Annotated in this window: 50 protein-coding genes and 1 riboswitch; of the genes, 17 read left to right on the top strand and 33 right to left on the bottom strand. The window is 64.4% G+C overall.

Going from position 1 to position 50397, the window contains the following annotated elements; all coding sequences use genetic code 11:
* Positions 1-11: 11 nt before the first annotated feature.
* The gene (locus JKL45_RS10945; RefSeq protein ID WP_201861161.1) at positions 12-269 is read right to left on the bottom strand and encodes a hypothetical protein; all 258 of its coding nucleotides are present in this window, start codon (positions 267-269) and stop codon (positions 12-14) included.
* A gap of 155 nt (positions 270-424) precedes the next feature.
* Positions 425-1045 (bottom strand): hypothetical protein, encoded by a 621-nt coding sequence (locus JKL45_RS10940; protein ID WP_201861160.1) that lies wholly within the window; start codon positions 1043-1045, stop codon positions 425-427.
* Between the two features lie 313 nt (positions 1046-1358).
* Here JKL45_RS10940 and JKL45_RS10935 point away from each other — a divergent pair, with 313 nt between their 5' ends.
* Both JKL45_RS10935 and JKL45_RS10930 read left to right on the top strand, forming a co-directional pair.
* Entirely contained in the window at positions 1359-2192 is an 834-nt protein-coding gene (locus JKL45_RS10935) for a class I SAM-dependent methyltransferase (RefSeq protein WP_201861159.1), read from the top strand.
* A gap of 189 nt (positions 2193-2381) precedes the next feature.
* Entirely contained in the window at positions 2382-3311 is a 930-nt protein-coding gene (locus JKL45_RS10930) for a DMT family transporter (RefSeq protein WP_201861158.1), read from the top strand.
* On the opposite strand, the gene JKL45_RS10925 is transcribed toward JKL45_RS10930, so the two are convergent.
* On the bottom strand, positions 3312-4202 hold the full coding sequence (locus tag JKL45_RS10925) for a LysR substrate-binding domain-containing protein (protein ID WP_201861178.1): 891 nt from the start codon (positions 4200-4202) through the stop codon (positions 3312-3314).
* 232 nt (positions 4203-4434) lie between these two features.
* Here JKL45_RS10925 and JKL45_RS10920 point away from each other — a divergent pair, with 232 nt between their 5' ends.
* On the top strand, positions 4435-4761 hold the full coding sequence (locus JKL45_RS10920; protein ID WP_201861157.1) for a DUF1127 domain-containing protein: 327 nt from the start codon (positions 4435-4437) through the stop codon (positions 4759-4761).
* Here JKL45_RS10920 and JKL45_RS10915 read toward each other — a convergent pair.
* From JKL45_RS10915 to JKL45_RS10905, 3 genes are read right to left on the bottom strand one after another with little or no spacing between them, the layout of a single operon-like run.
* A complete protein-coding gene (locus tag JKL45_RS10915) occupies positions 4758-5492 on the bottom strand; it encodes a DUF937 domain-containing protein (protein ID WP_201861156.1) in 735 nt (244 codons plus the stop codon). The genes JKL45_RS10920 and JKL45_RS10915 overlap by 4 nt on opposite strands.
* 37 nt (positions 5493-5529) lie before the next feature.
* Positions 5530-6909 (bottom strand): MATE family efflux transporter, encoded by a 1380-nt coding sequence (locus JKL45_RS10910; protein ID WP_201861155.1) that lies wholly within the window; start codon positions 6907-6909, stop codon positions 5530-5532.
* A complete protein-coding gene (locus JKL45_RS10905; RefSeq protein ID WP_201861154.1) occupies positions 6909-8756 on the bottom strand; it encodes a monovalent cation:proton antiporter-2 (CPA2) family protein in 1848 nt (615 codons plus the stop codon). Before JKL45_RS10905 ends, JKL45_RS10910 begins: the two co-directional genes overlap by 1 nt.
* Positions 8757-9135: 379 nt before the next feature.
* Between JKL45_RS10905 and ispH the strand changes: the two genes are divergently transcribed.
* From ispH to rnhA, 3 genes are read left to right on the top strand one after another with little or no spacing between them, the layout of a single operon-like run.
* On the top strand, positions 9136-10095 hold the full coding sequence (ispH, locus tag JKL45_RS10900) for a 4-hydroxy-3-methylbut-2-enyl diphosphate reductase (protein ID WP_201861153.1): 960 nt from the start codon (positions 9136-9138) through the stop codon (positions 10093-10095).
* Positions 10096-10098: 3 nt separating this feature from the next.
* On the top strand, positions 10099-11064 hold the full coding sequence (locus JKL45_RS10895; protein WP_201861152.1) for a homoserine kinase: 966 nt from the start codon (positions 10099-10101) through the stop codon (positions 11062-11064).
* Entirely contained in the window at positions 11061-11528 is a 468-nt protein-coding gene (gene rnhA, locus JKL45_RS10890) for a ribonuclease HI (RefSeq protein WP_201861151.1), read from the top strand. The genes JKL45_RS10895 and rnhA overlap by 4 nt, the downstream gene beginning before the upstream one ends.
* A 127-nt stretch (positions 11529-11655) precedes the next feature.
* Here the strand turns inward: rnhA and JKL45_RS10885 are convergent, their stop codons facing one another.
* Both JKL45_RS10885 and JKL45_RS10880 read right to left on the bottom strand, forming a co-directional pair.
* Positions 11656-12138 (bottom strand): peroxiredoxin, encoded by a 483-nt coding sequence (locus JKL45_RS10885; protein WP_201861150.1) that lies wholly within the window; start codon positions 12136-12138, stop codon positions 11656-11658.
* A 40-nt stretch (positions 12139-12178) separates the two neighbouring features.
* Positions 12179-13006, bottom strand: coding sequence for a protein-disulfide reductase DsbD domain-containing protein (locus tag JKL45_RS10880; RefSeq protein ID WP_201861149.1), 828 nt, complete (start codon positions 13004-13006; stop codon positions 12179-12181).
* Between the two features lie 106 nt (positions 13007-13112).
* Here JKL45_RS10880 and JKL45_RS10875 point away from each other — a divergent pair, with 106 nt between their 5' ends.
* Positions 13113-13724: a YqgE/AlgH family protein gene (locus JKL45_RS10875; RefSeq protein WP_201861148.1), complete on the top strand. Its 612-nt coding sequence runs from the start codon at positions 13113-13115 to the stop codon at positions 13722-13724.
* 17 nt (positions 13725-13741) lie between these two features.
* On the opposite strand, the gene JKL45_RS10870 is transcribed toward JKL45_RS10875, so the two are convergent.
* The 4 genes from JKL45_RS10870 to JKL45_RS10855 all read right to left on the bottom strand — a co-directional run bounded on the left by JKL45_RS10870 (position 13742) and on the right by JKL45_RS10855 (position 20236).
* Positions 13742-16621, bottom strand: coding sequence for an EAL domain-containing protein (locus JKL45_RS10870; protein WP_201861147.1), 2880 nt, complete (start codon positions 16619-16621; stop codon positions 13742-13744).
* Between the two features lie 313 nt (positions 16622-16934).
* Positions 16935-18218, bottom strand: a complete 1284-nt coding sequence (locus tag JKL45_RS10865; protein WP_201861146.1) for a M16 family metallopeptidase — start codon at positions 18216-18218, stop codon at positions 16935-16937.
* Positions 18215-19630 carry a threonine synthase gene (thrC, locus tag JKL45_RS10860; RefSeq protein ID WP_201861145.1) on the bottom strand — a complete coding sequence of 472 codons (1416 nt, stop codon included), beginning with the start codon at positions 19628-19630 and terminating at the stop codon, positions 18215-18217. Before thrC ends, JKL45_RS10865 begins: the two co-directional genes overlap by 4 nt.
* Positions 19631-19705: 75 nt before the next feature.
* Positions 19706-20236 (bottom strand): GNAT family N-acetyltransferase, encoded by a 531-nt coding sequence (locus tag JKL45_RS10855; protein WP_201861144.1) that lies wholly within the window; start codon positions 20234-20236, stop codon positions 19706-19708.
* 236 nt (positions 20237-20472) lie between these two features.
* Here JKL45_RS10855 and JKL45_RS10850 point away from each other — a divergent pair, with 236 nt between their 5' ends.
* On the top strand, positions 20473-20829 hold the full coding sequence (locus JKL45_RS10850) for a hypothetical protein (protein ID WP_201861143.1): 357 nt from the start codon (positions 20473-20475) through the stop codon (positions 20827-20829).
* On the opposite strand, the gene JKL45_RS10845 is transcribed toward JKL45_RS10850, so the two are convergent.
* The 8 genes from JKL45_RS10845 to coxB all read right to left on the bottom strand — a co-directional run bounded on the left by JKL45_RS10845 (position 20803) and on the right by coxB (position 27339).
* The gene (locus tag JKL45_RS10845; RefSeq protein WP_201861142.1) at positions 20803-21579 is read right to left on the bottom strand and encodes an SURF1 family protein; all 777 of its coding nucleotides are present in this window, start codon (positions 21577-21579) and stop codon (positions 20803-20805) included. The two genes, JKL45_RS10850 and JKL45_RS10845, sit on opposite strands and share 27 nt — an antisense overlap.
* On the bottom strand, positions 21576-21947 hold the full coding sequence (locus JKL45_RS10840; RefSeq protein WP_201861141.1) for a DUF983 domain-containing protein: 372 nt from the start codon (positions 21945-21947) through the stop codon (positions 21576-21578). The genes JKL45_RS10845 and JKL45_RS10840 overlap by 4 nt, the downstream gene beginning before the upstream one ends.
* Before the next feature lie 112 nt (positions 21948-22059).
* A complete protein-coding gene (locus tag JKL45_RS10835) occupies positions 22060-22917 on the bottom strand; it encodes a cytochrome c oxidase subunit 3 (RefSeq protein WP_201861140.1) in 858 nt (285 codons plus the stop codon).
* Between the two features lie 68 nt (positions 22918-22985).
* Positions 22986-23576: a cytochrome c oxidase assembly protein gene (locus JKL45_RS10830; RefSeq protein ID WP_201861139.1), complete on the bottom strand. Its 591-nt coding sequence runs from the start codon at positions 23574-23576 to the stop codon at positions 22986-22988.
* Positions 23577-23584: 8 nt separating this feature from the next.
* A complete protein-coding gene (locus JKL45_RS10825; protein ID WP_201861138.1) occupies positions 23585-23746 on the bottom strand; it encodes a cytochrome c oxidase system small membrane protein in 162 nt (53 codons plus the stop codon).
* A 4-nt stretch (positions 23747-23750) separates the two neighbouring features.
* Positions 23751-24707, bottom strand: a complete 957-nt coding sequence (locus JKL45_RS10820; protein ID WP_201861137.1) for a heme o synthase — start codon at positions 24705-24707, stop codon at positions 23751-23753.
* Between the two features lie 128 nt (positions 24708-24835).
* Entirely contained in the window at positions 24836-26455 is a 1620-nt protein-coding gene (gene ctaD / locus JKL45_RS10815) for a cytochrome c oxidase subunit I (RefSeq protein ID WP_201861136.1), read from the bottom strand.
* 26 nt (positions 26456-26481) lie between these two features.
* Positions 26482-27339 carry a cytochrome c oxidase subunit II gene (coxB, locus tag JKL45_RS10810; RefSeq protein WP_201861177.1) on the bottom strand — a complete coding sequence of 286 codons (858 nt, stop codon included), beginning with the start codon at positions 27337-27339 and terminating at the stop codon, positions 26482-26484.
* 313 nt (positions 27340-27652) lie between these two features.
* On the opposite strand from coxB, the gene JKL45_RS10805 reads away from it, so the two are divergent.
* Both JKL45_RS10805 and JKL45_RS10800 read left to right on the top strand, forming a co-directional pair.
* Complete coding sequence (locus JKL45_RS10805; RefSeq protein ID WP_201861135.1) at positions 27653-28165, top strand: invasion associated locus B family protein; 513 nt, start codon at positions 27653-27655, stop codon at positions 28163-28165.
* A 23-nt stretch (positions 28166-28188) separates the two neighbouring features.
* A complete protein-coding gene (locus JKL45_RS10800) occupies positions 28189-28758 on the top strand; it encodes a hypothetical protein (protein ID WP_201861134.1) in 570 nt (189 codons plus the stop codon).
* 3 nt (positions 28759-28761) lie between these two features.
* Here the strand turns inward: JKL45_RS10800 and JKL45_RS10795 are convergent, their stop codons facing one another.
* Positions 28762-30066: a hemolysin family protein gene (locus JKL45_RS10795; RefSeq protein ID WP_201861133.1), complete on the bottom strand. Its 1305-nt coding sequence runs from the start codon at positions 30064-30066 to the stop codon at positions 28762-28764.
* 164 nt (positions 30067-30230) lie between these two features.
* Positions 30231-30321: riboswitch (glycine riboswitch) on the top strand.
* Between the two features lie 158 nt (positions 30322-30479).
* Between JKL45_RS10795 and gcvT the strand changes: the two genes are divergently transcribed.
* From gcvT to gcvPB, 5 genes are read left to right on the top strand one after another with little or no spacing between them, the layout of a single operon-like run.
* Complete coding sequence (gcvT, locus tag JKL45_RS10790) at positions 30480-31628, top strand: glycine cleavage system aminomethyltransferase GcvT (RefSeq protein ID WP_201861132.1); 1149 nt, start codon at positions 30480-30482, stop codon at positions 31626-31628.
* Positions 31629-31651: 23 nt separating this feature from the next.
* Positions 31652-32026: a glycine cleavage system protein GcvH gene (gcvH, locus tag JKL45_RS10785; protein WP_201861131.1), complete on the top strand. Its 375-nt coding sequence runs from the start codon at positions 31652-31654 to the stop codon at positions 32024-32026.
* Between the two features lie 14 nt (positions 32027-32040).
* On the top strand, positions 32041-32517 hold the full coding sequence (locus JKL45_RS10780) for an OsmC family protein (RefSeq protein WP_201861130.1): 477 nt from the start codon (positions 32041-32043) through the stop codon (positions 32515-32517).
* Positions 32518-32538: 21 nt separating this feature from the next.
* Complete coding sequence (gene gcvPA, locus JKL45_RS10775; RefSeq protein WP_201861129.1) at positions 32539-33879, top strand: aminomethyl-transferring glycine dehydrogenase subunit GcvPA; 1341 nt, start codon at positions 32539-32541, stop codon at positions 33877-33879.
* The gene (gcvPB, locus tag JKL45_RS10770) at positions 33879-35447 is read left to right on the top strand and encodes an aminomethyl-transferring glycine dehydrogenase subunit GcvPB (RefSeq protein WP_201861128.1); all 1569 of its coding nucleotides are present in this window, start codon (positions 33879-33881) and stop codon (positions 35445-35447) included. The genes gcvPA and gcvPB overlap by 1 nt, the downstream gene beginning before the upstream one ends.
* Positions 35448-35551: 104 nt before the next feature.
* Here the strand turns inward: gcvPB and JKL45_RS10765 are convergent, their stop codons facing one another.
* From JKL45_RS10765 to JKL45_RS10725, 9 genes are all read right to left on the bottom strand, one after another.
* Positions 35552-36202, bottom strand: coding sequence for an HAD family hydrolase (locus JKL45_RS10765; protein WP_201861127.1), 651 nt, complete (start codon positions 36200-36202; stop codon positions 35552-35554).
* 67 nt (positions 36203-36269) lie between these two features.
* Positions 36270-36755 carry a F0F1 ATP synthase subunit B family protein gene (locus JKL45_RS10760; protein WP_201861126.1) on the bottom strand — a complete coding sequence of 162 codons (486 nt, stop codon included), beginning with the start codon at positions 36753-36755 and terminating at the stop codon, positions 36270-36272.
* Between the two features lie 13 nt (positions 36756-36768).
* Positions 36769-37317 carry a F0F1 ATP synthase subunit B family protein gene (locus JKL45_RS10755; protein WP_201861125.1) on the bottom strand — a complete coding sequence of 183 codons (549 nt, stop codon included), beginning with the start codon at positions 37315-37317 and terminating at the stop codon, positions 36769-36771.
* A gap of 228 nt (positions 37318-37545) precedes the next feature.
* Positions 37546-37770 (bottom strand): F0F1 ATP synthase subunit C, encoded by a 225-nt coding sequence (locus JKL45_RS10750; protein WP_150949349.1) that lies wholly within the window; start codon positions 37768-37770, stop codon positions 37546-37548.
* Between the two features lie 54 nt (positions 37771-37824).
* On the bottom strand, positions 37825-38553 hold the full coding sequence (locus JKL45_RS10745) for a F0F1 ATP synthase subunit A (RefSeq protein ID WP_201861124.1): 729 nt from the start codon (positions 38551-38553) through the stop codon (positions 37825-37827).
* Between the two features lie 53 nt (positions 38554-38606).
* Positions 38607-38978: an AtpZ/AtpI family protein gene (locus JKL45_RS10740; protein WP_190844924.1), complete on the bottom strand. Its 372-nt coding sequence runs from the start codon at positions 38976-38978 to the stop codon at positions 38607-38609.
* Between the two features lie 207 nt (positions 38979-39185).
* Positions 39186-42644 carry a chromosome segregation protein SMC gene (gene smc, locus JKL45_RS10735; protein ID WP_201861123.1) on the bottom strand — a complete coding sequence of 1153 codons (3459 nt, stop codon included), beginning with the start codon at positions 42642-42644 and terminating at the stop codon, positions 39186-39188.
* Positions 42645-42689: 45 nt separating this feature from the next.
* Positions 42690-43328 carry a DsbA family protein gene (locus tag JKL45_RS10730; protein WP_201861122.1) on the bottom strand — a complete coding sequence of 213 codons (639 nt, stop codon included), beginning with the start codon at positions 43326-43328 and terminating at the stop codon, positions 42690-42692.
* A 72-nt stretch (positions 43329-43400) separates the two neighbouring features.
* Positions 43401-43910, bottom strand: a complete 510-nt coding sequence (locus tag JKL45_RS10725; protein WP_201861121.1) for a DUF721 domain-containing protein — start codon at positions 43908-43910, stop codon at positions 43401-43403.
* Positions 43911-43967: 57 nt separating this feature from the next.
* Between JKL45_RS10725 and mutY the strand changes: the two genes are divergently transcribed.
* The gene (gene mutY / locus JKL45_RS10720) at positions 43968-45086 is read left to right on the top strand and encodes an A/G-specific adenine glycosylase (RefSeq protein ID WP_201861120.1); all 1119 of its coding nucleotides are present in this window, start codon (positions 43968-43970) and stop codon (positions 45084-45086) included.
* Positions 45087-45229: 143 nt separating this feature from the next.
* Here mutY and JKL45_RS10715 read toward each other — a convergent pair whose 3' ends face one another.
* Entirely contained in the window at positions 45230-46126 is an 897-nt protein-coding gene (locus JKL45_RS10715) for a LysR family transcriptional regulator (RefSeq protein ID WP_201861119.1), read from the bottom strand.
* Positions 46127-46557: 431 nt separating this feature from the next.
* Between JKL45_RS10715 and JKL45_RS10710 the strand changes: the two genes are divergently transcribed.
* Positions 46558-47424, top strand: coding sequence for an alpha/beta fold hydrolase (locus JKL45_RS10710; protein WP_201861118.1), 867 nt, complete (start codon positions 46558-46560; stop codon positions 47422-47424).
* A gap of 50 nt (positions 47425-47474) precedes the next feature.
* Here the strand turns inward: JKL45_RS10710 and JKL45_RS10705 are convergent, their stop codons facing one another.
* Together JKL45_RS10705 and JKL45_RS10700 are read right to left on the bottom strand one after the other, a co-directional pair.
* Positions 47475-49286 carry an ABC transporter permease gene (locus JKL45_RS10705; RefSeq protein WP_201861117.1) on the bottom strand — a complete coding sequence of 604 codons (1812 nt, stop codon included), beginning with the start codon at positions 49284-49286 and terminating at the stop codon, positions 47475-47477.
* The gene (locus JKL45_RS10700) at positions 49283-50260 is read right to left on the bottom strand and encodes an ABC transporter substrate-binding protein (protein WP_201861175.1); all 978 of its coding nucleotides are present in this window, start codon (positions 50258-50260) and stop codon (positions 49283-49285) included. The genes JKL45_RS10705 and JKL45_RS10700 overlap by 4 nt, the downstream gene beginning before the upstream one ends.
* Positions 50261-50397: the final 137 nt, after the last annotated feature.

Below are 50397 nucleotides of genomic sequence, written 5' to 3'. Positions count from 1 at the left end.
TGTCGAAACCCTCACAGGCCCTTCAACGAGGCTTGGTTTACGCGCTCTGCCAAGCCGCCTGATTGGCCAAAGTCGAGGTAAGAACCCATAACTCTTTCGAGATCGTCCAGAGCTGTCTTCACCAAGGGATTCTTGGAAATACTTCCCTTGAGCGCGAAATCGATTTTCTGGAGACGCGCAACTTTCTGGAAAACTAAGCTTCCCATGCGGTAAGCGCCTGAGGCGAGTAATTTCCCAACGATACCTGATGCCGCGCCTGTAATTGTCACTGCCCCCTCCACATACATATTATTGCATACAGAGTATTCTGACGCTCATAATCAGGCAATAGCTTCACTCGTCTTCCTAGGTCTGAAGGTGCCGATAAAGATCTGTCTTTAAGTTAGTGGCTGTCATGGTTGTGATTGCTAGAATTCGTATCATCTCAAATCCCCCCGCCATTCTCAAACGACCATTCCCGGATGTCCCAGTGCTTGCCTTCCTCGCGCTCGATGCGCTCCAGGTGGGCTACGAGTTCGTCGCGCAACTCGCTCAGGCTGCGCCGGGGTTTGGGGGCGTCGATCTCGTATTGTCCTGGGGCTAAGGGCGGGTGGGCGTGCTTGTCCATTTCGCCCAGCGTCCGGGTGAGGCGGGCGAGCGGCTGGAGGGCGCGCTGGGCGTGGGCGATGGGTTGGTGCTCCAGCTCCTCCGCGTGCCGCTCGGCGAGGCGCCAGAGCTTTTCCGTGAGTTCCTGGCGCCGCTCGCCCGTGACGGGACGGGGCGCTTTGCGCCGGCACTCCGGCTCCGGGGTGGGTTTTGCGCTGCGGGTGGCGGTTGCCGCGCCCGGCGGACGCCGCCACCCGCCTTGCGCGGCATAGCGCGACAGGGTGGAGGCCGAGACGCCGAGCGCGTCCCCGATGCGCTTGAGGGGGAGGGTGGAGCCCTCCACCCATTCGCGCAGCTCGGCGATCCGCTCCGGGCTGAGCTTGTCCCGGGGATTTGCCGGGGCAGACGGGTCGGGGCCGGACGATTCTGGGGAAGGAGGGGCGGGGTCGCTGTGCGTCATGAACATCGGCTCTTCGTCTGGAACGAGTACAAACCATGAACAAGATTATGTTCGCAGCGATGGCGTCAAGGTTTGGCGCACCACCGTCATTCCGGGGCCGACAGTCACACTATGTGAGCCCTGACCGGTAACGTGTCATTCCCGGCCGGAGCGCAGCGGAGGGGAAGGGAATCCATGGCGCTGAACGTGATCGTGGATCCCCTTCCCGGCCTTCGGCCGCCGGGGATGACAGAGATCAGCCACGTTTCGGGCGCGTTGCCGCGCGTGAGCCTGCGCCGTACACTCCACCCCGGGGGCGCGGAGGGTTTGTCCGATGCCGATCGAGCCGGGTCTGTGGGGCGCGGGAGACGCCTATGAACGCTATATGGGCCGCTGGAGCCGGCAGGTCGCTCCGCGCTTCGTGGACTGGCTCGGCGATGGATCGGGCGGGGCCTGGTCGGGCGGGAATTTGTCGGACAAGACTTGCGTCGATATCGGCTGCGGCACCGGGATCCTGACCGCCGCCCTGCTGGAGGAAGCGACGGTTGCGCGGATCGTCGGGATCGACAGCGCGCCGGGCTTTCTCGAATTGGCGCGGGCGCGGGTGTCCGACTCGCGGGCGACGTTCCGGCAAGGGGATGCGCTGGCGCTGCCCGAGGCGGACGATGCCTTCGACCTCGCGGTCTCCGGCCTCGTGCTGAACTTCCTGCCCGACAAGGCGGCGGCGCTCGCCGAAATGGCCCGGGTGGTGCGGCCGGGCGGAATGGTCGGGCTCTATGTGTGGGACTATGCCGGGCACATGCAGATCATGCGCCACTTCTTCGATGTGGCGGCCGCCCTCGACCCGCGGGCGCTGGACTTCGACGACGGGGTGAAGGCGCCCGTCTGCCGGCCCGGCCCGCTGCGGGCGCTGTTCACCGGTGCCGGCCTCGAGAGCGTGGAGGTGCGGGCTATCGACATCACCGCCGCGTTCGAGAGTTTTGAGGATTACTGGACGCCCTTCCTCGGCGGCACGGGCTCCGCGCCCAAATACTGCATGTCGCTTTCCGAGCCGGCCCGGGAGGAGCTGCGCGAGCGGCTCCGCGCCCGGCTGCCCACGGGACCGGACGGCGAGATCCTGCTGGCCGTGCGGGCCTGGGCGGCGAAGGGGCGGGTTTCGCGGGAATAGGCCGTTCCAAGACGTTCCAGAGGAATCTCAAAGCCTTGGCGCGCGTTCCAAGCCGTTCCAAGGGCGTTCCAAGGCGGGAGCCTTGGAACGTCTCATCACCGTTCCAAGGGGAAACGATCAGATATCATCATTTGTCGTGATGGCTCATCGGGCGTATTCCGGCAGCTCGACGACACGAACGGATACCCCATGAGCCACGCCACCGCCGCCATGCCTGCCCAGAGCCCGAGCCGGATCGACGGCTCGACCCTCGGCCTCTACGCCGCCACCGTGTTCCTGTGGGGCGTGAGCTGGATCGGCATCCGGGCGCAGCTGGGCGTCGTGGCGCCGGAGATGTCGGTGCTGTGGCGCTTCCTGCTGGCCGCCGCGCTCATGTGGGCCTGGGTGCTGGCCACCGGCCACAAGGTGCGCTTCGCGGCGGCCGATCATCTGCGCTTCGCGGCGGTGGGCTGCTGCCTGTTCTCGTTCAACTTCATCTCGTTCTATTACGGCGGCTTGAGCATCCCGTCCGGCCTGCTCTCGGTGGTGTTTTCGCTGGCGTCCGTGTTCAACCTCGTGCTCGGCTTCGTGATCTTCCGCCAGAGGCCGGAGGCCCGGGTGGCGCTCGGCGGCGTGATCGGCGTTGCGGGAATCGTGTTCCTGTTCTGGCCGGAGATCACGGGCGCGGGCTTCAACGCGGCGGCCCTGCAGGGCTTGGCGCTCTGCGTGATGGGCACCCTGTTCTTCTGCTCGGGCAACATGATCTCGACGGTCGTGCAGCGCCGGGGCGTGCCGCTGCTCTCCGCCACCGCCTGGGGCATGACCTATGGCTGCGGGGTGCTGCTGGCGCTCAACCTGTTGCGCGGCAATGCCTTCATCATCGAGCCGACGGTGAAGTATGTGGGCTCGCTGCTCTATCTCTCCATCGGCGCGTCGGTGCTGGCCTTCATGTCGTACCTCACCCTGCTGCGGCGGCTCGGGGCCGCGCGGGCGGGCTACGCCACGGTGCTGTTTCCCATCGTGGCGCTCACCGTCTCGACCCTGATCGAGGGCTATGTGTGGACGCCGCTTGCCGTCATCGGCGTCGTGCTGGCGCTCGTCGGCAACGTGCTGGTGCTGCGGCGGCCTTCGAAGGCCTGATCACTCGGCCGCGAGCGGCTGCATCGTGCGGGTGGAGCCGAGATTGTCGAGCGACTGCTTGATGTGGAAGCCGAGCGCATCCGCCAGCGGGTTCTCCTCGCTGCGGGCGCGGATGAGGCCGATCTTGCACGAGGGCAGGGCCGGGAAGCCGTCGGACGGCCCGAGGATCCGCATGCCGGGGCGCACGGCGCTTTCCGGCAGCACGGACACCGCCAGCCCGGCCAGCACGGCCGCGCCCACGGCGGTCGAATGCCAGCTCACATAGGCGATGCGGAAGGGCCGGTCCGCGCCCTCCAGCGCCTCGGTCGCCGAGTGGCGCCAGTCGCAGTTGGGGCGGCCGAGCGCGAGCGGAATCGGCGTCTCCTCATGCACCCCGTGGCGGGATGACGTGACCCACAGAAGCTGCTCGATGCGCACGATCTCGGACGGGCCGCGCCGGTCCACATGGGTGATGATCGCCAGATCGATGTCGCCATGCTGGATGCGCTCGATCAGGTTGTGCGTGGGCTCGCACATCACCGTCACCTCGGCCTTGGGGTTGGAACGCGAGAAACGGGCCAGGATCTCCGGCAGGTAGCGGTCGGCGTAATCGTCGGGAAGGCCGAGGCGCACGCGGCCCGTGAGCTCGTTGTCGTTGAAGGACGCCATGCATTCGGCATTCAGCCGCACGATCCGGCGGGCATAGTCCAGCAGCCGCTCGCCCTCGTCGGTGAGCTTCGACAGGCGCCCGTCGCGCTCGAAGATCGCCTTGCCGACCCGGTCCTCCAGGCGCTTCATCTGCATGGACACCGCGCTCTGCGTCTTGTGCACGATCTCCGCCGCACGGGTGAACGAGCCCGTATCGGCAATGGCAACGAACGTCCTCAGCTGGTCAATGTCGAGCAGGTGCATGGCGCAAACCTCATCATCAATTAGCTTGATGATACATATCTCAAACAATCGTTTCAAGTGATGAAAGAGATCTGGTAAAACCTCCCACATGAGATTGAAATTCAAGCAAGATCAAAGACTTAGATGAGAGCGTCCTGGTAGCTGCTCTCAGAAAGTCATTGGTAGGTGAGAGGAAGACTACCGCCCGTCTTCCAAAGCCAGTGAATCAAGAGTGAGAGCAAGGAGACCAGCGATGAGCAAGACAACACCAGCCAGAATGACCTTCACCGGCATGACCGTTCTGGGGCAGTTCGTCCGTTCGCTGACGAACCTTGCCAAGTCTCTCAGACATCGCCGCGAGATCAGGCACCTCGCCGAGCTGGATGAGCGCATGCTGAAGGATATTGGGCTCACCCCGAGTGATGTGTCGAGCGCTTTGTTGGAGCCGCTTCTGCGCAATCCGTCATGGGTGTTGATCCGAAGCGCAGAGCGACATTCCCGAAGTGAGAGGGTCGATCACTCGGCAAGATCCGCTCGACCGGTCGTGCCGTTCGTGACCCCGGTCAAGCGCTGCGCCTAATTCTTGCCACCGGCCTTGTCGGCATCGGAGAAAATCGACTGGAGGGACGCGAGGTACTGCATCTGCATCTCGCGCCCTTTCTCCATCATCTCGTCGAGGGATGTGGACGAGGATGGCGGCTCCGGCTTTGGCGGCTCTGCCGGCGGAGGCATCTGGAAGAAGCCTGCAAACATTTCCTCAAAAGGATTGGCCGGCTTCTTCTCAGGCGAAGCGGCCTTCATCCAGTTCGCCCAGAGATCGGCCCACGGATTGGCTGCTGGCGGGGCCTGCCCGGCATCTTTCGGGTTGGTGAAATTCTGGAATGCGTGCGTGTGGGCCATCATCCACTGGGATGTGCCGCCTGCCAGGATTCCGGCAAGCACCGGCAGCAATTGCTGCATGGTGTCGGCGCTGATGCCTGCGTAGCCGGCGGCCTGATGCGCCACACGTCGGCTGACCTCGTCCGAGCCGAAGATCTGGTCGAGCAGCTTGCGCCCCTCCTGCTGCGCCTGAGGCGTGAAGGGATTGCCAGCCGCCTGCCAGAAGTTCTGATAGGCGCCTCCCATCATGGATTGAAGCACGCGGGTGGGATCACTCGACGCCATAGCCTGCTGGAGGCCCATGGCGAAGGCCGGCATGAAGGCCGCCATGGTCCGCTGCGGCTGGTCGCCGGAGAGATTGAACTGCCGTGCGAGTGCATCCATGGCTGCACTGGTCTGGGCCTGGCGCATCAGATCGAACCAGTTGAACATCGCAGCCTCCTTGCCAACGAGCGCCCGTACCTGACGGTCAGGCGACCGGAACAGCTTGCCTCTCCAGGCGCCGGATTGTCCAGAACGCCGTGATGATCGCTGCAATACCGAACGCAACAGAGCCGAGTCCGATCCCAACGAGCGCTCCCTTCGGGCCTGCCATCTGGGCTCCGAAATAAGCGAACGGGATCATGCCGAGTGTCGCGCGGCCCCAGTTGAAGAAAGTCGACAGCAGGGGATAGCCGAGGTTGTTGAACGAGGCGTTCGACACCAGAACCAGCCCGATGAAGAGCCAGATGAAGCCGCTGAGCTGGCAGAAGAACTGCACGAGCTCGGCCGTTTGCTCAGGGGCGTTGAAGGCTCGGGTCAGCGGCACCTGCACCAGGAACAGGATGAGCCAGACGCAAGCTACATAGATCACCGTGATGGTGAGGGCATCCTTCAGGATCTGCTTCATGCGGTCGTAACGCTGCGCACCCCAGTTCTGTCCCAACACGGGCCCGATGGCGCCGGCGAGCGCGAACAGTCCGGCAAACGCCACCGGCGTGACCCGATCGATGATGGCAGAGGCCGCGATGACCTCGTCCCCGAACCGGGCGACGACGCCTGTGAAGAAGGCGTTTGCCGCCGGAGCGGCGATGTTGGTCAGGATGGCGGGAATTGCAATGGCCAAGAAGGGCCGTGCATCGTGCAGCAATCCCTTCCAGGTGGGGATGGCCAGCAGATTGTGGATGCGTGTCACATACCGGAAGCTCACATAGGCCGTCACAAACCGAGCGATGTTGATCGTCATCGCTGCACCGTCCGAACCCATTTCGAGACCAAAGATCAGTATCGGATCGAGAACCACCGTCACGACCGCGATGGACAACGTGGCGTACATGGCCCGTTTGGCATCGCCCACGGCCCGCAATACCGTGGACAGTCCCATGCTGAGCGCCATCACGGCGTTGGACGGCAGAGCGATCCAGAGAAAGCTCAAGGCAACGTCGTAGGTCCGGTCATGCCCACCCAACGCCTTGAGGATGATGGGGAGCATGAGCAGAACGATCACGCTGACCACAGCAGCGATCGCCGTCATGAGGATGCTGCACGATGTCGCCAGGCGCCTCGCATCATCGGGCCGGCGCGCACCGAGAGAGCGCGAGACGAGCGCCCCGATGGGGATCATCAGGCCTACATTGATCGAGATCGTGAAGAACATCACCACGGTAGCGAGGCCGACGCCCGCGGTCATGCTCGGGTCGTTGAGCCAGGAGATGTAGAGAAGCGACACCAGATCGACGATGAAGATCGCGACAAGCCCAGCCGCGCCGGTTCCCGTCATGACGAGCACATGACGCATGGTGGAGCCGGCAACAAAACGCGGCGTGTCGGCCTTTCGGCCCAGTTCTTCCGTCGAAGGACTTGCGTCCATCAGATGACCCCTTCGCCGAGGATGTCGCGTGTCTCGGGGCTGAGCGCTCTCGCCTTGCCGGCGGGAGCCGTGAGTGGCTCGGGGGTAATCTTGGAGCCCACGACGAGTTCCGCCCCACCCATCGCGCCGACCTCCTTTTGCAGAACGAGGCGGGCAATGTCGCGCTTGCGGACATCGCTGGCAGCCTGGGCGGCCATTTCAGGATCGGTTCCGAGTTCCTCCAGGGCGGCGCGTCCGAACACGATGGCGGATTCGAAGACCTCACGGATCTGGTAATCGACGTCGCGGTTCATGAGCTCGATTGCATGAATGCGGTCGTAGGCGCGCACGAAGCTGCGGGCATTCTGGAAGTTCTCATGAATGATCTCGATGATCTTCATCATGGCTTCCTGATTGTCGATGCAGATGCAGATCATCTCGGCCTTTTCCGCGCCTGCTGCACGAAGCACGTCGAGGCGGGTTCCATCGCCGTAATACACCTGAAGCCCGAAGCGTCCTGCGTCCCGGATGCGCTCCACGTCGCTGTCGATCACCGTCGCCTGGATGCCCTGCGTCAACAGAACCTGGTTCACGATCTGCCCGAACCGCCCGAAGCCGATCACGAGAACGCGGCTTTCAAGCTCGCCTTCGGGAACATTCAATCCATCCAGGTCCGGCTCGTCTGCGCCACCGCGATGGTTCTTGAGAAGCTTCTCGACGAGCGTCGACAGGAGCGGTCCCAGCAGCATTGTGATGGCGGCAAGCGCGGTAAGCGGCTGCGCCTCCGCCGGTGACATGATGCCGAGCCCTGCTGCAACCGGGATCAGCACGAACGCGAACTCTCCGGCCGTGCACAGAATCGTGCCTGACCGCAGACCGTCGCGCCAGCTTGCGCCGAACAGCCGCGACAGGACGGCGATGATGAGGGTTTTGCCCAGGAGAACGACAGGGGCAGCAAGGGCGAGCAACACCCACTGCTCGCGGACGAGGGCAAGGTCGATCGACATGCCCACGCTCATGAAGAAGAGGCCGAGCAGCATGCCACGGAAGGGCTCGATATCGGCCTCCAGCTGGTGCCGGAAATTGGATTCGGCAAGCAGAAGACCTGCCAGGAAAGCCCCCATGGCCATGGACAGGCCAACCTCCTGCATGAGGAGCGCCGCGCCGAGCACCACAAGCAGGGCCGATGCCGTCATGACCTCACGGGCGCCGCTGCGGGCGAGAATGCGGAAGAAGGGATTGAGCCCGTAACGGCCGATCAGCACAACGGCGGCGATGCCGAGAAGTGCCACGCCGACCGCCAGAAGGCTGTCCGTGAGGGATCCCTGGTCTCCAACCCGAGACGCCAGCAGGGGCAGGATGGCCAGGAGCGGAACGACGGACAGATCCTGAAACAGCAGGATCGCGAAGGAGCGCTGGCCATAGGGCGTCGGCAGATCGTTGCGCTCCCCCAGCATCTGGAGAGCGATGGCGGTCGCCGAGAGCGCCACGGCAACCCCGGTGACGAAGGAGGCCGGCGGCGAGAAGCCGATGGCCATGGCGGCAGCGCCGAGGAGAACCGCCGTGATCGTCAGCTGGGCAAAGCCAAGCCCGAAGATGTCCCGCTTCATCTCCCAGAGATGGGACAGCTTGAGTTCGAGCCCGATGATGAAGAGCAGGAGCACCACCCCAAGCTCGGCCACCGTCGCGATCGTCTGCGGGTCCTCCACAAGGCTCAGACCCGATGGGCCGATGGCGACGCCAGCCGCCAAATAGCCGAGCACTGCGCTCAAGCCTAAGAGCCGGAACACCGGCACGGCCACGACCGCCGCCCCGCAGAAGGTCAGGATGGGTGGAAGAAAGCTGACGTGGGACGCGGTGGATGCCATGGGGATCAGGGATAATGAGGGAGTGTTGCACCGTTGTAGGGATTCTTGGGCTTAGGTGCGAGCGATTCTTGAGGGCAGTTGGCCTGTCCCGTGCCTGATCGCACAGGTCTGAGGTGAAACTCCTCCTCATCAGGATGAGGACTCAGGTGCAACAAGACGTGGATGACCGGAACAAGTCCGGCTATGACGGGCTCAGTGTCATCCTCAGGCCAAGCGCAGCGAGGGAAGGGGATCCATAATGCTGAGGGTGATGAGTGGATTCCCTTCCCCTCCGCTGTGCTCCGGCCGGGAATGACAATGAATCCGTCGTATTCCCCGCCGCGAATAAGCGTCGCTCCCGCTTGACAGGAAGGGCCTCGTCTCGCCACATCGCCTCATCATGACGAAGCCACCCCTCGACATTCTGCTCTGTGCCCCGCGCGGCTTCTGCGCCGGGGTCGTCCGTGCCATCGATGCCGTCGAGAAGGCGCTCGCGATTCATGGGGCACCGGTCTATGTGCGCCATGAGATCGTGCACAACAAATACGTGGTGGAAAACCTGAAGCGGAAGGGTGCCGTCTTCGTCCGGGAGCTCGACGAGGTGCCGGACACCGGGGCGCCGGTCATCTTCTCGGCCCATGGGGTCGCCAAATCGGTGCCGGAAGCGGCCCAGGCCCGCAACCTCTTTGCCATTGATGCCACCTGTCCGCTGGTGACCAAGGTCCACCGGGAGGCGCAGGTCCATCATAAGCGGGGTCGCCACATCATCCTGATCGGCCATGCCGGCCATCCCGAGGTCATCGGCACCATGGGCCAGCTGCCCGAGGGAGCGGTCACCCTGGTCGAGACCGTGGACGACATCGCCCGCCTCCAGCCGGCGGATGCCGACAACCTCGCCTTCGTGACGCAGACGACCCTTTCCGTCGACGACACGCAGGACATGGTGGATGCCCTCAAAGCGCGCTTCCCCACCATCTTCGGGCCGCACAAGGAAGACATCTGCTACGCCACCACCAATCGGCAGGGGGCCGTCAAGCAGGTCGCGCCGCAGGTCGATGCCATGATCGTGGTGGGCTCGCCCAATTCCTCCAACTCCCAGCGCCTGCGCGAGGTCGCGGAGCGGGAGGGCTGCCCTATCGTCCGCCTGATCCTGCGCGCCGAGGACATCGACTGGAGCCTATACGGCAACATCCGAAGTCTCGGCATCACGGCGGGGGCGTCGGCGCCCGAGATCCTGGTAGAGGAGATCATCGACGCCTTTGCCGAACGCTATGCGGTCTCGGTCGAGAGCGTGTCCACGGCGGATGAGAGCGTGTTCTTTCCTTTGCCGCGCGAGTTGCGTGAGCAGGCGGCGGAGTAAACGGTGGCAGTCTATACGGAAGTCGGCGACGAGGAACTCTCGGCGTTTCTCGAAACCTACGACATCGGCACGGTGCTCTCCTACAAGGGCATCGCCGAGGGCGTGGAGAACACCAACTATTTCCTCCACACCACCAAGGGCTCCTACATCCTGACCCTATACGAGAAGCGGGTGCGGGAGGACGATCTGCCCTTCTTCCTCGGCCTCATGCAGCATCTGGCGCGCAAAGGGCTGAACTGTCCGCTCCCGGTCAACAACCGTCGCGGCGAACCCTTGGGCCGGGTTGCCGGACGGCCCGCCGTGATCATCACGTTTCTGGATGGCATCGCGGTTCGCCGCCCCACGGCTCAGCATTGCGGCGCCCTCGGCGGCGCCTTGGCGAAGCTGCACCTCGCCGGCCGCGATTTCGATGGGCACCGACCCAATGCCCTCACGGTTGAGGCCTGGGCACCGCTTTTCGCGCAGGCCGAGGCTCAAGCGGATACGGTCTCTGCAGGCTTGGCGGAGCGGACCCGGCGGGAGCTGGCCAGCCTGGAAGCCTCCTGGCCGCGCGGTCTGCCCACCGGCATTATTCACGCCGATCTCTTCACCGACAACGTGTTCTTCATCGGCTCGGAGGTGTCGGGGCTGATCGACTTCTATTTCGCCTGCACGGACGCCTTCGCCTACGACGTCGCCATCTGCCTCAACGCCTGGTGCTTCGAGATCGACGGCTCGTTCAATCTCACCAAGGGCCGGGCGATGCTGGTGGGCTATCAGGCCGTGCGGCGTCTGAATGCGGAGGAGGTCGAGGCGCTGCCGATTCTCTGCCGCGGCTCGGCCATGCGCTTCATGCTGACCCGGCTGGTCGACTGGCTCAACGTGCCGCCGGGCGCGCTGGTGAAGCCCAAGGATCCGCTGGAATACGACCGCAAACTCAATTTCCACCGCCACGTGAAGCACGCGCGAGAGTACGGACTTGAAGCATGACCGATCCTAACCGCGTGATGATCTACACCGACGGTGCCTGCTCGGGAAATCCCGGGCCGGGTGGCTGGGGCGCGATCCTGTTCTTCAACGGAAGCGAGAAGGAGGTCTCCGGCGGGGAGGCCCACACCACCAACAACCGCATGGAGATTCGCGCCGCCATCGAGGGCTTGAACGCTCTCAAGCGTCCCTGCGCGGTCGATCTGTTCACGGATTCCCAGTACGTGCGCCAGGGCATCACCCAATGGATGCACAACTGGAAGCGGCGCGGCTGGCGCACCGCCGACAACAAGCCGGTGAAGAACGAGGATCTCTGGCGCGAACTCGACGAGGCGGCCGCTCGCCACGATGTCGCCTGGCACTGGGTGAAGGGCCACGCGGACGACCCGATCAACATCCGCGTCGATGAGCTGGCCGTTGCGGCGATGCAGCCGTTCAAGAAGAACGGCCGGAGGGCCAGCGCCTAACCGTTGCGCACGAACTCTCGGCGTCATGGCCGGGCTTGTCCCGGCCATCCCGATTGTGAAAAGCGCCTGCACTCCTCTGAAACGAGATCACCGGCACAAGGCCGGTGATGACGAAAGAGGTGGATCTTCAGAGGTCCTTCAGGAGGTTCTCGGCGCCGGAATGTTGCGCCTTGGAGGGGGCATCCTCCACGTTCAGCGCCTTCACCACGCCGTCCTCGACCACCATGGAATAGCGCTGGGAGCGGGTGCCGAGGCCAAAGCCTGCACCGTCCATGGACAGGCCGATGGCCTTGGCGAAATCCGCATTGCCGTCGGAGAGGAACTCGATGCCTTCGGCCTCCGAGGCCTTGCCCCAGGCTTCCAGCACGAACACGTCATTGACTGCGGTCACGAGGATCGCATCGACGCCCTTGGCCCGAATCTCGTCCTTCTTCTGGACGTAGCCCGGCAGGTGGTTGCGGTGGCAGGTGGGCGTGAAGGCGCCGGGGACGGCGACGAGAACCACCTTGCGACCCTTGAAGAGATCGTCCGTGGTCTTCGCCACGGGCCCGTCGGGCGTCATGACGCGGAAAGTGACCTGGGGCAGGCGTTCACCGACCTGAATGGGCATGGGCAGGTTCTCCAAAGCTGAGCGGATAGCTGCCTTTGTCCTAGCGCGGCTGCCCGCTCGCGTCGAGGCTGACTTCCGTCTCAATGGCCTTGTCGCCCGCCACCAGGGTTAGGCGCAGGGGGACGGGACCCGACGCGTCCTTCGGCTTTTCCTCGACCGTGACGGTGAAGCGATCGCCGTCGGCTGGGTGGGAGGCTGAGAGGAACCAGTTCTCCGGCCCCTCGGGGAAGAGAGCGGGCTTCGTGCCGGACGGGGTGCGAATCGTGACTGCGAAGGTCGGCTTGTCCCCGGTGACGGGAGTGATGGAGAGGACGGCCAGGTCGGCCTGGGCTCCCAAAGGCTGAGGAAGCGGAACCTTGGCCAGAGCACCCTCGATGGCCTCGCGCTCCGAACCGGTGCCGGTGAGATCCAACGTGAGGTCCGCATGGGCCGGAATGCAGATGTCGTTGCAGACCCCATATTCCAGCGCCAGGACGAGCCTGACAGGCTTTGTCGGATCCTTGGGCTTTACGAGGATCGGGATCACCGCCTGCTTGCCGTAGACATAGGCGACCCCTGCCGCATCCATATGCCGCTTGGGGGCCGGCCACCGGATCTCGGTGCTGGCGACGTTCTCCGAGCCTGACCAGTCGAACCGGGGCGGCAGGCCTGAATCGCCCGGATTGCGCCAATAGGTCTTGAAGCCCGGATCGAGAGTGATCTCGATTCCGGCGAGCCGATGCTCTCCCTGCTCGCCGCCGGCAATCAGGCGGGCGCGGGAATGGAACCCTTGGGTCGAAGCGGAAGGCTTGATGGGTTGCGCGACAGCCGCGGCAAAGGACAAAATACAAAAAAACGCAACCGAAGCGGCGCGGAACATGGATGCCATGGAACTGACGCCTCCCTGAGGCACTTCCCTTATGCGTTTATTCTCGGGTCTGCCATCCACGATCCTGTGATCGGGCGGGCAAGCCTGGCAAGGCAGATTGTAGGATATGGGCTCTCAACTTTCACCGTATGGCACCGAATCAACATACCTTGACGGGCAGCTTCTCGTGGCGATGCCCGGGATGATGGACGAGCGCTTCGCCAGAGCCGTCATCTTCATCTGTGCCCATTCGGCGGAAGGGGCGATGGGCATCATCCTCAACCGGCCTGCCGCCAACGTGACCATGCCCGACCTGCTGGTTCAGCTCGAGATCGTGCCTGAGGTAGAGCGCATCCGCCTGCCGCAGAAGGTCGGCAACATGCAGGTTCTGATGGGCGGACCGGTGGAGACGAGCCGTGGCTTCGTGCTTCATTCGCCGGACTTCCACCTCACCCAATCGACCCTGCCCATCGACGACGGCATCTGCCTGACGGCGACCATCGACATCCTGCGCGCGATTGCGGCCGGACGCGGGCCTGAGAACGCCGTGCTGGCGCTAGGCTATGCCGGCTGGGGCGCGGGCCAGCTGGAGATGGAGCTGCAAGCCAACGGTTGGCTCAACACCCCGGCCGATGCGGAGATCGTCTTCAACACGGCTGCTGATGTGCGTTACGAGATGGCCTTGCGCCGGATTGGCATCGAGCCGGCCATGCTGTCCATGGAAGCCGGCCACGCCTGATCAGGCTGTGCGGCCTGTCAGGCCGCCGCCGGAGCAGCTCCCACGAGCTGACGCGCCTGCAGCGTCGACATCGGTTCACCGAAGACTGGACCCTGTGCGTATTCGCAGCCGAGCTGGTAGAGCTCGATCGCCTCGGATTCGCTTTCTGCGCCTTCCGCTACGATCTCCATGCCGAGCTCGTGCGCCATCTTGACGATAGAACGCAGGATGACGGGACGTCCGCCCGCCATCTGGCGCACGAAGGATTCGTCCACCTTGATGGTGTCGAACGGGAAACGTTGCAGATAGGCGAGGGCGGAATAGCCTGTGCCGAAATCGTCGAGCGACAGACCGGCGCCGAGGTCGCGCAGGCGCGACAGCATCTGGGCCGAGTATTCTGGGTTCTCCATCACGAGGCTCTCGGTCATCTCGATCTTGAGCGTGCCGGGAATGACGCCACAGCGGGCGATCACCGTCTTCACATCCTGCAGCAGGTCGTGACGCAGCAGGTGATGGCTCGACATGTTCACGCTGGCGAAGATCGGCGGCTCCACCTCAAGGGCGTTCTGCCACGCGGCCAGCTCACGGCCGGTCTGCTCGAGCAGGAACACGCTCAGCTTGACGATGAGGCCGGTCTCCTCGGCAATGGACATGAAGTCCTCAGGGCCGACGCGTCCGAGGCGCGGATGGTCCCAGCGCAGCATGGACTCGAACCCCGCGATGGTGCGGTCTTCGAGGCGCACGATAGGCTTGAACAGCACCTTCATCTCGCCCCGGTCGAGGGCGTGACGCAGGTCGGTCTCCATGGTGAAATGATCGCTGCGGTCGGACCGCATGGTGGGCCGGAACACCTCGATCCGGTCGCCGCCATTGCGCCGTGCATGGGCCATGGCGATCTCAGCGTTGCGCAGCACCTCCTCGCGCCGCGCGGCGATCTGCGGATCGTGAAGCGCGATGCCGATGGAAGCGGTGAGGAAGAACTCCCGCTCGGAATAGGTGAACGGCGTCGTCACCACGCGCCGCACCATGTCGGCAAACGAGATGATGCGGTCGGTCTCGCGCTCGGACAGCAGGATGATCGCGAACTCGTCGCCCGAGATGCGCGCCAGCGTATCCTGCGGCTTCAGCAGGCGGCTGAGGCGCCGCGACAGGGTCAGCAGGATCGAGTCGCCGGCGGCATAGCCAGCGGTGGCGTTGGCGTCCTTCAGCTTGTCGATGTCGATGACGACGACGGTCGGGCGCAAATTGTCGTCCTGGCTCGCGAAGGTGAGGGCCGCTTCCAGACGGTCATAGAAGAGCTGCCGGTTTGGCAGGCTCGTCAGATTGTCGTGCACGGCATCGTGCAGCAGGCGCTCTTCCGCGGTCTTGCTGTCCATCACGTCTGCGAGCGTTCCGACGATGCGCAGCACCTCGCCGTCCGAGCCGATCACCGGGCGCGCCCGGAGGCGGAACCAGTTGTGCGCGCCGGTGGATGAGCGCAGTCGGAAATCCTGGGTCAGGCGGCCGCGGCGCTGCTCGATCACGGCATCCAGGCCGAGCCGATAGCGGTCCTTGTCGAAGGGATGGATCAGCTCGAGCCAGGCGGAGGCCGGCCCCTCCAGCGAGCCGCGCTTCAATCCGAGCTGATGCTCGACCTCGGGGCTGACGAAGATGTTGTCGGAGACCACGTCCCAGTCGAACACGATGTCGCCGGCCCCCGTGAGCGCCAGCGCCCGGCGTTCCGTGTCGTTGACGAAGCCGCGCGCGAAGCCGCCGCCGGCGAAGGCATGCTGCATGACCGTGAAGCCGATGAGCATGACCACCAGCACAAGGCCGCCGACCAGGGCAGGGGGGACGAGATCGGAGGAGAGCTGGCCCACCACGGTGAAGCTCGCCGCCGTCACCCAGGCGACCAGGAGCAGCCAGGTGGGAACGAGCATCACGGCACGGTCATAGCCGTGCGTCGCTAGGTGGATCACCAGGACGAAGCCGATGCCGGCCACGGCCGCAATCGACATGCGCGCCACGCCCGAGGCGACGGGAGGATCGACAATGGCGAGCGCCACCAAACCCCCGAGGAACAGGAGCCAGAAGGCCGTGACGTGGCTGTAGCGTACGTGCCAGCGGTTGAGGTTGAGATAGGCGAAGAGGAAGACGAGGAGCGTTGCGGCCAGCACCGCCTCGGCGCCGGCGCGGTAGATCTGCTCGGTGGCTTCCGTGATCGGGAAGACGCGCTGGAAGAAGCCGAAATCGATGCAGGCATAGGCGAGCACCGCCCAGGCCAGCGCTGCGGCCGCTGGGAAGATCAGGGCGCCCTTCACCACGAACACTATGGTGAGGAACAGGGCGAGCAGGCCCGCGATGCCGATGATGATACCCTTGTAGAGGGTCAGGCCATTGACCCGGTCCTTATAGGCATCCGCATCCCAGAGATGAACCTGGGGCAGGTTGTCGGAGCGCAGCTCCGCCACGAAGGTGACGGTGGTGCCGGGATCGAGGGTGATGAGGAAGAGGTCGGCGTCCTCACTGTCGTCGCGCTCGGGCCGGATGCCCTGGCTCGCCGTGATCGCCGCGATGCGGGTCGCGCCGAGATCGGGCCAGATCACGCCGGAGCCGGTGAGGCGGAAGTGCGGCGCGACCAGGAGGCGCTCGATCTGCTCGTCGGTGTCGTTGGTGAGCGCGAAGACCATCCAGTCGGGTCGGGTGCCGGCCTCACGCGCTTTCACGGCGATGCGGCGGACGATGCCATCGCGCCCGGGTGCAGTGGAAATGCGGATCTCGTCCCCGTCCGAGTTGTAGCGCTCGATGGCCGGGGTGAGGTCGATGGCCTTCATCTTGGGGTCGACGCGCACAGATTCCACGGCCCAGCCGGAGGTCGGCCAGGCAAGCCCCAGGAATGTCGCCAGGAAAAGGGCTATGGCGAAAGAAACGATCCGCAATACTTCGGTCTTTCGTCCGGTACTAAAACAATGGAACAGGATTGGTACCGGTCAGGAGGCTTGAGAGCAAGGCGGAGCCTGGAAAAGGCTCCCACTTGTCCGCAGGACTCAGTGGTTATTGTTACCAGAGCATCGGACTCAAAAGTGGAATGCACTTTTGAGTTGCATCCGATGATCTATTCTTAATATGCGCATCGTTGAGCGCGGAAAACCGGGGCCACTTTTCCGCACGATGCGCTAAGGGCCATGGGGCCCGTTTGCGGCGGGATTGAGGAGAAACAGCCATGCCCATGGGGTAGGCGCGGCAGAAAAATCAGCCGCGCAGCCCCGAGGCGATGTTCTCCAAGGACGGCAGCGCCTTGATCGGTCCGATTGCCGCCATGGTGGGCGCACCCTGCAGGAGAGAGCGGCCCGCCTCGCGCACATGCTCCACCTCGAGGGCATCGACCTTGCGGACGATCTCCTCGCTGTCGACCACCCGGCCCCAGGACAGGAGCTGACGGGCTACGCGTTCCATGCGGCCGCCTGGAGTTTCCAGGGCGGTGAGCAGGGCCACCTTCATCTGTGCCTTGGCACGGATCAGCTCGATCTCGCTGATGTCCTGCGTGGCCTGGACCATGCAGGCGAGCGTCACGTCCATCAACTCGCGCACATCCGATCCCGCCGTTCCAGCGCCGATGCCGAAGAGGCCGCAATCGGAGAAGGGCCAGTGGAAGGAATCGATGGAATAGGCGAGGCCGCGGGTCTCGCGCACCTCATGCCAGAGACGAGAGGTCAGGCCCCCGCCGAGCATGTGGGCGAAGAGATGGGCCGCGTAGTAATTGGGATCCTTGAACGAGAGCCCCGGCAGGCCAAGCACGATGTTCGCCTGTTCGAGCTTGCGGGAGATCCGCCGCTCGCCGCCGGTATAGCGGCCTGCCTCGGGCTGACGCGCCGGAACAGTCGGCATGGCGCCGAACAGGCGCTCGGCCAGGTCGACGATCTGGGCATGTTCCACATCGCCGGCGGCCGCCAGCACCATCTTGCCAGGCGTGTATTCCCGCGCCAGGAAGGCCCGGATCGTCGCCTCGTCGAAGCTCTTGATGGTCTCCGGCGTGCCGAGGATCGGACGGCCGACGGCTTGTCCTGCGAAGGCCGTTTCCATGAAGGCGTCGTAGATCAGATCGTCCGGCGTATCCTCGACGGCGGCGTATTCCTGCAGGATCACGCCCTTCTCGCGGGCGAGTTCGCCTGCGTCAAAAGCCGAGTGGATGAGGATGTCGCCGAGCACGTCGAGGGCAACGTCCACGTTCTCGCCGAGAACCCGCGCCGTGTAGCTCGTGTATTCGACGCTGGTGGCCGCGTTGATGTCGCCGCCCACATTCTCGATGTCCTCAGCGATCTGGCGGGCGGAGCGCCGCGCCGTGCCCTTGAACGCCATGTGCTCGATGAGATGCGACAGGCCATGCTCATGCGGCTCTTCGTGGCGCGAGCCGGTGCCGACCCAGACGCCCAGCGTCGCGGTGGCGATCTCGGGCATCCGCTCGGTGGCGACCATGAGGCCGTTGGACAAGGTGGTGATGTCGATCCGCTTCTCGCGGACGAAATGCTGGTTCATGCGGCAGCGCCTTTGACCGCCCGCGCGCGCTCGCGGATGAAGCGCTCGACCGCAGCCTGATCGTTGGGGAGAACCGTGAAGCTTTCCTTGCCCTCCATCAGATCAGCCATGTGCGGCGGAAGTGCGGGGCGCAGGCCCATCGCGCGCTCGACCGCGTCCGGGAATTTGGCCGGATGGGCGGTGGACAGGGCCACGACGGGCGTTTCGGGATCCTGCCTCAACAGGGCGCGGGCGGCGCGGGTGCCGACGGCGCTGTGCGGATCGAGCACGTAGCCAGTGGTGCGGTAGGTCTCGGCCATCTCGGCAATCACGTTGTCCTCGTTCACAGCTTGGGCCGAGAACTCCTCGCGGATGCGGGCGAGTGGCTCGGCGTCAATCAGGAAGGCGCGGGACTGGTGGAGGCTCGCCATGAGGCGGCTGACCGCCTCGCCATTCCGGCCGTAAGCCTCGAATAGCAGGCGCTCGAAATTGGACGAGATCTGGATGTCCATGGACGGCGAGGTCGTGGGATGCACGCCCTTCATCTCATAGCTTCCTGAGCCCAGCGTGCGGGCCAGAATATCGTTGGCATTGGTGCCGATCATCAGCCGGTCGATGGGCAGGCCCATGCGCTTGGCCACCCATCCGGCGAGGATGTCGCCGAAATTGCCCGTGGGCACGGAGAACGAGACCGGGCGGTGCGGGGAGCCCAGGGCAACGGCGGCGGTGAAGTAGTAAACGGCTTGAGCCGCCACGCGGGCCCAGTTGATGGAGTTGACCCCTGAGAGCTGCAGCTCATCGCGGAAGCGGGCATGGTTGAACATGCCCTTCACCATATTCTGGCAATCGTCGAAGGTGCCTTCCACCGCGAGCGCATGGACATTGGGCGAGGCAACCGTGGTCATCTGCCGGCGCTGCACGTCCGACACGCGGCCATGCGGGTAGAGGATGAAGATGTCGACCTGATCGAGGCCCTTGAATGCCTCGACGGCCGCGCTGCCCGTATCGCCCGAGGTCGCGCCCACGATGGTCGCGCGGGCCCCGCGGGCTTTCAGTACATGGTCCATGAGCCGCCCGAGCAGCTGCATCGCCACGTCCTTGAACGCGAGCGTGGGGCCGTGAAAGAGCTCGAGCATGAACAGGTTGTCGCCGAGCTGGGTCAGCGGGCAAACGGCGGCGTGACGGAAGGAGGCGTAGGACTCGTCGATCATCCGGCCCAGTGCAGCCTCGGGGATGTCGCCGTCGATCAGCGGCCCGAGCACGGCTTTGGCTACCTCGGCATAGGGCTTGCCGGTAAAGCCACGGATCGTCTCGGCCGTCAGGGTCGGCCAGCTTTCTGGCAGGTAGAGGCCGCCGTCGCGGGCGAGGCCGGTCAGCAGGGCGTCAGTGAAACCGAGCGCCGGGGCTTCTCCCCGGGTCGAGACATGGAGCAATGTCGATCTCCTGGAAATTCGGCCGGACATTAGGAGGCATGACCGGACACGGCAAGCCGCATCCGGTCGCAGAGCTCAAGGTTTTATCCTGGCCATCGCATAGGCATCGGCGAAGGCGCCGTCCCGGAAGGCGAAATCCCTGTGCGTGCCCTCGGTCTCGAAACCGTTGCGCTTGTAGAGCGCGATTGCGGCTACGTTGTCCACGTAGACCGTGAGCTCGATCCGCCTCAGGTTCAGCCACTCGTCGGCGATCATGATGAGCTCGCGCAGCAGCCTGGAGCCGATGCCGCGGCTGTGGAAATCGTCGTGCAGGCCCATGCCCAGATAGGCCACATGGGCGCGCCGGCCCTGATGCCGCTCGAAGCCGCCGTTGCCGATGATCCGGCCGTCCTTTTCCACCACGAGGCTGACATTGTTGGACGGGTTGATGCCTTCGAGCCATTTCCGGGTGGCTTCGGGCGTCTGATAGGGCAGGCGCAGGGTGCCCCAGCGATAGCCGGGCATGTTGCCCAAGGCCGCGATGCCTTCGCAATCGGCGGGACGCGCCGCGCGAATGACGATGTCATCGGCGGAACTGGGGGGATGAATGTCGGGCTGCAGGTTCATGTCGCTCTCCTCTGGATGAAGGCGGAGGCGAACCGAACCCTTGAGAAGCCCTGCTCGTCTCCGCAGGGCTTGTCAGGAATGCTCGACGCTAACTTAGACGCGCAAAGCCTCTCCCGTACGCCCTGCAAGGCGCATCGTGAGATGGGTTACGGTCATGATCAGCGTGAACATGTGAAACATGCTACAATAGGCAGGATTATAAGCCAAGCTCGCATTCTATCGAGAGGATCGAGTTCATGCGCATGACACGGATCGACTGGATCCTGCTTCCCATCCTTGTGGGCGTGCTGGCAGGCGTTGTGGTGGGATCGTTCCTGCTCGCGGGCTTTCTTGGATTGGGCGTTCTAGGCCTCCTTGTCGGCTTCATGGCTCAGCGCATCGAGCTGGAGAAGGATGGGGCCGTGAGCAATGTCATGACCACATCGCTATACGCTCAACAGTTCAAGGCGCGGGAGGGCATGAGCCGTGCAGAAAAAGCGGAGCACCGGGCAGAGACGGATGCGCTGCTGAGGTGGCTCTTTGTCGCCAAGGTCGTCAGCGCCGGCCTGGTTATCCTCGGCTTCGGCCTATTCTTCCAGTTTCAGCTCGTCTGAATCCGGCTCCCTCAGGCGCCGCCAGGCGAAGGCCGCGAAGACGCCGACCAGGGTCAGGGCAATGCCGTACCAGGTGATCACATATTGCAGGTGATTGTTCGGCAGGGTCAGGGGCGTCTGCCCGCCACGCGGCCAGCCGCCGGGATTGGGGCTCGCATCGGCGTCGATCAGGAACGGGGCAACCCGTTCGAGGTTGTGGGCTGCTGCGATGGCCTGCGAATCGCGGGCGAACCATTGGTTGCGGGCCGGGTCATCGTCAGGCGTGAAGGAATTGCGGATTTCGGGCGCCCGGATGAGGCCGGTCACCGTGACTTCGCCCGCCGGCTGGCTTTCGGGGCGGGTGCCTGGATAGCGCAGGTCGGTGGGCACGAAGCCGCGGTTGACCATCACGATGGCGCCAGTGGCCAGCTTGAGGGGTGTGATCAGGTAATAGCCCTGGATCGGGGCTCCCTGCCGCTCGCCGCGGGCGAGGCCATAGACCGGGGCCTCGAACTGATGGAGGAAGGTGCCGGTCACCCGCACCTTCCGGAATTCGTCCTGATCGGCGCGCCAGGCGGGCCAATCCGCCTCCGGCAGGATGGCGCCGGGCTCGCCATAGGCGCGGGTCTCGATCTGCGCGATCAGGTCTTCCTTCCAGGCCTTTCGCTGAAGCTGCCAGGTTCCCAGGCCGATCAGGATGGCAAGCGCCACCAGGGCCGCCAAGCCCGGCAGAATAAGGGATCTGCCCTTGTGTAGGCGGGAGGCGGTCACTTCTCGAAGCGTCCTTCCTCGGCCTTGTGGTGATACTGCAGGTTCATCAGGACGCCCTTGAGCGGCCGCACCATCAGGAGGCTCAAGGCAATGCTCAGAACCGTCCACATGACGAGATGGAGCCAGATCGGCGGCTCGTAGGTGAACTCGGCCCACAGCGCCAGGGCTACCACTACGATGCCCACAAACGACATGACGAAGAATGCCGGGCCGTCGCCTGTATCGGTAAAGGCGAGATCGAGGCCGCAGACCTCGCATTTCGGCTGCACGGTGAGAAAGCCCTTGAACACATGTCCCTTGCCGCAGCGGGGGCACAGCCCTTTGAGGCCGGTGGTGATAGGCGAGGGGGCGGACGGGTCATGAGCCACGGCTTTTCTCCAGATTGGGCCGGTGGGGCTGACCGACAGATGGTGATGCAACCCCGAAAATGCGAAGGGCGGCCGTGAAGCCGCCCTTGCTGAGTTTTATTCGACAAGCGGCTTAGTGGCCGGCTCCGCTTCCGCCGTAGCCCCACACATAGATGGCGGCGAAGAGGAAGAGCCACACCACGTCGACGAAGTGCCAGTACCAGGCGGCGAACTCGAAGCCGAGATGCTGCTGCGGCGTGAAATCGCCGCGATAGGCGCGTAGCAGGCAGACGGCCAGGAAGATCGTGCCGATAATCACGTGTGCGCCGTGGAAGCCCGTCGCCATGAAGAAGGTGGCGCCGTAGATATTGCCGCTGAACCCGAAGGCAGCGTGGCTGTACTCGTAGGCCTGAACGAAGCTGAACAAGATGCCGAGGATCACCGTGAGCCACAGGCCCATCTTCAGGCCCTGACGGTCGCCGTGCAGGAGCGCGTGGTGCGCCCAGGTGACCGTGGTGCCGGAAGTCAGCAGGATCAGGGTGTTGAGGAGCGGCAGGTGCCAGGGGTCGAAGGTCTCGATGCCCTTCGGGGGCCACACGCCGCCGAGCGCCTCGATGCGGGAGTAGAGCTGCGGGTCGCCGGCATAGAGGGCGGCATCGAAATAGGCCCAGAACCAGGCGGCGAAGAACATCACCTCGGAGGCGATGAACATGATCATGCCGTAGCGATGGTGAAGCTGGACCACCCGGGTGTGGGAGCCGGTATTGGCCTCCTTCACCACATCGGTCCACCAGGACAGCATGGTGTAGAGAACGCCGATGATGCCCGCGCCGAAGATGAAGCCGCCGATATCCATGCCGGCGATGTGGATGTCTTTCCACCAGGTCACGAACCCGGACGCCATCAGGAAGGCGCTGACCGCGCCGATGAGCGGCCACGGGCTCGGTTCAAGGATGTGATAGTCGTGGTTCTTGGCGTGGGCCTCGGCCATTTCGTGTCGTCTCCGTGCCTCGAAGGTGAACTCGCTTTAAGACGTTTCCGCTTAAGTTGTCACGTGTCTTATTGAGCGATGGTTGTGGTGGATGATGTCACTTCCGCCACCGGCTTGCCCCCCTTGGAGGGGAAGTAGGTGTAGGAGAGGGTGATGGATGAAAGGTCCTTCACGTCGCGATCCTGCGCCAGGCGGGGATCGACGTAGAAGACGACCGCGGATTCCAGGGTCTCGCCCGGCTGCAGGGTCTGCTCGGTGAAGCAGAAGCATTCGAGCTTGGAGAAATAGGTGCCGGCAAGGTCGGGCTGCACATTGTAGGTGGCGATGCCCGTGCTCGGCCTGTCGCCCTTGTTGGTGACCTTGTAGAGAACCGTCGTGGTCTCGCCGAGCTTGACCTTGACCTCGGGCGTTTCCGGCGAAAAGCGCCAGTTCAGCCCGGGTGCCACATTGGAATCGAAGCGGACGGAGATCGTCCGGTTCATAACCTGCGAACCGTTGCTGTCGACTGCGATCGGCGTGCCGCCGAACCCGGTGACCTTGCAGAAGAGGTCGTAGAGGGGAACGGACGCATAGGCGAGGCCGACCATGCCCACGACAAGGCCGAGGCAGGCGAATGCCGTGCGGTGCATCTTGCGTTGGATATGCGGGTTCTCAGCCATGTCCGACCTCACATGGGACGCTGCAGGACGCCCGGTCCGAGCTTCGCGATGGTGACCACGTAGAACAGCAGCACGAGGACCCCGAGGGTGAACGCCAGAGCCAGCGAACGACTGCGGCGGCGCTTCTGTTCCTCGGGCGTCAGGCTCTGGTGCGATTTGCGATCTGCCATGGGCCTACCCGAATACCGGCCGGAAGAAGCCGAAGCCGTGCTCCACGAGCAGTGTCGCGAAGAGCAGGAAGAGATAGAGGATCGAGAAGCCGAAGAGCTGCTGGGCCACCCGCATGGCAGGCTCGCCCTCGCGCAGGCGATAGACCTGCAGGGCGAGCGCCAGCATGCCGAAGCCGCCGACGAGTGAGATGATGGCATAGGCCAAGCCGCCGAACCCTAAGACCACCGGAGCCATGCCCAGCGGGGCCAGAAGGATCGTGTAGACGAGGATCTGGAAGCGGGTGGAATCGGGACCTGCCACGTTCGGCATCATGGGAATGCCGGCGCGCTGGTAATCGCCCGATTTCACCAGGGCGAGTGCCCAGAAATGGGGCGGCGTCCACATGAAGATGATGGCGAACAGCACCACGCTGTCCCAGGCGACATGGCCTGTCACGGCTGCCTGCGCGACGATCGGGGGGAGGGCGCCCGCCGCGCCGCCGATAACGATGTTCTGCGGCGTCGAGCGCTTCAGCCACATGGAATAGACAACCACGTAGAAGAAGATCGTGAAGGCAAGCAGGCCCGCGGCCAGCCAGTTGCTGACGAGCCCCAGAATGATGACCGAGCCGACGGAGAGCGTCACGCCGAAAGCCAGGGCTTCACCGGGCTGGATCTTGCCGGCCGGGATCGGGCGCTTGGCCGTGCGGGTCATGACTGCGTCGATATCCGCATCCCACCACATGTTGAGGCAGCCGGACGCGCCGCCGCCGACGGCGATCATCAGGAGCGACACGAAGGCCACGATCGGGTGAACATTGGATGGGCTCACGACCATGCCGACGAGGGCCGTGAAGACGACGAGAAACATCACCCGCGGCTTCAGGAGGGCGAAGAAGTCGGATACGTCGCCCTGCGACAGGCCTGCCGTGGCAAGGCTCTCGACTTGGGGTTGGACCAGACTGTTCGACATGGTGCTCATCACAAAATCCGAAATGCCGTGACGAGGCCGAAAAGGCCTCCGGATGGTCGGCTCCTCGCCGGAAGGCTTGAGAAATTCAAGCCCTCTGGGGAGGAGCCAGGCGGCGAATGCCGCCCGGCTCAGCTGTCTTAGTGGCCCGTGTCCATGACGCGGGGCAGGGTCTCGAACTGGTGGTAGGGAGGCGGGGAGGACAGGGTCCATTCCAGCGTCGTCGCACCTTCACCCCACGGGTTCGCGGCAGCCTTTTCCTTGCGGATGAAGGCATAGACCACGCCGAACATGAAGATGAAGAGACCGGCGAAGAACACGTAGGCGCCAATCGACGACACCATGTTCCAGCCCGCGAAGGCATCCGGGTAATCCGCATAGCGGCGCGGCATGCCAGACAGGCCGAGGAAGTGCATCGGGAAGAACAGCACGTTGGAGCCGATGAAGGCGACCCAGAAGTGCAGCTTGCCGATCCATTCGGGCATCACGTAGCCGGTGATCTTCGGGAACCAGTAGTACATGCCGGCGAAGATCACGAAGACCGCGCCGAGCGACAGCACGTAGTGGAAGTGCGCCACCACGTAGTAGGTGTCGTGCATGTAGCGGTCGACAGGAGCGTTCGCCAACACGACGCCGGTGACGCCGCCGACCGTGAACAGGAACACGAAGCCCACCGCCCACTGCATGGCCGCCGTGAAGCGGATGGAGCCGCCCCACATGGTGGCGATCCACGAGAAGATCTTCACGCCGGTGGGAACCGCGATCACCATGGTGGCGAACACGAAATAGGCCTGGGTCTGGAGCGAGAGGCCGACCGTGTACATGTGGTGCGCCCACACGACGAAGCCCACCACGCCGATCGCCACCATGGCGTAGGCCATGCCGAGATAGCCGAAGATCGGCTTCTTGGAGAAGGTGGAGATGATGTGGGACACGATGCCGAAGGCCGGCAGGATCATGATGTACACTTCGGGGTGACCGAAGAACCAGAACAAGTGCTGGTAGAGCACCGGATCGCCGCCGCCCGACGGATCGAAGAAGGTCGTGCCGAAGTTGCGGTCGGTGAGCAGCATCGTGATCGCACCCGCGAGAACCGGCAGCGACAGGAGCAGCAGGAACGCGGTCACCAGCATGGACCAGGCAAAGAGCGGCATCTTGTGCAGCGTCATGCCCGGAGCGCGCATGTTGAGGATCGTCGTGATAAAGTTGATCGCGCCGAGGATCGAGGCCGCACCGGCAAGGTGCAGGGCCAGGATGCCGAAATCGAGCGCCGGGCCGGGGTGGCCGACGGTCGAAAGCGGCGGATACACGGTCCAGCCGCCGCCGAAGCCCAGCGAGCCCGGAGCGCCCTCGACGAAGAGCGAGCAGAGCATCAGGGCGAAGGCCGCGACGGTAAGCCAGTACGAGATGTTGTTCATCCGCGGGAAGGCCATGTCGGGCGCGCCGATCATGATCGGGATGAACCAGTTGCCGAAGCCGCCGATCAGGGTGGGCATCACCATGAAGAACACCATGATGAGGCCGTGGCCGGTCACGAAGACGTTGAAGGCCTGCGGATTCGAGAAGAACTGAAGGCCGGGCTCCTGGAGTTCCAGTCGCATTCCGATGGAGAGAAGGCCGCCGACGATACCCGCCGTGAAGCCGAAGATCATGTAGAGCGTGCCGATGTCCTTGTGGTTCGTGGAATAGAACCACCGACGCCAGAAGCTCGGAAGGTGATCGTGGTGATCCGCGTGAGCGGCATCAGCTGCATGTGCCATGATAGACCTCTGTGGTCCTTTTCAGATTACTGAGCGTTCGCGAACTTGACCGGGGCGGAGCCGTCCGTGGAAGCATAACGCTGCTTCGCCTCGGCCAGCCAAGCGGCATATTGCTGCTCGCTCACGACGCGGATTTCGATGGGCATGTAGGGATGGCCGTTGCCGCAGAGCTCGGAGCACTGGCCATAATAGACGCCTTCCTTCTCGGCCTTGAACCAAGTCTCGTTCAGACGGCCGGGAACGGCGTCGATCTTGATGTAGAAGGACGGCATGGCGAAGGCGTGCAGCACGTCGGCGGAGGTCACCTGGACCCGCACGACCTTGCCCACCGGCACGACCATGGCGTTGTCGGCGCCGAGCAGGCGCGGCTGGTCGGGCTTCCGGTCCTTTTCCTCGGTGACCATGTTCGAATCGAACTTGAAGCCGCCGCCCTGATCGCCGGGATACTCATAGCCCCAGTACCAGGAATAGCCGGTCGCCTTCACCACCAGGTCCGCCTGTGGCGGGACGAGCTGCTCGCGCAGCAGGCGGAAGGACGGGATGGCAATCGCCACGAGGATCAGCACCGGGACGATGGTCCAGGCGACTTCCAGAAGAGTGTTGTGGGTGGTCTTCGAGGGAACCGGGTTCTTGCTCTCGTTGAAGCGGGCAACGATCGCAAGGAGCAGCGCCAGCACGAAAAGGCAGACCGCGGCCATCAGCCAGGTAAGGTAGGTGTGGAAGTTGGACACGCTCTGTCCCAACTCGGTCACCATCTCCTGCATGCCGGTTTCCCAAGGGGAGGGCTGCCCGGCGGCGGCCCACGCCTCACTTATGCCCAACACAAGTGCGACCGCTGCCGTGGAGAGGGCGGTCACCGATCGACGTCCAGTCTCGATCCGCATCGGCGTTCCAAAGCTCCTAAAGATGTGATGGCACAGGGCCATGAAAGCATCGGGGAAGGCGCGGGCGTGCGAATAACGGCGCCCGGCTTGCGCCATCACCTTTGATCTGCGCCAAAGACCACAGGACGCGCGGAAGCGCAACGGTAGAAGCGTTCCAAACTGTGCGTCATAACCGCCAAAAAACGTTTCAGCCCTCCAAAGTGCCCCTCTCGCTTGACATTGCGCCCCCTGGCATGGTCCCAACGGGCCAATTTTGGATCGGAGCGGCCGCATGCCGCGACCCTTCAACAGGGTTTACGGAATGGAGAAACCGATGGGCGCATCGCAATGGGTTCGCCATAGCGCGGCAGCTTTCCTGGGGCTGGCATCCCTGCTTGGCGCCAGTGGCGCCGGCGCTCAAGGGATGGTCAAGAACACTTTCGGCGACTGGCAGATGCGCTGCGAAACTCCTGCTGGAGCCACGGCCGAGCAATGCGCCCTGGTGCAGAACGTTGTTGCGGAGGACCGCCCCAACGTCACCCTCGTGATTATCATGTTGAAAACCGCCGACGGCAAAAGCCGCCTCCTGCGCGTGGTGGCGCCTTTGGGTATTCTGCTGCCCTCAGGGCTTGGCCTGAAGATCGACCAGACCGATATCGGCCGCGCCGGATTCGTGCGCTGCCTGGCGTCGGGCTGCGTCGCCGAGGTCGTCATGGAAGAAAACCTGATCAATCAGATGAAGACCGGCCAGCAGGCCACCTTCATCGTTTTCCAGACGCCCGAGGAGGGGATCGGGATTCCCGTGTTCCTGAATGGGTTCGCGGCCGGGTTCGATGCCCTTCCGTAACGAATAAGAGAGGGTGGGGGACAATGATGAACAAGGGATTGAACCGCAGGGCCGGCTGGGCGCTTGCCGTGCTCGGAATTTCGGCCCTGGCCGGCTGCGGAGCGCCGGGCGAGGGCGGCTTCGGTGTCGGCGACATGCTGCTCACCGCGGGAACGACCCAGGCGCCACCCCAGGCCGCCGAGACCCGCGACGTGTATTGCCCGACCGTTGAGGTGATGGATGGCGGTTCGGTCATCCGGTCCGGCGATGCCGGCTCCGTGCGCAGCCAGATCGCTCTGGGTGACCTCGCCCGTGAATGTGTTGGCCAGCCGGACGGCAGCATCCTCGTGCGGGTTGGCGTCGAGGCCCGGGCGCTCCTCGGTTCCGGCGGATCGGCGGGCCGCTATGACGTGCCGGTCCAGATCGTCGTGAAGGATGGCTCGACCGTTTTCGCCAACCGCTCCCGCCGGGTGGCGGCGGCCATTCCGGCCGGTCAGACCCAGACGACGGTTTCGCTCGTTGAGGAGGGCATCGTGGTTCCGGCATCCTCCGCCAACAACTTCGAGATCGAAGTCGGCCTCGGCACCCGCGCGGCTCCGGGCCGGCGGGGCTAAAACTCAGTAAAGGACGGCTGCGCCCGCTCTTTGGTTGAGGGGAGCGGCCAGCACCTTGTCGATCCGGCGCTCGTCGAGGTCGATCACCTCAAAGCGCCAGCCGAAGGTCTCCACGTGTTCGCCCGTGGTCGGCAGGTGCTGCAGCTCGCTGATCACCAGGCCGCCCACCGTGTGATAGCTGCGGGTCTCGGGCAGCGTCACGCCGAGGATCTCGGCCATTTCGTCCACCGGCATGGAGCCTGCGAGCAGCCAGGAGCCATCCTCGCGCCGGACGGCATCGGGCTCCGGCGTCTCGCCGTCAGACCGGAACGCGCCGACGATGGCCTCCAGGGCATCGGCCGGGGTTACGACCCCTTCGAAATGGCCGTATTCGTCATGGACCAGCGCCATGGGCACCTCGGCATCCCTGAGGATTGCCAGGGCATCCAGAGCATAAAGCGTGTCCGGAATGACCGGCGCCTGCTGCAGGTGGCTGCGGATGTCGAGCGGCTGGCCTGTCAACAGGGCCGCCAGAAGCTCCCGCGATTGAACGACGCCGATCACGTTGTCGGGCGTGCCCTCGCTCACCGGCAGGCGGGAATGCGGGGTCTCGATCAGCAATTGGCGGATCGTCTCCTCACTGTCCTCGGTGTCGATCCAGTCCACGTCCGTCCGGGGCGTCATGAGGCCGCGCACAGTGCGGTCGCCGAGGCGCAGCACGCCCGAGATCATGCGGCGCTCCTCCTCCTCGATCACACCCGCGCTCTCGGCCTCGCCGACGAGCATCTTGATCTCCTCTTCGGTGACGGTCGAGGAATCGTCGGACTTGGTGCCGAAGAGGCTGAAGATCAGGCTGGTGGAGGCGTTCAGAAGCCAGACGGCCGGGGCTGCGACCTTCGAGACGACCAGCATCAGCGGGGCCATGGCGCAGGCGATGCCCTCCGGGTGACGCAGGGCCAGCTGCTTGGGCACGAGCTCGCCGATCACGATGGACAGATAAGTGATGATGCCGATGACGATGCCATAGCCGAGAGGTTCGGCCGCGCCTTCCGGCATGCCCTGGGCTAAGAAGATGTCCGTCAGCCTGCCGCCCAGCGCAGCACCCGAGAAGGCACCGGCCAGGATGCCCACCAGGGTAATGCCGATCTGGACCGTTGAGAGGAACCGGCCCGAATCCTCCATGAGGGTCAGGGCCGTGCTGGCGCCCGAGCGGCCCTGCTCGGCCATGGCCTTGAGCCTGGGCCGGCGGGCGGACACGATGGCAAGTTCGGAAAGAGCGAAGACGCCGTTGAGGGCGACGAGGGCGATAGCGATGATCAGTTCGAGCAACGATGCGTGGAGCTGCTGACCGGATCAGGCCGCGCTTCTCCCCTTCTGTGACAGATGGCCACTAAGATGGAGCCTCGGAGGCCCGCCGTCAATTAAAGGGTGAACAGGCCTGCCTTGCTTTGTTGACAGGAGGGCAATTCCTCTTCAGAGCTTAAAACCAGCCGATGATCCCCGCGGAAGAGACCGGACTTCGTGTCCGGCGCCGAAGGCGCAACCGCCCCGGAAACGCTCAGGCCAAAGGACCGCGCGGGAGCTGGCACTCTGGAAAGCGACGACGTTTGAAAGCGTCGTCCACCGACGGGCGTAACCTGGGGCTTCGGCTTCCAAGGGAAATCTCTCAGGTCTCGGGACAGAGGGGGCGCAGAGCAACGGGCCGCAAGGCTCGATGAAACGCGCACCTTTGAGGGACACCGATGGCCGAGCCAGCCCACAGCGACGAGCCGCTCCTGAAAACACCGCTCCACGCGGAGCATGTGGCGCTTGGCGCCCGCATGGTGCCGTTCGCCGGCTACGACATGCCGGTGCAGTACCCAACCGGCATCATGACCGAGCATAACTGGACCCGCGAGCATGCGGGCCTGTTCGACGTCTCGCATATGGGTCAAGCTTTCCTCGTTACCGAGGACAAGAGCCACGAGACGGTGGCCAAGGCTCTCGAAGCGATGATTCCCGCCGATGTCGCGAACCTCAAGCCCAACCAGCAGCGCTATTCGCAACTCCTCGCCGATGACGGCGGCATCCTCGACGACCTGATGGTGACCCGCGTTGGCGCTCCCGGTCACGAAGGCTGGCTCTATCTCGTCGTGAACGCCTCGATGAAGGAGCAGGACTACGCTCATATCCAGGCGCGCCTGCCGAAGGGCGTGAGCCTGAACCGCAAGGACAACCTCGGCCTGATGGCCCTGCAGGGTCCTTCCGCGGAAGCCGTTCTCGCGAAACTTTCGCCTGAAGCTGCCGCGCTTTCCTTCATGATGTCCGCCGACGTGCAGATCGACGGGATCTGGTGCCACGTCTCCCGCTCCGGCTACACCGGCGAGGACGGTTTCGAGATCTCCTGCAAGGGCGAGGATGCGGCGAAGCTCTGGCGCGCGCTTCTTGCGGATCCGGAGGTGAAAGCCATCGGCCTCGGCGCACGCGATTCGCTGCGCCTCGAAGCGGGCCTGTGCCTCTACGGCCACGACATAGACACCACCACGTCGCCCATCGAGGCGGGCCTGATCTGGTCGATCCAGAAGCGCCGCCGCGAGGAGGGGGGCTTCCCCGGTGCCGAGCGCGTTCAGCGCGAGATCAAGGACGGTGCTTCACGCGTTCGTGTCGGCATCAAGCCCGAGGGCCGCGCTCCAGCTCGTGAAGGCAGCGTCATCACCACACCAGACGGACGCGAGGTCGGCATCGTGACCTCCGGCGGCTTCGGCCCCACGGTCAACGGTCCGGTCGCCATGGGTTATGTGGTCAAGGACGCGTCCGTCGTCGGCACCGACCTGCATCTCATCGTTCGCGGCAAGCCGCTGCCGGCCAAGGTCGCGGCCATGCCGTTCGCTCCCCATCGCTACAAGCGCTGACACTAGACAAGAGGGAATTCAACATGACCACGCGCTACACCAAGGACCACGAATACATCCGCGTCGAAGGCGATGCGGGCATCGTCGGCATCTCCGATTACGCTCAAGGCCAGCTCGGCGATGTCGTGTTCGTGGAACTGCCGAGCGTCGGCAAGAGCCTGTCGAAGGGCGATGAAGCGGCCGTCGTCGAGAGCGTGAAGGCAGCCAGCGAAGTCTATGCCCCCGTCTCTGGCGAGGTGATCGAGGTGAACAGCGAACTCGAAGCCTCTCCCGGTACGGTGAACGAGGATGCTGCCGGCCGCGGCTGGTTCATGAAGATCCGTCTCACGAACGAGAGCGAGCTCGAAGGCCTCATGACCGAAGAGCAGTACCAGGAATTCGTGAAGTCGATCTCTTAAGGAACGGCAGGGCAATGGCACACGAATACACGGCCACCGTGGTTTGGAAGCGCGGGGAGAACGAGGCGTTCTCCGACAACAAATACAGCCGCGGTCACCAATGGTCGTTCGATGGCGGCATCACAGTGTCGGGATCGTCGTCGCCCTCCGTCGTGCCGCTGCCGCTTTCGCGCGAGGATGCGGTCGATCCCGAAGAAGCTTTTGTGGCGGCAATCTCGAGCTGCCACATGCTCACCTTTCTCGGGATCGCCGCTAAGAAGCGCTTCGTCGTTGACTCTTATGAAGACATAGCGGTCGGCCACATGACGCCGAACGACAACGGCAAGCTCTTCGTCTCGAAGGTTACGCTCGATCCGGTCATCGAATTCTCCGGCGAGAAACGCCCGACCCCGGAGCAGATCGTCGACATGCATCACCTCGCCCACAAGGAATGCTTCATCGCCAATTCCGTGCTCACGGAGATTGTCGTGAAGGGCATTCCTTCGCACTAACGAAACGAAGGTTTTTAGCCGATGCGTTATTTGCCTCTTTCCGATACCGACCGCGGCGAAATGCTCGCGCGCATCGGCGTCAAAACGGTGGACGAGTTGTTCGCCGACGTGCCGAAGAACCTGCTCCTCAAGGAGCCGATGGATCTGCCGCGCCGCAAGGGCGAGCTGGAGGTGGAGCGCATCCTCTCCCGCATGTCCGCCAAGAACATTTCGGCATCCTCCGTGCCGTTCTTCGTCGGCGCCGGCGCCTACAAGCACCACGTTCCGGCCACCGTCGATCACCTGATCCAACGCTCCGAGTTCCTGACGAGCTACACGCCGTATCAGCCGGAGATTGCTCAAGGCACGCTGCAATATCTCTTCGAGTTCCAGACCCAAGTTGCTGCGCTCACCGGCATGGAGGTGGCGAACGCCTCCATGTATGACGGCTCCACCGGCACGGGCGAGGCGGTGCTCATGGCGCATCGCGTCACCAAGCGCCGCAAGGCGGTGCTCTCGGGCGGCCTGCATCCGCATTACGCCGATGTGGTGAGGACGCTCTCCGAGATGTCGAGCGACAACGTTGTCACCATGCAGCCGGATGTGGCGGGAACCGAGGACATTCTGGCTCAGATCGACGACAGCGTGTCCTGCGTGGTCGTGCAGTCGCCGGACGTGTTCGGCAACGTGCGCGATCTGAAGCCCATCGCCGAGAAGGCGCACCAGCACGGTGTGCTTTTGATCGCGGTGTTCACGGAAGCGGTGTCGCTCGGCCTGCTCGCATCTCCCGGCAGCCAGGGTGCCGACATCGTGGTGGGCGAGGGGCAGTCGATCGGCAATGCGCTGAACTTCGGCGGGCCCTATGTGGGCCTCTTCGCCACCCAGTCGAAGTTCCTGCGCCAGATGCCGGGTCGCCTCTGCGGCGAGACCGTGGATGCCGACGGCAGCCGGGGCTTCGTGCTCACGCTCTCCACCCGCGAGCAGCACATCCGGCGCGACAAGGCGACCTCGAACATCTGCACCAATTCGGGCCTCTGCTCGCTCGCCTTCACCATTCACATGACGCTGCTTGGGGAAGCAGGCCTCTCGCGCCTCGCCCGCATCAACCATGCGAACGCGGTGAAGCTGGCGGATCAGCTGGCTTCCGTGAAGGGCGTTGAGGTGCTCAACAAGACATTCTTCAACGAATTCACGTTGAAGCTCGCAAAGCCCGCGGCCGAAGTTGTGGAGCGCTTGGCCGAGAAGGGCGTGCTCGCGGGCGTGCCCGTGTCGCGCCTGCTGCCTGGCGCCGGCCTCGACAACCTGTTGCTCGTCGCTTCGACCGAAGTGAACACCGATGATGACCGTGCGGCCCTCTGCGCCGCCTTAAAGGAGGTTCTGTGATGTTGAACCGCCAGGGACGTCCCTCTTCCGCCGGTGAAACCGGCACCACCGCGCATCCGACCTTCACCGGCAACAAGGCGCTGGCGCAGATCGAGCCGCTGCTGTTTGAGATCGGCCGCTACGACACCACCGGCGTCGACCTCGACGAGCCGGAGGATTTCAAGCCCCGCCTCGGTGGGCTTGAGCGCAAGGAGCCCATCGGCCTGCCGGGCCTCTCCGAGCCGGAGACGATGCGCCACTACGTGCGCCTCTCACAGCAGAATTACGGGATCGACACGGGCCTGTTTCCGCTCGGCTCCTGCACCATGAAGCACAATGCACGCCTGAATGAGCGCATGGCGCGCCTGCCGGGCTTCTCGGACGTGCATCCGCTGCAGCCGGTCTCCACAGTGCAGGGCGCGCTGGAGCTCATGAACGAGCTGGGGCGCTACCTCGTCACGCTCACCAACATGACCGCCGTGGCGCTGTCGCCGAAGGCCGGCGCCCATGGCGAACTCTGCGGCATGATGGCGATCAAGGCTGCCATCGAGGCCAAGGGCGAAGGCGCGACACGCAACGTGGTGCTCGTGCCCGATTCGGCGCACGGCACAAACCCAGCCACCGCAGCGCTCATCGGCTTTAAGGTGAAGCCGGTGCCGGCCCGCGAGGACGGCTGGGTTCATGTGGAGGACGTGAAGGAGCGTCTCGGCCCCGATGTGGCAGCGATCATGCTCACGAACCCGAACACCTGCGGGCTCTTCGAGCCGCAGGTGGCGGAGATCGCCAAGGCGATCCATGACGCGGGCGCGTATTTCTACTGCGATGGCGCCAACTTCAATGCCATCGTGGGCAAGGCGAAGCCCGGCGATCTCGGCGTCGACGCCATGCACATCAACCTGCACAAGACCTTCTCGACGCCTCATGGCGGCGGCGGCCCGGGCTCCGGTCCGGTGGTGCTCTCCGAGCGCCTCGCGCCGTTTGCCCCGGTGCCGTTCGTTCGCGCCGGCAAGAACGGCTTCGAACTCGTCGAGCAGGAAGCCGATGCCGCCGAGAGGCCCTTCGGCCGCATGACCGCCTTCCATGGCCAGATGGGCATGTATGTGCGCGCCCTGTCCTACATGCTCTCGCACGGTTCGGACGGCATGAAGCAGGCATCCGAGGATGCGGTGCTCAACGCCAACTACATCCGTGCCGGCCTCGCCGACCTCATGTCGCTGCCCTTCGGCAACAAGCCCTGCATGCACGAGGTGCTGTTCGACGATGCATGGCTCAAGGACACGGGCGTGACCACGCTGGACGTGGCGAAGGCCATGATCGACGAGGGGTACCACCCCATGACCATGTATTTTCCGCTGGTGGTGCATGGCGCCATGCTGATCGAGCCGACGGAGTCCGAATCGAAGGCGTCGCTCGACCTCTTCATCGCCATGCTGCGCGATCTCGCTTTTGCCGCGAAGAACGGCGACAAGGAACGCTTCACCGGCGCCCCCTACCACGCTCCCCGCCGCCGCCTCGACGAGACCCGCGCGGCAAGAAGCCCGGTGCTCAAGTGGACGCCGCCGGCGCCGGTGGCGGAAGCGGCGGAGTAAGGCTCCTCAAAGTGCAAATGCCCGGCCATGTGCCGGGCATTTTCATTTGTGATCTTGGATTCGTCATCCCAGATCGGCTTGCGCCGTCCGGGATGACGTTGTGGTCACGCGAACGCCTGCACAGTCTTCGTTAAATTGGTCATCCTCTCAATGACAATGGATGCACCCGCCTGCCGCAGCTTCTCCGCATGCTCCGGCCCGCAATGAACGCCGCCGACGAAGCCGATCACCTTCATACCGGCAGCCAGGGCGCCCTGAACACCCGCCGCTGAATCCTCAATCACGACGCAATCTTGGGGGTTCACGCTCATGCTTTTCGCGGCGTGGAGAAACAGGTCAGGGGCGGGCTTTCCTCGCTCAACCTGGGTCGCGCTAAAGATACTGTCGAAGAGATCCGATAATCCCGTCACACGCAGCGACAGCGCGATGCGCTCGGGCGTGGAGGAGGACGCCACACAGCGCGGGTAGGGAAGCGAGAGAATGGTCTCGCGGATGCCGTCGATGGGCTTCAGGTCCGTTTCAAATTTTGCGAAGAGAGCGCTGTCCAGTTGCGCGCCCAGATCGGCGGGAAGCGTGCAGGCATGCTCCGCCTCGAGACGCGCCACCATGTCCTTGAAGCTGACGCCGACGAACTTTCGCGCAATATCTTCCGCCGAATAGGGCAGCCCGATGCGGGTGAGGATCTGGGCGTCTATCTCGCAGGCGAGGGCCTCGGAATCCACCAGAACCCCGTCGCAGTCGAAGATCAGCAGCATGGTGTGCCCTCCAGCAAAAAGGCCGCCTCGAAGGGCGGCCTTTGAGATTGTTGTTGTGCAGGAAGCCTTACTGCAGCTTCGTGCGTACGTCATTGAGGCTCGACGTAACCAGCGAAGCGGCGGCGGCGCCGGTGATCTCGTCGCGCAGGACGCGCTCGGAGGCCTTGATGGCAGCGTCGACAGCGGCGGCGCGCACCTCGGCGGAGGCCTGCGCCTCGGCCTGGGCGATCTTCGCCTCGGCCGTGGCGGTGCGGCGCTTCACGAAGTCGGTCATCTTCTCCTGCGCCTCGGCGGCAAGGCGCTCGGCCTCGGCACGGGCGTTGGAAACGATGTCGGCAGCCTCGCGCTCGGCGGCGGCGCGCTTGGACTCGTATTCCTTGAGAAGCCGTTCAGCATCCTGGCGCAGGCGCTTGGCCTCGGCCAGTTCGTCGGCAATGCGCTTGCCGCGAGAGTCGAGCTGGTTCATCACCTTGCCCGGGACGCCGAGATAGAACATCAGGCCCCAGAAGATGACGAAAGCGACCCCGACCCAGAATTCAGCGCTTTGGAACATGCGGATCTCCTGATCAGGCCTTGATCTGGTTGAGAGCGGCTTCGACCTTCTGCGGGGCCGGAGCCTTGCCGGTCAGGCGCTCGATGATGGCGGAAGCCGTGTCGCGGGCGATGGCGTCCACGTGGCTCATGGCCTCGGACTTCTTGGACGAGATCGTCGCCTCAGCCTCTGCGAGGCGCTGGTTAAGGTCGGCTTCAAGGGCCTTGCGCTTGACATCGCTCTCGGCGGAGAGCTTGGCGCGGGTTTCCTGGGCCAGAGCCTGAGCGCGGGTCTTGGCCTCAGAGAGCGACTTCTCGTAGGCCGTGCCTGCTTCTTCCGCGCGGGATTTCATGGCAGCCGCGTCGTCGAGATCGCTGGCGATCATCGCGCGGCGATTCTCGATAATTCCGCTCAGGCGCGGGAGGACCAGCCGTGAGAGCAGGGTGTAGAGCACCACGAAGGTGATCGCCAACCAGAGGAGCTGACCGGCATAGGTCTCCGTCTCAAAGGGCGGAAAGCCGATATCCTCGTGAGCGCCGCCGGGGGCCTCTGTTGTGGCGTGGTTCGTCTGAGCCTGAGCCATGGAGCAGATCCTAAAGAACGTTCCTAGCATCGGACCCAAAAGTGGAATGCACTTTTGGGATTGATTCGATGCTCAATCCCTAAACTGGCGTATCGTTCAGCGCGGAAAACCGGTTCCCACTTTTCCGCACGATACGCCGGAAACATGAATGACGGCGGTTCAATCCGCCGTCACCCCTGTCGAGGCGAAGCGCTTGCGCGCCTCGACCTCCCGATCACCGTCTTGAGATTAGGTGAAGAGCAGAACGAGAGCGACGACGAGACAGAAGATGCCGAGACCTTCTGCGAGCGCCGCACCGATGAAGGCGCGGGCGAACTGGCCGTCAGCTGCCGACGGGTTGCGCAGGGCGCCCGAGAGGAAGTTGCCGAAGATGTTGCCGACGCCCATGGCGGCGAGACCCATGCCAATGCAGGCGAGGCCCGCGCCGAGGTACTTGAAAGCAACCGGATCCATTGTGATCTCCTTGGGAATAACGTGATCGGGAGGGAAGGTTAACTCAGCGCAGACCTAGTGGCCCGGGTGCAGCGCGTCGTTGAGGTAGATGCAGGTCAACACCGTGAAGACATAGGCCTGCAGAGCGGCGACGAGGAACTCGAGCGCCATGAGAGCAACCGCCATGAGGAGCGGCAGCGGAGCGAGAATCGTCAGAGCGCCGCCGGCAGCCAGGAGGCTGACCACGAAGCCTGCGAAGACCTTCAGCGCGATGTGTCCCGCGAGCATGTTCGCGAAGAGACGCAGGGACAGCGAAATCGGGCGGGACAGGAAGGAGATGAGCTCGATGACCACGATGAAGGGCAGGAGCCAGCCCGGCACACCCGACGGCACGAAGAGGCCGAGGAAATGGGTGCCGTGCTTGACGAAGCCGTAGACCACCACGGTGCCGATCACCAACATGGCGAGCGCGAAGGTGACGATGATGTGGCTGGTGACCGTGAAGAAGCCGGGGATCATGCCGAGCAGGTTTGCGGTCAGCACGAACATGAAGAGCGAAAACACGAGGGGGAAGAACTTCATCCCCTCCTTGCCGGTGGCATCGACCAGCGTGTTCGCCACGAAGTCGTGCAGCACCTCGGCGACCGACTGAGAGCGACCCGGAACGACGGCGCGCTTACGGGTGGCGTAGAGAAGACCGCCTACGATCACGGCGGCGGCGCCAATCATGAAGGCGGACGAATTGGTGAAGTTGATGACCGGAATAAGGGGCTTGATCTGGAATTGTTCGATCGGGCTCGCCATGATCCGCTCTCAAAAGTTCGCTGTTGCCAATGCCATACGGCGTTCGAAGTCCGTCACCGCTTGTCGTCATGCCGGGCGGGTTTGACCACCCCGGCAGCTCGCATCAGATTGAGCATCCCGGCACAGAAGCCGAGTATCAGACAAACGATCAGACCCCAAGGGGAAGATCCGAACAGGTAGTCGACGATCCAACCCAAGATCCCGCCGGCCGCAACTCCTGCAACAAATTCGGCCGAGAGCCTGAAGGCTTGGCCGAGAGCAGTGGAATTGGACGTCGGGCGGGCACGAGGTTCCGACTCGGCTCGTTGAACGGATGCTTGAGAGATCCGCGCATCGAGTGATTTCAGTCTCGCTGACAGGTCGGCATCATCGGCGCTGCTCGGTTTCCGCTCATTTTCACCGTTCCGCTCGTGAGGGTCCGCCATTGCGATCTCCTGTGAAGCGTTACGGGAAAATTCCTGGAAGACCAGCCCCGAAAGCCGGGCGCACCATATGAGCGGGGGTCCCCCCTGTCAAGAACCGTCTGAAAAGAACTAAGTAATTGATATTCTTGTCTTATAGACGTTTCCGCACAAGCTGCAGCGGAAAGCGCACATGTTTTTGAGGTGGAAGCATGGCAAGGCCTGAAAGCCTTAGGCCACCTCAAGAATACGCTCGGCGCTCTGCAGGTCCACGGAGACCAGCTGAGAGACGCCGCGCTCGGCCATGGTGACGCCGAACAGGCGGTCCATCCGGGCCATGGTGATTGGGTTGTGGGTGATGACCACAAACCGGGTCTCGGTCTGGCGGGACATGTCCTCCAGGAGGGCGCAGTAGCGCTCCACATTGGCGTCGTCGAGGGGCGCGTCAACCTCGTCGAGCACGCAGATCGGCGACGGGTTCGTGAGGAACACGGCAAAGATCAGCGCCGTGGCGGTCAGCGCCTGCTCGCCGCCGGAGAGCAGGGTCATGCTCTGGGGCTTCTTGCCGGGCGGACGGGCGAGGATTTCAAGGCCGGCTTCCAGCGGGTCGTCCGAATCGACCAGGGTCAGCTCGGCCGTGCCGCCACCGAACAGGGTGCTGAAGAGCTGCTTGAAATGGTTGTTCACCACGTCGAAGGCGGCGAGCAGCCGCTCGCGGCCCTCGCGGTTGAGGCTGCCGATGGCCTGGCGCAGACGCTTGATGGCCTCGACGAGGTCGTCCCGCTCGCTGGTGATGCCGTTGTACTTGGTTTCGAGTTCGGTCAGCTCCTCGTCGGCGCGCAGGTTCACGGCGCCCAAGCGCTCCCGGTCGTTCTTGAGGGAGTGAAGCTTCGATTCGATTTCCGCATGCGGCGGAAGCTCCGTGGCCTCCTTGAGGCCAGCGAGTTCGATCAGCCCGGCCGGGGTCGTCTCGAGGTTCTCCGCAATGGTGCGGGTGATCTCGGCGAGGCGCGCTACGGCGGCTTCGTGCCGGGCCTGTGAGCCTGCACGGGATTCGCGAGCGGCCGAAAGCGCCTCAAGGGCGGTGCGGGCGGTGCGGTCCGTCTCGGCGAGGCCCGTCTCCGCATCGGCGAGGTGGTCGGCGGCCTCCTTGCGCTTGGCCTCGGCCTCCTCGACTTCCGCAATCAAGGCGCGGCGGCGCTGGAGATAGGTGTCGGGGGCTTCCAGCAGACGCTCATGCTCGTCCCGGGCGCGCTCCAGGCGCTCGCCCAGGTCCTCAAAAGCCTTGGCCGCGCGGGCGGCACGCTCGGTCCACAGGCGGATATCGGCCGAAAGAGCATCCTGCCGGCGACGACGCAGCTCGGCCTCGTGCATGAGCGACTGCAGGGCGGCGCGCGCCTCGGAGGCTGCGGCCCGACGCTCGGCGACACGGGTGCGCTCCTCGAGGAGGCGACTCTCAAGATCTGGGGCCGGAGCAAGGTCCTGCAGGGCGCCTTCGGCATCCTGCACGCGCTCCAGCGCCTCCGCCTCGCTCTCCGAGAAGCGGGTCAGGCCTTCCTGCAGGGCCGAGCGGCGCTGGCCAAGTTCGGCCTCCTTGCGCTCTGCGGCTGTCAACCGGGTCCGGGCGGCATCGAGGGCCTGACGGGCCTGACGCGCGGCCTCGATGGCCTGCATCTCGTGGGACGCGGCCCTGCGGACGGCTTCGAGGGCTCCTTCGGCCTCATGGCGCAGATGCTCGGCCTGCTCGCGGGCCTCCGTCGCTTCACGCTCCAGGTCGCCGAGGCGATTCTTTTCAGCGAGGCGGCGGGCCGCCGGAGAGGGAGCCTCAGCGGCAGTGGTGAAGCCATCCCAGCGCCAGAGGTCGCCTTCCTGCGAAACGAGCCGTTGGCCGGGCTTCAGGAGGTTGCGCAGGCGGAGCCCGTCGGCCTTGCTCACGACGCCGATCTGGCGCAGGCGGCGAGAAAGCTCAGCCGGGGCGCGAGAAAGCTCTGCCAGCGAGCGGACGCCGTCTGGCAGGGTAGGGTCGCTCTCGCCGGTTCCGGTCATTTCCCAATGGTGAGGAGCCGACGGGTTGGTCGAGGCTTCGAGATCGTCACCGAGCGCAGCGCCGAGCGCCGTCTCATAGCCCTTCTCCACCGTTATCTGGTCGAGGGCAGGGGGCCACAGGTCGCCCGTGGCGGAAGTGACGAGCTTGGCGAGCGTCAGCGCCTCGGTTTCGAGCCGCTGCGCCTTGCGCTCGGCCTCGTTGAGGGGCTGGCGCAGGCGATTCTCGGCCTCGCGGGTACCGGCGAGGGTCTCGCGTGCCTCGATCACGGCCTCTTCGGCCGATTGGGCGCTTTCCTCGGCGATCGCCATCTCCTCGCGCATGTCGTCGAGGGAGGGGCCGTCCTCCGAGGAGCCCGAAAGGGCCGCGATCTCACGCTCCAGCCGCTCCTTCTCGGACCGGAAGCGGGCGGCGCGCTCCATCTCCTCGCGCACGGCACGCTCGAGGGCGGCGCGGCGGGCGTTGAGGTCGGAGGTCTGGGCCTGAAGGGCGCTTAACGATGCTTCCGCCTCGTGCAGCTCGGCCTCGGCGCTGTGGAGGCGCTCCTCGGCCTCGGTGCGGGCGTCGTCCGCTCCATCGGTGGTGAGCGCGATCTCGGAGGCTTCGGACTGGAGGCGCTCGATGGTGGCCTCGGCGTCCGTACGCTGGGCGGCCTCGCGGGCGAGGTCGCGGTTGAGGTCCCCGATATGACGTTCGAGCTCCGTCACGCGCTCCTTGGAGCGGCGCTCCTCCGATTCGAGCTCGTTGCGGGCATGGGTCAGGCGCTGCAGGGCGGCGGCTGCCGCGGCTTCCGCCTGGCGCAGGCCGGGAAGGGCATGGGCAGCGACCGCCTGGGCGGTGGCCGCGCGGGTCTGCTCCTCGGTGGCATCGGCCACGGCCTTAAGGGCCTCAGTGACCTGGCGTTCGGCCGTGGCGGCCTGCTCCCGGGCCTCGGAGAAGCTGATGGCGTACATCAGGGCTTCGAGCCGGCGGATTTCGGCGGAGAGGTTCTTGTAGCGGGAGGCCTGCCGGCCCTGGCGCTTCAGGCTCTCGATCTGGCTTTCCAGCTCGCGGATCACGTCCTCGACGCGCACGAGGTTGTCCTCGGCAGCCTTGAGGCGCAGCTCCGCCTCGTGGCGGCGGGCGTGGAGGCCCGCGATGCCGGCGGCATCCTCCAGGATGCGGCGGCGGGCCTGGGGCTTGGCCGAGATGATCTCGCTGATCTGGCCCTGGCGGACGAGGGCCGGCGACCGGGACCCGGTGGCGGCGTCGGCGAACAGGATCTGCACGTCGCGGGCGCGCACTTCCTTGCCGTTGACCCGGTAGGTCGAGCCTTCCTCGCGCTCGATCTTACGGGAGATTTCCAGGAGGTCGCTGTCGTTGAAGGCGGCGGGCGCGGTGCGCTCTGCATTGTCGATGGTGAGCATCACCTCGGCCCAGTTACGGGCCGGACGACCGCCGGAGCCGGAGAAGATGACGTCGTCCATCCCCGTGGCGCGCATGTTCTTGAAGGAGTTCTCCCCCATGACCCAGCGCAGGGCCTCGACGAGGTTGGACTTGCCGCAGCCGTTCGGCCCGACAACGCCGGTCAAGCCCGGCTCGATCAGGAAGTCGGTGGGCTCGACGAAGGTCTTGAAGCCTGCAATGCGAAGGCGCGTCAGCTTCATGGACGCGCCTTCCCGTCCCGCCCCAGGGGGGCAGGTGAGGAGAGCTTACTCTCCCAGGATCGGCTTGATGACCTTTTCAATCTCATCGATCGACAGGCTTCCAGGATGACGCTGGCCATTGATGAAGAAAGTGGGCGTGGAGTCCACACGGAACTGCTCCATACCCCGGTTCTTCACCGCGTTGACTGCGTCATATAGTTTCTGGTCCTTGAGGCAAGCGTCAAATTTTTCCTGTGAAAAACCCGCCTGGCGCATCAGGCCGCGCAGGGCGTCCAGGGGCTTGTCCGTAAAAGCCCAGTTCCGCTGCTGCTCGAAGAGCAGGTCGGTGATCGGGTAATACTTGTCCGCGCTGTCGCAGCGGGCGAGCATGAAACCGGCCGTGGCGAGGGGATCGAGGGGGAACTCGCGCAGGACGAACCGGACCTTGCCGGTGTCGACGTAGCGCTTCTTCAGCTCCGGCCAGGTGGTTTTGTGGAAGTTGGCGCAGTGCGAGCAGGTGAGCGAGGCGTACTCGATGATCGTCACCTTGGCGTTTTCTGGCCCCACGGCCACGTCGCCGAGGGGGCCTTGAACCGCGAGATCGGACTCGGCCACGTTCTGGGCGAGGGCCGGAAGGCTCGTGGCGAGGTACGCGGTGACGGCTGCGGTTCCGAGAAGCTGAAGCGTCTGACGCCGGGTGATCATCGTAAGGGAACTCCTGAAGGGATTTCGTTCTGCGGTAGAATGCCTTGGCCCTCGAGGCAAGCGCCGGGTATCTCACGCTTTCGTGCGTGAACCGGAGCTGACGATCGCCTGACCCAGCCGGTCGAGGGCGGCCTTAAGGGCTTCCTCCTCGATGGGGTGTATAGCCCTGTCGACCTTCTCCCGGTCTGCGGATGTCAGGGCGGGAGGGGCCGGGCGCTTCTTTTCAACCCGCCGCACAGGTCCTTGTTTCAGCACGATCTTCCCGATGCAGCGCCAGCCGTAATAGGTGTTCACCCGGTCGATGATGGTAGGGGCCATGTGCTGGAGTTCGAGGGCGAAGGCACTCTCCACCCGGATGACCAGGGTCGCGGGGTCTGGCCGGGTTTCCGGATCGGCATGGGGGGCTTTGCGCTTCCACTCGATCTTGAGCGGCTGGGTGAATGCGGCCAGCCGCTCGCCCAAGATCTCGGGCCAGGCCATGATGATGTCCGACGTGGCAAAGCCCTGCGCCGCCAGGCTGGGGGACAGACAGACGTCGAGAAACTCGGCAAGGGGGCGGGCAAGAGGCCGCGGTCGTCTCATGTTGAATGTCCAAAAGCCGCGTTGGAATATTCGGTATAGAACGCTATTCCAAAGCCCATGTTAACGCCCGCTTCGAGCGCGACCAAGCCCGCCCCGCAGGATCTTCTCGTCTGGTACGACCGTCACCGGCGCGATCTGCCGTGGCGCGCCAAGCCGGGCGAGATCGCAAACCCTTACCGTGTCTGGCTGTCCGAGATCATGCTGCAGCAGACCACAGTGGCAGCGGTCAAACCCTACTACGTCAAATTCCTGGAGCGCTTCCCGACCGTGGAGGCTCTGGCCGAAGCGCCGTCCGAGACGGTCATGCACGCCTGGGCGGGTCTCGGCTATTATTCCCGCGCCCGCAACCTCCATGCTTGCGCCAAGGCGATTGTGGAGAAACACGACGGACGGTTCCCCTCGACGGAAGCCGAACTCCTCAAGCTTCGTGGCATCGGCGCCTATACGGCGGCGGCTGTGGCGGCCATTGCCTTCAACGAGAAAGCGGCAGCGGTCGATGGCAATGTGGAGCGGGTCATGTCTCGCCTGTTCATGGTCGAGGAGCCGCTGCCGAAGGCCAAGCCCCTGATCCGAAGCCTCACGGAAGACTTGGTGCCGGAGGACCGCCCGGGCGACTTTGCCCAGGCGGTGATGGATCTCGGCGCCACCATCTGCACCCCCAAACGCCCCGCCTGTGCGCTGTGCCCCTGGATGGTGCCCTGCCGCGCCCGGGCCGAGGGTCTGCAGGAGACTTTCCCGAAGAAGCACAAGAAGGAAACCGGGCAACTGCGAAAAGGCGCGGCCTTCGTGGTTTTGCGTGCCGACGACACAATCCTGCTCCGCACCCGCCCGCCCATGGGATTGCTCGGCGGCATGGTAGAGCCGCCGACGAGCGACTGGGTGCCGGATTACGAACCCTCCCGCGCCGTGCTCGACGCGCCCATCGAGGCCCGCTGGCAGCGCCTGCCCGGCACGGTGCGCCACGTCTTCACTCATTTCCCGCTGGAACTGACGGTGCTCTTCGCCAAGGTCGCCAGGGGCACGCCCGCACCGGAGGACATGCGCTGGACCCCGCGTCTGCAACTGCACGAGGAGGCGCTGCCCGGCGCCATGAAGAAGGTTCTGGCGCATGCGCTTGGCGAGCTGCCGGGTGCTAAGGTGAAAGCATCGGGGCAGAAGCAGGCTAAGGGTGCCTAATACGGTCGAAACCACACTCTGCCCTCATCCTGAGGAGCAGCCGTGAGGCTGCATCTCGAAGGAGCATCCAGAGAGCACTGGACCCTCCTTCGAGATGGTCGCTGCGCGACCTCCTCAGGATGAGGGCGCACTTTGTAGAAGCGTTACCCGCCCACCAGCGCCTTCTGATTGCGCTTGAACAGCGTTGCGAGCGCATTCGCCACGCGCGTTACGTTGGGGCGGTTGCGGCTGCGGCGGTGCATGACGAGGAAGAGGTCTTCGATCAGGTCGCCCTCGGGCTTCATCACCTGAACGAGTTCAGGGTCCGAATCGCCGAGCCAGCAGGGGAGGAAGGCTGCGCCCAGGCCGGCCTTTGCCGCCTGATACCGGATCGGCATGTCGCCGATGCGAGCCGCGATGGTGCGGCCGTGCGCGAACGCGGCCACATAGGCGGCCTGCTTCGACAGAGTCGGGTCCTCCGGCGGTGCGATGACGGCGGTGGGATTCTCGTCACGGGCATAGATGGCAAAGGCGATCTGGCCGATCCTGCGGGCCACGAGATCATCCGTGCCCTCCGGCAGGTGACGCATGCGCAGGCCGATATCGGCCTCGCCGGATGCGAGATCAAGCTTTTGCCTCGTCGGAATATAGGCGATCTCCACGGGTGCGGCGGCCTCGTGCAGCTCTGCCGAATGAAGCGATACGAACAGGGTGACCGAGGCGGTGGCCGTCACCCGCACAGGCGCATCGGGGTCGGGCCGGTAGGCGGCGGCCGTGCGCGACACGATGGCGGCGGCTTCCCCCATGGGAGCGGCTGCTTCGAGAACGGCGTGTCCGGCCTCCGTCAGCTCAAGATTGTTGGGGCCGCGCTGGAAGAGCGTGAGCCCGAACGTTTCCTCCAGCACCTTGATGCGCCGCGCGATGGTCGGCTGGCTCTGCCCAAGCGCCTTAGCGGCGCTGTTCATCGATCCATGAGCCACCACGGCGAGAAAGATCCGAAGGTCGTCCCAGGATGGTTCGGTGAGGGCGAGGCGGAAGGGATCGAGAGACGAAGAAGCCATAAGAGGATGTTAAAGCGCTGAACCGGGTTCGGCATAGGGGAAAGTTCCAGCAAAAGCATCGGACCCAAAAGTGGACACCACTTTTTGGATCAATCCGATGCTCATTTTCTATGAAGCGCATCGTTCGGACCGGAAAACCGGGGCCACTTTTCCGCACGATGCGCTGGGGACAAGCGGCACCATCGCGCATCTGCAGCTCCTGCGCAGTCCGACAGGATCGTGCAAGACATGTTCAGTTTTGAAGGGGCCCGAACCTTCACAAACTTCTCCGTTTGAGCGAAAAGGGCCGTCCAGACCTCGAAGGACATCGGCCATGCGCCTCATCCGTTAGCGACGCGATCCGACAAAAACATTGTGGCCAAGGAGCCACGACTTTTTGCGCCGAAACATCCGTTTCGGCCGGATCATGACGCATGGATGAAGGAATCATCATGTCTGACAGCAATCGCGCCGTTATGCGCGGAACCATCCACTCGGGCCCGTTCGAACTGGCCTATTCCATCGAAGGCGAAGGGACGCCCACTCTCGTCATCGGCAGCGCGGTCTATTACCCGCGGGTCTTCTCGCAGGATTTGCGCCAATCCCTGAAGCTCGTCTTCGCCGATCATCGCGGCTTCGCGCAGCCGACGAGCGCATACACTGCATCCGATTACACGCTCGACGTCGTGCTCGACGACATCGATCTCGTGCGGCGGCATCTCAGCCTGGAGAAGGTGATCGTCGTCGGCCATTCCGGCCATGGATACATGGCGCTGGAATATGCCAAGCGTTATCCGCAGCATGTGTCTCATGTTGTGGTGATCGCCACCGGCCCAAGCCACAGCGCCGCGCATCAGGCGGCGACGGAGCAATACTGGCAGGAATCGGTCTGCCCCGAGCGGAAGGCAAGACTTCACGCCGACCTTGCGGGACTGTCCGCCGAGATCGAAGCGGCGCCTGACAGGCGCTTCGTCACCTTCTGCGTGAGGATGGGCGCGCGAAGCTGGTACGATCATACATTCGACGCCGCACCCCTGTGGGATGGCGTGCATGTGAACATGCCTGTCTTCGACCACCTCTGGGGCGAGGCCTTCCGCGACATCGACATCGCGCAGGGGCTGGAGCATCTCGACGTGCCGGTGTTCCTGGGCCTCGGGCGCTACGATTACCTCGTTGCGCCCTACGCCACATGGGCTCCGTACCGTGAGCGCTTCAAGAACCTGACCCTGCGCGTGTTCGAGGAAAGCGGGCACACGCCGCAATTCGAGGAGAGCGCTCTCTTCGATGCGGAGCTGCTGCAGTGGCTTTCCACACGATAGCCTTCTGAAATGCGTCATGGCCGGGTTGCTCCGGCCATGACGCTGACAGCTTAAGCGCTCAGGGCCGGTTGCGGCTCGACACGGCCGATCGTTCCGCTGCGGGTGGGCATCCGGTCCGGCTTGCGGGTTGAGGATGCGGCACCCTCCACCTCGATATGCCAGGGCAGGGTGCCGGCCGGAAGGTATTGGCCGAGCGCATTCAGCGCGAGCATGGCAAGCGTCACGACGGCCACGATGACGATGGCGACGGCCGAGGCCTGGCTCGCGAGGCCTGCTTCTTCGAGGTTGTAGAGCACGACGCCGATGGTTTCCGTGCCGGCCGACCAGAGCAGGGCCGAGACGGTGAGTTCGCTGAAGGCGAGCAGGAAGGCCATCAGGCCACCCGCGACCGCCGCCGGAAGAAGCGAAGGCAGAATGATATCCGTGAGGCGCCGCGTGAGGCGCGCGCCGTCAAGGGCTGCGGCTTCCTCCTGGGCCATGTCCACCTGAATCATGCCGGCGAGAGCGGGCTTCAGCACCACCGGCAGGAATCGGGCGAGGTAGGCGAATACAATGATCCACGGCGTGGCATAGAGCGAGACGCCGACGAGCGGCAGGGGCTTCAGGAACAGCAGGATGCACGCGATGGCCAGCACGATGCCGGGCAGCACATAGGAGATCTCGAGGAGAGCTGTGGCGACGATCCGCATCGGTCCCATCAGCCTGACCAGCCCATAGGCCATCGGGATTGCACAACACGCGAGCAGGCAGGCCGCACCGCCTGCATAGAGAAGCGAGTTCAGGAAGGCCCGAATGGTGACCTCCTGCCGGGCCAGCACCTCGACGAAGTTGTCGAGCGTGATCGTCGAGAGCGTCAGCGGCATGCCATAGGACGGCACCAGGGCTGCTATAAAGAGCGACAGCATCGGCAGCACCAGCGTGACGGCGATCACCGCGATGACGAAGGCCTCCACCGCCGCGCCGGCGCGGCCGAGCGTCCAGAACGGCTGGAGCGGCGCATCCTCTTCGAGGAGCACATCGCCCCTGCGCATCAGGATCTGGCTTGCTGCCACGCACACGATGGCGATGAGCGCCACAAGGAGGCCCAGCGCCGCCACATCGCCGAGGATGCCGGTGCCAAAACTCGACAGGCGGCGATAGATGAGCACGGGGAGGGTGAGATAGTTCACTGGTGCGCCCAGCAGCGCCGGAATGCCGAAATTGCCGATGCCCGCCACGAAGGCGAGCAGGCCCGCGCTCATGAGATGCGGCCGCAGCAGCGGCAGGAGATGATCCGTCACGACCTTGAGCGGCGGTGAGCCATCCATGCGCGCAGCCTCGACCACAGCGAGCGGAATGCGCTTCAGGCCCGCGCTCATGACCACATAGACGAGAGGCGCGTGGTGCAGCCCCAGCACGAGGATGATGCCGAGGCGCCCCATCATCGGGTTGGCGCTGCCGGCCTCGGGTGCGAGTCCCAGGGTGTTGAGGATCGGCGAGGCCGGGCCTGCAAGGTGCAGAAAGGCGAGCGCGATCACCTGCGGTGAGATCATCAGCGACAGGACGAACAGGAACGACGCAATCCGTCGCCTGCGGATGTCGGTGATGCCGAGCACGAGCGCCATGAGCGTGCCGAGGGGCAGTGCCAGCAGGGTGGAGAAGAGGGCGGTCTCCAGCGTGGCCCATGTGGCGCGGATGGCCGAGCGGCTGGCGAGCGCCGAGAGCGCCTTGTCGGGATCGAAGACGCCGCCTGGTGCAAGAGCGGTCAGCAGCAGGCGGCCGGCGGGCAATACGTCGAAGATCACCACGGCCAAAGCAATCGGAGCGAGGAGGCTAAAACCTCCCCGCTCCAGGAACGACTTGGCGTGCGTGCGATGTCTCACTGGCCGAAGATGTCGGCGAAGGCCGCCTTGTTCTTGGTCTCGTCGGCCAGCGCCCTGGCGGCGTCGAAGCCCATGACCTTGATCTGCTCGCGCGGCGGGTAGCCGGCGGGCAGGGCGACGGCCGGATGGGCGGCGATGTATCCCTGCTTCAGGGCCAGCTCCTGGCCCTCCTTGGAGAGCAGGAAGTCGACGAAGGCACGCGCGGCCTCGGGATTCTTCGTGCTCTTGAGAATGGCCACGGGCTCGGACACGGCGGAGACGCCTTCCTTCGGGAACACGAACTCGATCGGCGCTCCCTTGGCCTTCTCGCGGATCGGCATGTAGTCGACGATGACGCCGTAGAGCTTCTGCCCGCCGGCCACCTGCTTGAGCACGTCGCCATTGCCGCCGCCGGCCACTGCCTCGTTGTCTTTCAGCGCCTCGTAATAGTCCCAGCCGCCTTCGATGGTGCCCGTGAGCGTCGCGGCATGGATGAGGGCGGCGCCGGAGGTGAGGGGGCTCGGCATGACGAGCTGGCCCTTGACCTCCGGCTTGGTGAGATCGGCCCAGGATGTCGGCTTGAAGGGCGCCTTGGTGTTGTAGGCGAGGCCCGTAGTGATCAGCTTGGTGGCGAACCAGAATTTCTGGCCGTCATGGGTGCCGGCGGAATAGGCCGAGATGTCCGCTTTCTCATGCGCCAGGAGGCGATCGTCCTTCTTGAGGCCTTCCATGGTGACGCTGTCGGCGATCAGCAGCAGGTCGGCCTGGGGCTGTCCTGCCTCGAATTCGGCGCTGAGCTTGGCGAGGATCTTCGGGGTGCCGTCACGGACGAAGGTGACGTTGACGCCCGGATGCTTGGCCTTGAAAGCGTCGATGGTCTGCTGTGCATCGGTGTTGGGCTGGCTCGTATAGAGCACCAGATTGCCGGAAAGACCTTGGGCCTGGGCGAAGGCAGGCGCGAGGGCAACAAGCATAGGGAGAATGATTCGCTTCATCGACACGGGGCAGATCCTCGCTTTTGGTAAGGCTTTCCCCGCGCTAGCGGTCTTGGATAACGCCTCTGTGACGAGAAGCTTAGTGCGGCAAACGAAAAGGGCCAGCACCCGGCCGGCCCTTTCACGGATTTGCGATG

It is taken from the genome of Microvirga soli, assembly GCF_016734765.1.
In the GTDB taxonomy this organism is placed as follows: Bacteria; Pseudomonadota; Alphaproteobacteria; order Rhizobiales; family Beijerinckiaceae; genus Microvirga; species Microvirga soli.
The sequence above is the reverse complement of the archived record's forward strand: the minus strand, read 5'-3'. Positions and strand labels throughout refer to the sequence as shown.

What these genes read in the sequence shown, in the direction of transcription:
- JKL45_RS10925 (WP_201861178.1), bottom strand. Translation starts at nt 4,202, where the DNA reads ATGCACCTGCTCGACATTGACCAGCTGAGGACGTTCGTTGCCATTGCC.
- JKL45_RS10910 (WP_201861155.1), bottom strand. Translation starts at nt 6,909, where the DNA reads ATGGACGCAAGTCCTTCGACGGAAGAACTGGGCCGAAAGGCCGACACG.
- rnhA (WP_201861151.1), top strand. Translation starts at nt 11,061, where the DNA reads ATGACCGATCCTAACCGCGTGATGATCTACACCGACGGTGCCTGCTCG.
- mutY (WP_201861120.1), top strand. Translation starts at nt 43,968, where the DNA reads ATGTTAACGCCCGCTTCGAGCGCGACCAAGCCCGCCCCGCAGGATCTT.
- JKL45_RS10885 (WP_201861150.1), bottom strand. Translation starts at nt 12,138, where the DNA reads ATGCCCATTCAGGTCGGTGAACGCCTGCCCCAGGTCACTTTCCGCGTC.
- JKL45_RS10905 (WP_201861154.1), bottom strand. Translation starts at nt 8,756, where the DNA reads ATGGCATCCACCGCGTCCCACGTCAGCTTTCTTCCACCCATCCTGACC.
- JKL45_RS10780 (WP_201861130.1), top strand. Translation starts at nt 32,041, where the DNA reads ATGGCACACGAATACACGGCCACCGTGGTTTGGAAGCGCGGGGAGAAC.
- JKL45_RS10750 (WP_150949349.1), bottom strand. Translation starts at nt 37,770, where the DNA reads ATGGATCCGGTTGCTTTCAAGTACCTCGGCGCGGGCCTCGCCTGCATT.
- JKL45_RS10920 (WP_201861157.1), top strand. Translation starts at nt 4,435, where the DNA reads ATGAGCAAGACAACACCAGCCAGAATGACCTTCACCGGCATGACCGTT.
- JKL45_RS10820 (WP_201861137.1), bottom strand. Translation starts at nt 24,707, where the DNA reads ATGAGCACCATGTCGAACAGTCTGGTCCAACCCCAAGTCGAGAGCCTT.
- JKL45_RS10805 (WP_201861135.1), top strand. Translation starts at nt 27,653, where the DNA reads ATGGGCGCATCGCAATGGGTTCGCCATAGCGCGGCAGCTTTCCTGGGG.
- JKL45_RS10880 (WP_201861149.1), bottom strand. Translation starts at nt 13,006, where the DNA reads ATGGCATCCATGTTCCGCGCCGCTTCGGTTGCGTTTTTTTGTATTTTG.
- JKL45_RS10765 (WP_201861127.1), bottom strand. Translation starts at nt 36,202, where the DNA reads ATGCTGCTGATCTTCGACTGCGACGGGGTTCTGGTGGATTCCGAGGCC.
- gcvH (WP_201861131.1), top strand. Translation starts at nt 31,652, where the DNA reads ATGACCACGCGCTACACCAAGGACCACGAATACATCCGCGTCGAAGGC.
- JKL45_RS10855 (WP_201861144.1), bottom strand. Translation starts at nt 20,236, where the DNA reads ATGAACCTGCAGCCCGACATTCATCCCCCCAGTTCCGCCGATGACATC.
- gcvPA (WP_201861129.1), top strand. Translation starts at nt 32,539, where the DNA reads ATGCGTTATTTGCCTCTTTCCGATACCGACCGCGGCGAAATGCTCGCG.
- JKL45_RS10715 (WP_201861119.1), bottom strand. Translation starts at nt 46,126, where the DNA reads ATGGCTTCTTCGTCTCTCGATCCCTTCCGCCTCGCCCTCACCGAACCA.
- JKL45_RS10700 (WP_201861175.1), bottom strand. Translation starts at nt 50,260, where the DNA reads ATGAAGCGAATCATTCTCCCTATGCTTGTTGCCCTCGCGCCTGCCTTC.
- JKL45_RS10730 (WP_201861122.1), bottom strand. Translation starts at nt 43,328, where the DNA reads ATGATCACCCGGCGTCAGACGCTTCAGCTTCTCGGAACCGCAGCCGTC.
- JKL45_RS10930 (WP_201861158.1), top strand. Translation starts at nt 2,382, where the DNA reads ATGAGCCACGCCACCGCCGCCATGCCTGCCCAGAGCCCGAGCCGGATC.
- JKL45_RS10875 (WP_201861148.1), top strand. Translation starts at nt 13,113, where the DNA reads ATGGGCTCTCAACTTTCACCGTATGGCACCGAATCAACATACCTTGAC.
- JKL45_RS10935 (WP_201861159.1), top strand. Translation starts at nt 1,359, where the DNA reads ATGCCGATCGAGCCGGGTCTGTGGGGCGCGGGAGACGCCTATGAACGC.
- JKL45_RS10940 (WP_201861160.1), bottom strand. Translation starts at nt 1,045, where the DNA reads ATGACGCACAGCGACCCCGCCCCTCCTTCCCCAGAATCGTCCGGCCCC.
- JKL45_RS10740 (WP_190844924.1), bottom strand. Translation starts at nt 38,978, where the DNA reads ATGGCGGACCCTCACGAGCGGAACGGTGAAAATGAGCGGAAACCGAGC.
- JKL45_RS10865 (WP_201861146.1), bottom strand. Translation starts at nt 18,218, where the DNA reads ATGAACCAGCATTTCGTCCGCGAGAAGCGGATCGACATCACCACCTTG.
- coxB (WP_201861177.1), bottom strand. Translation starts at nt 27,339, where the DNA reads ATGCGGATCGAGACTGGACGTCGATCGGTGACCGCCCTCTCCACGGCA.
- ispH (WP_201861153.1), top strand. Translation starts at nt 9,136, where the DNA reads ATGACGAAGCCACCCCTCGACATTCTGCTCTGTGCCCCGCGCGGCTTC.
- JKL45_RS10725 (WP_201861121.1), bottom strand. Translation starts at nt 43,910, where the DNA reads ATGAGACGACCGCGGCCTCTTGCCCGCCCCCTTGCCGAGTTTCTCGAC.
- JKL45_RS10915 (WP_201861156.1), bottom strand. Translation starts at nt 5,492, where the DNA reads ATGTTCAACTGGTTCGATCTGATGCGCCAGGCCCAGACCAGTGCAGCC.
- JKL45_RS10760 (WP_201861126.1), bottom strand. Translation starts at nt 36,755, where the DNA reads ATGTTCCAAAGCGCTGAATTCTGGGTCGGGGTCGCTTTCGTCATCTTC.
- JKL45_RS10835 (WP_201861140.1), bottom strand. Translation starts at nt 22,917, where the DNA reads ATGGCCGAGGCCCACGCCAAGAACCACGACTATCACATCCTTGAACCG.
- JKL45_RS10745 (WP_201861124.1), bottom strand. Translation starts at nt 38,553, where the DNA reads ATGGCGAGCCCGATCGAACAATTCCAGATCAAGCCCCTTATTCCGGTC.
- JKL45_RS10825 (WP_201861138.1), bottom strand. Translation starts at nt 23,746, where the DNA reads ATGGCAGATCGCAAATCGCACCAGAGCCTGACGCCCGAGGAACAGAAG.
- JKL45_RS10755 (WP_201861125.1), bottom strand. Translation starts at nt 37,317, where the DNA reads ATGGCTCAGGCTCAGACGAACCACGCCACAACAGAGGCCCCCGGCGGC.
- smc (WP_201861123.1), bottom strand. Translation starts at nt 42,644, where the DNA reads ATGAAGCTGACGCGCCTTCGCATTGCAGGCTTCAAGACCTTCGTCGAG.
- JKL45_RS10850 (WP_201861143.1), top strand. Translation starts at nt 20,473, where the DNA reads ATGCGCATGACACGGATCGACTGGATCCTGCTTCCCATCCTTGTGGGC.
- gcvT (WP_201861132.1), top strand. Translation starts at nt 30,480, where the DNA reads ATGGCCGAGCCAGCCCACAGCGACGAGCCGCTCCTGAAAACACCGCTC.
- JKL45_RS10830 (WP_201861139.1), bottom strand. Translation starts at nt 23,576, where the DNA reads ATGGCTGAGAACCCGCATATCCAACGCAAGATGCACCGCACGGCATTC.
- ctaD (WP_201861136.1), bottom strand. Translation starts at nt 26,455, where the DNA reads ATGGCACATGCAGCTGATGCCGCTCACGCGGATCACCACGATCACCTT.
- gcvPB (WP_201861128.1), top strand. Translation starts at nt 33,879, where the DNA reads ATGTTGAACCGCCAGGGACGTCCCTCTTCCGCCGGTGAAACCGGCACC.
- JKL45_RS10710 (WP_201861118.1), top strand. Translation starts at nt 46,558, where the DNA reads ATGTCTGACAGCAATCGCGCCGTTATGCGCGGAACCATCCACTCGGGC.
- JKL45_RS10800 (WP_201861134.1), top strand. Translation starts at nt 28,189, where the DNA reads ATGATGAACAAGGGATTGAACCGCAGGGCCGGCTGGGCGCTTGCCGTG.